Genomic DNA, 57,671 nt, shown 5'->3' with positions numbered 1-57,671 from the left:
CGTACCGGGAAGCACCCAATTGTGCGGCGTTAATTATTAAAGAACAGAACCGAGTTTTGCAAGGACCCCGCTCGCTTCAGCTATGACAGTGAAATATTGCCTGCATGATTTGAGCTGATAGGTCAAACAGGCAATTCAGTGGGGGTTCTTCAGTATCTTACCACAGCGACTGAATGTGAACATAAATGAATTTTCTGTTTTCTGTTCAAATCTGCCCCTGCCCGGCCTCTGTTGAGGCCTCGCCACCCTGCGGCGAATCGTCGCCGCCGCCTTGCGACACCGGAGCCTGCATGGGCGCGGGCATGGCAATATCCAATTCCGCCTGGACGAGCCGATACAAATTGGCGATCAACCCAGCGGCGACATCGGCATGGTGCGTTTCCAGCACAACTTGCAGTTGGTGAATGGTCTCGCGCTTACGGTTGATTTTGCGGGCAATCTCCAGCACACCCTGCTCGGTCAAAGGTCCGCCGACACCGAACGTACTGTAGAGTTCGTCCCACTCTTGCTGTGACCACCCCGTAAAATGCGCAGCTGCCCCGCGATAAGCTGCTTTTATGCAGGGATTTGTGCGCAGGTCGAACTTGGTGCGCGGGTCGCCGCGCTGCTGTGCCTCCCCAGGCGGCCATCCCGGACCGCTGGCGTCGACCGGCATGGCATCGGGTGAAAGTTCGTGCGGGTCGATCTCCAGCGCAACTGCCAGCTTATAGAGTGTAGAGGCACGCGGCTTGGCGATGTCGCCCCGCTCGAGGTGATACACAGTTGTGCGCGAAACCCCGGCCACCTCGGAGAGCCGGTCCATATTCCAGCCTTTACGCATTCGAAACGCTTGCAGTCGAACAGAGAGACTCTGTCGCGCGGAGGTCGGCTCCCGCAAATCCGATTTCGACCCCATGGGTGCCCCCATCAATTTGCCACAAATATGAACAATTACGAACTTTATCCTTGAATGGTGTACAAACAGACAGTACGCTATCGGCAACAGAATGTCAAACCGCGAGGAAAAGTGAATTGTGGGGCGTTCTTCCCGCTGCGAAACGCCAATAGCATTCTGTCCAATTTGTCCTGTTCATTGGTCCCCGATCACAAGGAAGAGAACTGCCATGGTTAGAGAAGCACGCTTTTCGATCCCCGTTGACGAGATGGGGTTGTCCCCCAGAGACCTTTGCGAAGATGCCTGTGACGATTTGGATGATCTTGTCGACGACCAGCACATGCCACCGGCACCGGCGAGTAAAAGACGCGGAAGTCGGCGACAGACGCCGATCGACAAGCGGACGGATCGGCGGCACCTTGCCGGCGCGGACTGGTTGACCGACGCCGATTTTCTGGATGAAGAATAGCCGACGGCACGTGTCCGGATTTGCAGTCCACTAATCTCCTCCATGTTTGCAGCCTTAAACACAAACCCTGAAAAAAGCCCGTTTCGTCAAGGAGAAGTTGCTCACATGTCAAATCATGAACTCCGCAAACAGATTTCGCTCTTTGTACCACTCTCGCACTGGAAGGCCATCCGTCAAGAGGCGGCGCGGCGGAATATTCCCATGACGGAACTTTGCCGACGCTGGATGAAATCGGAGCTAGCAGCTTTGCTGGATCAATCCGGTACAAGCAATCGCGGCCAGTAACACTGGCCAGCATGCCCCACGGTCCAGCGCGCGGGCCCAGCGCCCATCGAGCTTGTGCAGGCCAAGCTCGGGGGCTTTGACTGGATTTTCTCGTAAGCAATCGATTCGAGGAGATCAAGAATACCCCGTTTGAAAGGCGAAGATTCGCAGGACCTCAGCGGACGACGTTGAATTCCGAATTCGCGCGCCCTACGGTTGCAGTGCTACAGATTGTCATCCGATTACTGGTTTTTCACGTTCTCGCCCCCTTTGGCGATCTGCTCCAGTTCTTCCATAACCCGATCTCTGAGCCAATCGTCGAGCTGCATGAAACCATTGGAAGTAACTAACTGGTAATTTGGCGATCCGTGATAGCGGATCATTTGACCGTCCTGGATCTCTACGCCGCCAATGATATCTTCCGGCGGCACTGCGTCGTCAGGGGTCGGCGTCCGTTTATCAAGAATGTAAACGTAACCGTTTTGTTGGCGTTGCGCCTCAGCCATCAATCCCGGACAAGCTGCACAGTGCTTGCTGACCACAAATGCCATAAACTGGAGGAACTGTGTATTTTGTTGAAATGCGTCGGGCGTTAAATCGCCCGGACCTCTTGTGAATTCCCCCATGATTGCTTCACCGGGAAGACCTTCGGCAAAACCACTATTGGGCGGTAGCAACGAGGCAAAGTAACGATGGCGACCATCGACAACCGTTTCATAGAGGTAGTAGGGATCAGTGTTCTGCATTGCTATACCAGATACTGCTTGAATTCACCGGGATGCCGCCAATGATTCTCAACTGCAATTTCGGCCCGAACGGCAACTCCGGTGTATGCGATGGTCAAATAATATTTTACCCAAGAGAGACCCCAATAGAATCTTTCGGGGAAGTACAACAGCCCTTGGCATTTTAGTATCGCTAGCAACATGACTGAAAGCCCGCGTGACGTCGAGCAAAGAAGGCCAGCCCGCTGCCCGCCCCGACCCACTACCAGCGTGTGCCGGGGTCTGTTATGACCAATACATGGAAACGCTCATAATCGCCGTGCCCCCAAGAGATCGGCAGATACCCAAAATAATTGCTGTAGAACCCGGCCCCATTGCTCATGACTTGCCCGCCCGGCTGCGTCTCTTCCAGCAGTGAACTTGGCCGACAGTGATATTTGGCCGTTTGGATGAAAAACGTTTCGCTGCAGACAATGCAATCGCCCTTGCGCGGCTGAAAGGCGGGACTCAGCACTGACTTGGCCCCAGCCTTTTCAGCATACCATTGAAAGCCCCAATGCCCCCCGTACCAAACGGCGCCTTCCACAGTTTTGTTTGCGACAAGTTCGCGAGCTGCGCGGCGCCCGAAGTCGGTCCTGCGTGCATCAAAATTAATGATGAGAAATCCTAATACCAGCGATCCCGCTAACCAAACTCCCAAACCGGCCCTACGGATCCTGCGTGAATAGTGACGGCTCTCCAAGATTAATAACAACGCCAGTGCCGGGACCGACAACACCAAATATTTGCTGGGCATATGAATGTATAAACAGATGGGCAATGTAATCAGCAGCCATAAGCCGAGAAGAATCCGTAGCGCGTCACGTCGTTGACACGCGTCATACAAGATGTCCACCAAGCTGACTGCCCCCAGCCCCGCCATCACAAACACCCACCAAGGCATGAGCGTGACCCAACAGATCAGCGTCGTGGGCAGCAGGGCCACCAGTGTTTGCCAACGAAACAGCTGCTTGCCCCGCATCAGCAACCACGGCAGGGCCAACGGTAAAGCCAAAGTGAAGTGACCACAGAACGCCAGAAAATTACTGGCGGCACTTCGCAGGTTCAAAAAGCTTGTGGTTTGAGCAAGATTATTTGTCTCTGCCGCGGTGTCCCCTGTCACCCAAGAAACGAAAAGCACAGCGGCCGGTATGGCAGCCAAAGCAACTACGCTCAACCACCAAACAGACCGTTTTGTATTTTGCCCCTTTAGAGGCAGCACCAGCGTCAGCGCGCAAATACCGACAATTCCCGCCGCATGCGAACGGGTCAATACCGCGAGGCTCAAAAACACAAAAGCCAATATTGCCTGATGCCACTTTTGATGAGCCTGAAATGCCAGCCAGCGTTCCAGACCCGCGAGCGCGAACGCAAGCCCTGGAATGTCCGGCATGGCAGTGCTGCTCATCGCAATCACGGTGGGCGTGGCCACCAACATGAGTGAGGAGACAAGTGCCTCACTGCGGGAAAAACCGAGCAACAAGGCAATCCGCACCATGGAATAAGCCGACCAGCAGAGGAAGAGGGTCACCGTCAAATGAGCGACCCACTCCGCCCCATCCGCCAGCACCGTCGGCACCAAGATGTAGGCCATCATGGGCCCCGTTGGCGAGAGGATCGAAGCGCGATCAAAGCGATCATTCCAGGCGATATCGAACGAGGAAGGATGCCAAGGGTCGGTCAAGACATGCTGTGCCTGAAACAAAAAATAGGGATCATCAATCGCGAATGCTTTGTTGTAAAAATACCCGAAAAATGCCAACGCGATTATCATCGCCGGCAGGGCGGGAATCAGAGAGGTAGACGGGTTCAACTTCAATGCTCACCTCGGTTCGGTGCAGATATCCCGCTGCCTGATTTTGATGAAATGACTGATCTAGAAAATCAATGCGACTTGTTTTGTCGAAGACAATCACGAAAGACATGCCCAGTCGTGCCTGCATTGGAAATGCAAGCAATCCGTCCAGCAACAATCATTTGCAACGCAAATGATGCCGGACCTCCACCGTCCGCATGAACGCCGCGGTATTTGGAGTTGTCCGGCAATGGTAGAACAGGGGATGCGTTAGGGAGCTTTCATCGTGCAAAGCTAAACATGCGTCAGGATGACAAAGCCCCATCAACATCGATTTTAGCGAAAACGAGATTGAAAGACTACGGCTGAGACGTCTAGGACATCCGCAACTCGCGTTCAGCGAATCCAGAGTGCAGGAGCGACTGTGTCCACCGGGCCGCAGCGAATGACGTTGAATTTCAAAGCGGCGCGGCCACGACCTTGTTTCACGTATTTGCGATGGTTATGAGGCGTTCAGCTCGGCGAAAACGTCTTTCAACGCCGCATGCTTGACGTAATCGATCGCCATCTTTCCGTTTTTGTTCTTGATTCGTGCGTCGGCACCATGGGACAGCAATAGCCTCGTGAGGTCAATCGCTCGATCCCCCTTTCCCGCCGTTGCAGGCGCGCCGGTGTTCGTCACAGCCCGATGCAGTGGAGTCGATCCGGTCCGTTTATCGACCGCGTTTACGTCCGCCCCACTTGCAATCAGTTCTTTTGCAGCGACAGGGCTGCGGAATCGCGCGGCTCGGTGCAGCGGCGTGACACCGTTCTTGTCTGTTTCGTTCACCGAGACTCCACACTGGACCAAATGCCGGATGACGCGAATTTGATTTGTGGGGTCCGGATCATGCGCGGAGCACGCTGCTAACAATGTGCCATCCAGAACGGCATTGTTACGGGTTAATCGCTTGAGATCATTCAAACGAAGCTCAAACGCTGCTTGTTGAAGTTCATTCATGGCGTGGGCAGTCTTTACCAAATAACGATCAGCCGTCAACGGCCAGAATGGGCGCGAGTGACATTGATTTCACGACAAAACCCAACCGCCCATTCCGGTTGGGTGCATGCGTTAGTTATCCGTGATGTTGGCTTTCAAGTGGGTCAATGATTTGGTCGAAATCCAACTCGCTGTCTTGCAAATCCTCAGCCCAACGCGCGCGGCAGTCAGCGATCGCCCTACTAATCGCCGAGAGCGCCATCTTCGATAGACGACTACGATACCAGAGAATTGGCCATGCCAGCGGAAAAAGATACCACAGGAAACGATGCGGCGATAAACTTCGCCGCCACTGCAACTCATCGTGGTATAGCGAGATGCCATCAGAGATGAATGCGATTCGCGCCTCCCGTATCGCCATCGGATCAGCGTCACGAATTGATTGCTCGAATTTATGTAGTGGCATAAAGATTCGGGCACGAGGGTCGTTCGGCATTTTAAAGAGCCTGAAGCACAAGTGTCATTTCGAGATTTTGGCGTAACCGTCTGCCAGTTCTGGATTGTCACGAATGTGGCGTTGCTACTTGAAGCGAAAGATGCCCGCGTTAAGGCAGGTCACAGCAATTGCAATCAACCAGAACAACTTGTCTAGGATCATGGAAGGGTCCATTTCACATCCTTGTGGGCGGGGGCGAAAATAAGTCTTTGCGGGCGGGAGCCTGCCTACGTTACTCGCATGGCTTGATTTCCTGCCGTTGTGTCACCAAAACTTCCACCACGGCTTCTGGTGCGTATGCAAGACTTCGTCTTTGGGATCCAATGTTTCTCCGTCTGGGCCGTATTCCTCGCCGTCATCGCCCAAAACTTTTGCGTCCATACTTGATGCAATTTGGTACATTTTTCTAAGGATTTCGTCGTCAGGATTCTTAACCGAGATACGGCCTTCCCGAAAGTCAAACCAAGCCTTGATGCCCGACTCATCGTAGCCCGAGTATGCCGTCCATACAGCGAGCCCTTTGTTTTCATATCGAATCACGTCGCCATGTGGTGTTCTCACCTCGGCCTCGTTGTCCATCCGCATGGTATCATCCGCCGCAACGTAGTCACTCCATTCTTCAAACGAGATTCCGCCGCTGACTTCTTCCTCCGACCACTCATCGTTTGGTGTGATGTGAATATCGTATCCCATGAGGATCTCTCAAAAAAACAACCTCTATTTCTCTACAATCGATACAGTGAGTGACGTAGGTCAACCGATTAGCTAACACAAACCATGTTCGACAATCAATCTCACAAGCCGTCAGACGGCTGCCTGCCCTACTCGCTTGTAAACAATGAGTGACCTAATCGCTAACGTCCATCGCAGGCTTCGTCAGTCAACTACAGCAGATCGTGAGGGGGCTCATCCAAGCTTCGGACAAGATGAAGGTGTTTTCGGGTCCAAGTTGACGTCGGCTGCGGGTCGCCGTCGTGATAGGTAGACAAACATTTGTCACCGATCTTCCACCAAAATTGGTAAGCTCCATCAATGTAGTCAGTCCAGACGTGGGCAGTGGCTTCAATCCAGTATAGCCGGCTCAACACAGACTCGAACTTCAGAATCCATTCAGGGACAGCGTCGAAGTTTAGGCCGTTCATCGAGCCTCCAAAGTGGATAACTTGAGCACGAAACGTGCAGGGTGATTCGAGCGGAGTGCACGAGAACATACCGCGCGTAATGGGCGGAAACTCGTCGGTCTCTGGCAACGCTCCAAGAACATCAAGGTTGGCTTTTTGAAAGCGTCGATATTCCGGCGGCTTCCAAGTCGCGCCCTCAATGAAGCCGTAGATGATCGTTTCGTGGGACACGCTGTGGTTTTCCTCCTAACCTGTTTTTCAATCAACAATCCGCACCGGGATTACTCCAGGTAAATAGGGTTATCAACCTCAAGTGGGACGAAAGACGCGCTGCGATATATGGCCGAGCAACTTTTGCATTGCACGCTCGCCCCCCTCCCCAATCAAACCGTCAGCACAATCTTCCCCGACAAACCCCCACTCCCTTGCAGCGTGCCTTCTTCCTGCAATTGATGCGCCGCGGCGGCTTCGCTGAGGGGGAATCGCTGGCCGATGATTGGCGTCCAGCCGCCCGCTTCCTGTAAACGGTTGATGCCTGTGGCGCATTCGCGTTGTTGTTCCGCGCTGGCGTTGAACATGGCGAAGCCGAGGTAGCTGAGGTCCTTGGTGTAGGAGGGGCCGACGGGGAATTCCGGGCGGGCGTCGCGGCCGGCCATGAAGATGATGCGGCCGCCCATCCGCATCAAGCTGACGGTCCGATCAAAGTTTGGCGACCGTTGTGTTTCGTACCAGAGGTCGATGCCGCCGTGCGGTTCGATGAATTGGCGGATCTCGTCGTCCATCGTCGGCGAGTGATAATCCACGACCAAGTCGGCGCCTAATGCTTTGCAAGCGGCTTGTTTTTCGGCGTTGCCCACGGTGGCAATGACCGTGGCGCCGGCTCCCTTGGCCAATTGCACCACCGAAGATCCCACGCCGCCCGTGCCACCGTTGACGAACACAATTTCACCCGCTTGCAGACGTCCGCTGCGGAACAGTCCCAGGTGGGCGGTGATGCCCACCAGCGCGCCGGCGGCTGCTGCTTCGTCGCATTGGCCGGCGGGTGTGGGATACAACCATTGCTCATCGACGGCGGTATATTCGGCGAATGTCCCCGGTCGGCCGAACAGTCCTTGATTGCTGCCCCACACGCGATCGCCGATTTTGAATCGCGTCACCCCCTGCCCGACCGCTTCGACCTCTCCCGCTAGATCGCAACCGATGATGTAGGGAAACTCAAGCGGCAAGGCGACCGCGCCGCTACGGATATACGTATCGATCGGATTGACGGCGACGGCGGCGACTTTGACCAAGACCTGATTGTCGGTCGGCTGCGGTTGCGGTTGATCCGCGTATTGAATGCAATCGGGGCTGCCGGTGGATGTGATGAATGCCGCTTTCATGGCGTCTCGCCTTGTTTTTCAAAATAATTGAATCGACCGGGGTGCCAATACCGTAGATGGCCGACGATGGCCCAGAGCAGCAGCGTCACCACCGTGATGGCCGCCCCCCAGTATAATGAGACGGGGTGGTAATTCCATGTGACTGTGTGCGTGCCGGGCGGGACGTCGACGCCGCGATAGAGTCCCGCCGCCGTTGTGGCTGCTGCAGGTTTGCCGTCGATATCGACTTGCCAGCCGGGATATTCCAAATCTGTTAACACCAACACCCCGCCATCTTCGGATGCGGCGCGGATGACGATGTGACCGGGGCGATAGGTTTCGATTTCAACCGTTGCCTCCGCCGATGGCGATTCCCAATACGCTCGCCCGCGCGTCTCGCTGAGTTCATAGAGAAACAACGGATCGTTCGGCGAGCGGGCCCAGGCGCGATGTAGAAACGGATCGACTCCATACCACAACAACCGCATCGGCCAGCCCAAGGACTCTAACGACTGCCCACTCAAAACATGCGTGACCCCCGCTTTCTGAACGGCTGCCAACTGATCGGCTGGAGGGGGGGCGTCCAACGGAAACGGCGCGGGCAGCGACAACGACTCATCAAAATACTCCGCCGGCCCCAACCCCAAATAGATGGGATACGACGCCGTGCCGAGGATATTGGTCAAATTCGCACCTGGCGCATAGAGACGCGTTGGGCCCGTGAATTCGGCCAATTTCTGCGCGACGGGACTTTCATCGACGTGCCGCAGCGGAGCGTCGGATAACATCACAACGTTGGTGACCGCGCGGCTGACGTACCACAAATCGGCCGTGGTTGCCGCAAACACGACCGCCACCAGCAACCACCGCCCCAGCAGATTCATGCGCTGGCTAATCGCATCGAGCGCCGTCCCGGCGAGCAGCGCGAACGCCAATGTCACAACGATGCCATAGCGTCCCGGTCCCATAAAGAAACTGAAACCCGGCAGATATTGTGTGACCGGCAACAACCATCCCGGCGTATACAGCAATGCCGCAATGCCCAGTCCGATCCAGAAAATGATACGTCGCGAAAACAATTTCCGCCGCAGAAAGACAATGCCTGCTAACACGACAATCAACGGGGCGAGACCGAAATACAAATGCGCTTCGACTTTGTTGGTCATCGCTGAGCCGGGTGGCAGGTTTTCATTCAGCACGCGATCGAGATCAACGTCCGCGCGGTACCACTTCCAGGGCATCACAACCTGCGACCAATACCAAGCTGGCAAATGTCCGTAACCGGTGTTCGCCGACGCGCTGCGCTGGCTGCGGCCACGGAGTTCCCAGGTGGGGGCCAGCTGAATGGCGGAGAGTAAAAATCCTAAGACCATGGCGGTCAGTAAACCGGTTGCACAGCGATTACGCAGGGCGCGTGTCTCTTCGGGAAGACTGGCTGCCGTGAACCACAAGCGCAATGGAATGTAGGCCAGCAGCACCAACTGTGTGATAAACGCCAAATTGAAATGCCCCGCCAACATCGACAACGCCAGCGTCAACGACAGCACGAACAGCCACAGCCAACGCCGCGATTGCAGGAACGACTCCGCCGCCCACAGTGATGCGGGAAGCCATGTCCCACCGATGATCGCCCACTCCAAACACATCCGCGGCGGAAACCAACCGTAGGTATAAACCAGCGCGACCAACACCGCTGCCAGCGCGCGCAGGCCGATTGAGCGCGCGTACAACCACGTGAAAATAAACGCCAACACGTAATGCAAAATCTGGTTGGCAACGTAAGCGCCGTTGGCCTCAAAAATTCGATAGAACACCTGGTTGGGCGGATAGAGCACGCCGGTTTGGCTTTCGGCGATGGCCGGATACCCAAAGCCGGTGCGATTGTTCCAAGCGGCCAATTCGCCCGAAGCGATGCTGTCGGCGAGGAAGGTTTTTTGCGGGAAGAAGTAGGAATACGTATCCCCCCCGATCAACCCACCCCCTTCCCAAAGCGGCAGCCAGAACAGCACGGTGAGCGCCACTGCAGTCAGCGTGACGTAAAACAGGCTGCGAACCTCAGAGGATTCCTGCGGGGAATTTTTATGCACAATGCGGGCCGATGCGAGGGTACAGATTTCGTGGGCGGAGACATCTCCGCACTGACAAACTGATTTTAACTCAGCACCGCCCCGCCGCAACCAATTGCAGCGATTCACTTACCCACGAATGAGCACGAGTGAACCCTACGCATGACGCGTTCCGGGAGGGCGAAGCTCCTGCTGAGCCGCATCGGTTCGTTGGGCGTAATTTGTGAAATCATTTGACGAATAACACGAATCGATCGCGCGCGGCTCAGCGGGAGCCTCGCCCTCCCGGGACGCTTTTGGGTTCTGGCTTGTCACCAAGATGTGAAGCGTATTCTTCGCCGAAACGCTATTTTTCGGACCAGCCGGGCAATGAGATTGTTGTTTGGTAATTCGAATAGTTGTAGAGCGGATTGCGCGTCGGCTTGTACAGTTTGCCGGGGAGCGGGTTGTTGCTTTGTGTGTAGACCCATAATTCGTTGGGATCCCAGACGACGATTTCATCGCGGCAATCGCCGGTGATATCCAAGACCGCATTGCACATGTCGGGATGGCCATCGTTGGGAAACCTGACAACGCGGCGGCCCCAGCCGTCCCACATTCCGCCTTCGCGGACGTTCGGTGAGAGGACGAAAAATTCCGGCGGCTGACCGGTCCAATTGATCGGCAAACACATACTTCCGTGTTGGCAGGGTTCGATGTCCTTGTAGATGTCACCGCGGGCGTCGTAGTAGTGAACGATGCCCTGATTGCCCCAATAGTTAATCGAGACCGCCTCTAATCCGGGCATGTCGGTGCGAAAATCGCCGACGACCGGGTTTTGCACGTGGCCGAGGTAATGGTGCTTAATGATGTTGCCCTGCATGTCGGCGAAGAACATACCCTCATCGCTAGCGGCGCACAGTATCCGCGGCTCATCTTCTGGGCCACCAAAGCGGACCACGGCGATACCGTCGGCATGGTCTTTGACTTTGTGGTCCAACGACCACAGGTGTTTGCCGTCGCCGTCGTACAGATTATAGCCAATGGCCAATTCATCGCGGCCGTCTCCGTCGACATCAAAGGCAATGGGATAATGCCCGGTGTTGCACTCGCCGCTCCACATGATTTCTAAACGGTCATTCAGTGCCCAAAAATGCCGGTAACGGTCTTTGATGATGATGTCGCTGTCATGACCCGTGCCACGCAAATCGCAGAAGTAGAGCGAATCGCCCAAGATGCGAGGAAACTTGTCATAGGGAGCCTTAGTCGTTGGCGGCGTTTTCGGCGTGGGCGCTTTGTAGAGAGTTTTACCAGTGGCACCGTCGGCGACGATGATCTCCATGTTCATGCAGTAAATGACTTCAGCTTTGCCGTCGCCATCAAGGTCGTGAACTTGAAAACCAACATCGTTGGTGAGGTGGTCCTTCCAGGGATCGGGTTCGCCGATTTGCCACAGTTGTTCGCCGTCGAACGTCATGGCGGTCAGGCAGCTCAATTCGCTGTTACGATCCTTGGGGCCATGATGCCGTACTTGACCAAACAGCACGTCGACCTGACCGTCGTTGTTGAGGTCGCCGAAACGGAGATTGCGGCCGACGCCGAATCCTTCGGTTTGGATTTTCTTCCAGACGACCGGCTGTGGATTTGCCTTCTGCAGTTTTTGCAATTCCACTTCGCGCTGGGCGATTGCGTCCTCGACGCGCTGCAACTCCTTAGCCGTGGTCGTGACCTTGACCTGGTGATAACGGGTCGGCACATCTGCCATCAAACCGATCTTGCCCGATTCGTAGGTGGCGTCGGTGGCGGTCAGCGTCGGGCCGTCGATGAATTGGGCTTTAATGTTGTCACCATCGACTTGAATGCGGGCGACGAGTGGCTCACCCGGTTTCCAGTCGAATTTTTCGGATGCGAGAATGCGTTCAAACGGTTTGTGGTAAGCGGTCGCGTGCCTGACCATTTTGAGAATCGCCTGATCGCCATCGACACCGAAAAAGTAATAACAGCGATCATTGCGATAGCGAAACACGACGCCGCTTTGGTCGCGATCCGATTCGGGAACGAAGCGGACTTCACAAGTATAATCCTGCCAAGCGTCGTCGCCGGCAACGACCATGGGATGCGCGTGTTTGGTTTTGACGTTGTCATAGATCTGAGCTAAAACCGCTTCGCCCTCATGCTCAAAGACCTTCCACGCCCGCTGCGAGGTAATGCGCGAGGTGAAGGAGCTCACGCTCCAATGGCCTTTGGGAGCACTATCGGGCAGATAATGGTATTCGGTGTGCGCGCCGACAAGGCTGGAGAATTGCCCCGGTTTCAAATCGGCAAAACCGTCCTCCAACAAAATCTGTTCATCGGCGTTATCCTCAGCGGCGACTGCAACACTTGCAATAGCCACAACTGCCATCAGAGTGATAAACAGCACGGTACATTTGTGCCACTGCGATTGGGTCGTTTGCAACGTAGTATCCTCTCGGTGGGGAACATCAAGCACAGGCAAATTCCGTCACCATCGCGCGGACCGCCTCCCTATCAAACCTAATGAGATTGCAACGGGAAATCAAACGAGAGACGTTCCCGTGATGCGAGCCGTGGTGCACTTATCCTCTTTGCAGGAAAAGAAAGACTTACGCAAAACCGCGAAGGACGCAAAGGGGGGACCGGGATAATCCGATTGAAGAATGACAACTGCGTGGCGCGGAGATCGTTTTTGAAAATAAATTGCTTTAGCAGGTAGAACGCGAGCGACGTGAACTGCTGCTAACCGCATCGACATCGCAAATCTCTTTGAGAGCTTTACGACTTTGCGTGAGGCTTTTTTTGCGAATGACAGCAGACCAGCATCCCGGCGCGAATTAGTATTCGCGGCGCTGGCGGGACGAAGGGATGTCCATCGCCTTGCGGTACTTGGTGATCGTGCGGCGGGCGAGTTTGTAGCCATGTTTGGCTAACTCGACAACGAGAGCATCATCGCTGAGCGGTTGGCGTTTGTCCTCGGCGTCGACGATCTCACGCAGTTTGATGCGGATCACATCCCAGGCGACTTCCTCACCTTGGGAGTTGGTTGTGCCGCCGCCGAAGAACCGTTTGAGTGGGATAATCGAGCGGGGCGTTTGAATGTACTTATCGTCGACGGCGCGAGAGACGGTCGTGACGTGCACACCGACCACATCGGCAATCTGCTCCATTTTGAGCGGGACGATATACTCGGGCCCTTTGTCGAGAAATTCCGTCTGGTGATCGACAATGGCCTGCGAGACGCGTTTGAGCGTGGAGTATCGTTGTTCGACAGCATCGATGATCCAACGAGCCGCATTGATTTTGTGTTTGACGTATTCCTTGGTCGCCGCATCGGCATCGCCGGCGAGTAGTTCTTGGTATTTGCGACTGATTGTCAGATTGGGCGTGTATTCACGTTCCAAGCGGATCGTGTATTTTCCTTCGTCATCTTTTTCGATGTAGACATCCGGCACAATGCTTTGCGCGGGGGCGGCGTCGAATCCGCGTCCCGGCCAAGGATTAAGATGCCGCAATTGCTCACAGGCTTCTTTGATCACATCTAGCGAATAGCCGGTTTTACGCTCAATCACCGGGAGCCGGTTTTGATAGAGGTCGTCGAGATGCGAGGTAATTAAGGCGATCAACACATCGCGATAAGGAGTGTCATCGTCGATTTGCAGCAGCAGGCATTCCTTCAGGTCCCGCGCGCCGACGCCGCGTGGTTCGAGCTTTTGAATCAACGAGAGCGCGGATTGCGCATCATCGGGAGAAATCCGCACGCTGTAGACTTCGATCATCTCCTGTAGTGAATCGTGCGGCGCTCCGTTTTGCCCAACGATCGGCGTGCCGCGCGGATTGTCCGGCAACCGGCCATTGTCGTCGAGGTTTTGAATCAGGAACTCGCCGAATTCGCGAACAGAGGGTGAGCAATTGAAAAAGTGAAACTGCTCCAACAGGTTTTCTTGCAGCGACTCGGGGCGCGACTCGATATTGGTAATCGTGTCGTGTTTGCTACTGCTAAGATCGTCGATTCGATTTGCCGAGGGGTTGGTCGAGGAAAAATGGTCGGGCCATTCTTTCGACATTTCCATCAAGCGTTCGAAGTCAGCTTCGTTGTTTTTGTCGTTGTCGACAACAAGTTCCTTGCGTTCGAAGTCGGCGGACTCGCGGTCGTCGCGGTCGCGGTCCCGTTCGAATTGCAATTCTGAATCCGACATGTCGGCAGCGGTATCGGGAACCGCCTGCTCGAGCAAAATGTTCTCGGAAAGCTCTTGATCGATGCGTTCCTTGAGCGCCATGACCGGCAACTGCAGGATTTCCATGGACTGAATCATCCGCGGGGCCAGCTTCATTTGCTGGCTCATCTTCATCTGTTGCGAAATATTCAGTTGCATTTTGAAACCGCTTCAGCGAGGGACGAACTCAAAGTTTTCCGTTTATTAGTGTTGACGTATTACGATGGAATTAAAAAGGTTGTCGGCCCCGCATGGCATCAGCCAGGACTTCGCGGTTAGAGAACTCTAGCACGCTTCCTGCGGCAATTCCCCGCGCCAGACGGGTGATTTTTACTGGCAGGTCATCCAGAACGTTACTGATGTACAAAGCTGTCCCGTCCCCTTCGAGTGTAGGATTCGTGGCCATCACGATTTCCGTTACAGGTGTATCTTTCACGCGGCGAATCAGGGCATCAACAGTCAGTTGTTCCGGCCCGACCCCTTCCAAGGGAGAAATCCGGCCTTGGAGGACGTGGTAGCGGCCGCCGAATACGCCGGCAGCCTCGACGGCCATCAAGTCACGAGGCAGTTCCACCACACAAACCACCTGTGGATCGCGCCGCGAATCGGAACAAATACTACAAGTCTCTTCATCCGTTAAATTGAAACAGACAGAGCAGGGACGCACAGTCTGTTTGACCTGCTCAATGGCTCGCGACAATTGCAGGGCATCGTCGGAGGAAGATTGCAAAATGTAATGCGCCAAGCGTTCGGCCGATTTGCGGCCGATGCCGGGAAGGGCTTGGAATTGATCGATCAAGTTTTCGACCGCCGGTCCATACGGATTCACAATCGCACCATTATTCCCTGGCTTATGGCCCCAGCTGAGCCGATCCCTAAAACCCGCGCGGTTGAGCTTCGCCACAGTCAGTCTCGAAGTGCGTTTTCCGAGCACTGTGGATGTGGGAGAAGTCTCACGCGGTTGAACAATCGCCACCGTGGCAGACTACGTCTTTGGATTTCCTCCTCCCAAACCGAGTTGCGACAGTGCGTCACCCAGCCCGGGAAGATTCATGTCACCGGTCAGTCCGGCCATCTCAGTCGCTGTTGCTTCCTGCACTTTTTTCAGCGCCTGATTGGTGGCAGACACGACGAGGTCTTCCAGCATTTCGCGATCGCCATCGTCAATCAGCGATTGTTCGATCTTGCAGCTGACAATCTGTTGTTTCCCGGTGACTTCCACGGTCACCATCCCGCCACCGGCACTTCCCTCGGCGCGGATTTTGCCCAGATTTTCTTGCATGTCGCTCATGCGCGATTGCATTTCCTGCGCGTTTTTCATCAACGACGCCAGGTTTCCCAAACCTTTTAACATTGGACTCGCTTCCTTCACATTGATCAGGTGCCGCGGTCAACGTTCTTCGACTTTCACCACCGTCGCGTTGAACACGGTCATGGCTTTCTTCACCAAGGGGTCATTCTCGGGGTCAATCCGATGTTTGGTGCCCGTAGGTGATGCCTTTTTCTCGTCTGGTATTGTGGCTGGAGATGGGTCATCCGCCAATTTCAGGGTAATTCCCACCTTTCGCCCAACGACTTCCTCAAGTGCGGCCTCCAGCCGACTCATCTGCTCGCGGCGTTGGCAGTACTCGAGATTGAAATGATAGCTCTTAGGGAAGGATATTTCCAGTGCGTTTGGCCCGATAATTGCTATTCCCGAGGCGCGTTGAACATTGGTTTTTACCATATCCGGAACCCTCGTAAGGACTTCCGCCCATATTTCCTCTTCCGAACCTGTTTGAAAATCGATGGTTGGCCGAGTTTCTAGAGCGGGAATAGCCTCTGAGAGAGTCTCAGCGGGGGGTGGGTCCGTTTTTTTTTGAGGTGGGGGCGCGGATGTTAGATTCGCCGCCGGAGGCTGCCGAGTTGGTGCTGTTCCATTCGTAGCGGGGAGATTGACTGCGCCCGATTTGACCTGCCGGATTAGGTCGGATAGGTCGTGTAGGTGTTGTAGTAGCGACATCCGCACCAGCGCCAATTCGGCCAAGGCGCGCCCATAGGCGACCCGCTGCATACGGCCTTTGGCTTCCGAAAGGATCTCCATCGCGGCCACGATCGTCTCCAAGCCCCACCGTTTTGCCTGTTCGACCAGTTGGGGTCGCAGTTCGGGGGAGACCGAACTGAGCCGGACCTGCTCTGCTCCGGCTGCCAAGACCATCAAGTCGCGAAGATAGTCCAACAACTGTGTCGTGACTTCGCCGAGTTGAATCCCCTCTTCCAAGGCTGCGTCGAGCGTCTGGAGTGCTGCCCCCTTCTCGCCGGAAATCACCGCTTCAAACACTTCCACCAACCGCTGATCGTCAGCCGTGCCAAACAGACGATGCACGTCGGCCGGGGTAATCGGATCGCCACCAAAGGCGAGCAGTTGGTCGAATAACGATTGGCTGTCCCGCATCGACCCAGCGGCGCGGCGGGCGATCAATTCAATGGCGGCATCTTCGACCGCAATCCCTTCAGCCTCGGCAATCTGCTTGAGTCGCACGCTGATGTTGGGCGTGTCGATCGTCCCGAAGTCAAACCGCTGACAGCGTGAGAGAATCGTGTCGGGCAGCTTGTTCGGTTCGGTTGTGCAGAAGATGAATTTGACGGTCGGGGGCGGCTCTTCTAGCGTCTTGAGCAGTGCATTAAACGCCTCCCGCGTGAGCATGTGGACTTCGTCGATGATGTAGACCTTATAGCGGGTCCGCATCGATTTGACGTTTACGTTCGCTCGCAAGGACCGGATGTCCTCGATACCGCGGTTCGACGCTCCGTCGATTTCCAGCACATCGACGTCGGTCCCGGCGGAGATGCCCAGGCAGATTTCGCAGGTATTGCAGGGGTCGCCGTCTTGCACGTTTGGGCAGTTGAGCGATTTGGCCAAAATCCGCGCCGTCGACGTCTTGCCGACGCCCCGTGCGCCGGTAAACAAATAGGCGTGCGCAACACGGCTACTGGAAATGGCATTGCGCAGCGCCTGTGCCACCATGCCTTGGCCGACGACTTCGTCGAAAGTCTGCGGACGAAAACGGCGGGCGAGGACTGTATATTCGGAGTTGGGTGTTTGCATCGTCACGACATACGGGAGATACGGAATGTTTTAAAGGCCAACCGGCACCACTGCTGTGTCCGGTCCGTCCTTATTGTCGCATTCCCGTCGTCGCAAGCAACGTCGCGGTAGAAATAATCAGAAAAACGGCGCGGAATCTTGCTGATACCGCGCCGTTTGGAATTCTAAGATTGTTCGATTTTTATTTGAGAACAGGAATTTCATTCCCGGCCGGTTGGATAGAAACTTTTCCAGAATCCAGCTCAGAGGGTGGCGGCGCCAATTCCGGCATCTCATATTTGGGCGTTTCCGGCTCATCCTTGCGTGCGAATTGGGGCACTGAAAGCGCGGGCATCGCTAGCTTGGGCAACTGTGGAGGAGCTTCGCCCGCCCAACGGATGGGACCATCTGTTCCATCGCGCTGCATCGGACCGACACCCAAGGCCCAAACGCTTTTGGCCAGTTTGTTGGAGATCTTGGTATCGGAACTCCAGACGAGGTTGCCTTCGGTGCGGTGATAGGCAAACAGTCCGATTTTGGCTTCGCCCAATTGATTGGTCTTTTTGTACAAAGCCATTTCTGGAAGCGACGCCGGCATGCCGGGGATGCCTGCTCCGAGCGACGACTCGGGGATACCGATCAACAGATCGTGGTGATCCGTGCCGATGACACCGGCGCGGGCTTCGACGACGTATTCCGCTTCTTCTTTTTTCTCCAACACATAGCAACCATTTCTCAGCAAGTGATATTTCAAGCTGCTGATCAAGTACTTTTGTTGTACACTGTCGTCGATGTTGCTGGTGTCGAAGTAGACTTTTTGATGGGCCAACGGACTCACGTCGATGCTATTAACAGATTCGTCAATCGCGTTGGAAATCAATCGTTGCTCGGTGGCGGTGCGGGGGGTATCGGACCACCGCGTCGTCCCACATCCGCCCAAGCAGGCTGCAAGAAAGACAAGGGATACAATTTGAGTCGGTTGATTCATAACGTAATGCTCGCGCCGGCGCAAAGATCGCCGCGCTTTTTGAGAGAAGAGAGATGATTGATACGAAAGTTGAGAGGAGAGAGGGCGGATTTTCGCCATTTCGCAGGCTCGGTCAATAGCGATCAACCAAGAAACGTCAACTTACGATCATCTCGAATAGCAGATTACGTTGCCGCGATTCATTTGCCGATCCACGCCCCAAATCCCCTAAGGCGTAACAACAAATGGGAGCGCGGCCTGCCCCACCTGCATTAGCAAGTGAATTGGCAAATATCGGCTGCAATCAATCCCAACGGCGTTGCGGTTGTGGTTCTTGGGCGACTTGCGCGCCGGGAAGATCCTTTAGCGCGTTGCGCAATTCGACGGTCAACTGCTGGTTTTCCAGCATTTTCCAAGCCAAGTTGACGCGATTGTCGACGCGGGCGACTTTCCACAAACCGGTCGACGAGCGGCGCAATTCGATTTGCGAATTGACGAACGGCATGCCGGCATGCCGAAATACCGAATCGGCGGTGGCGGTATCCCCTTGGACGCGGACCGATTTGAGATCAAACGTCAACTCGCCGTTCTCGCTAGCATTTGCCGGCGGCGGAGCCCAAGCCGCTGCGTAATCGTCCGCCACGACTGCCACCTGTTCGCGCAATTCAGGGGTCATTAAACGGAGAACCGTGGGACGGTCGTTGGATTTGACCGCTTCAAGAAATTCCGTGGCGACGTGCGTGGGCTGCTGGTTGGTTCGCCACTGTTGTATACCGGCGAAGATCAGCAGCAGTCCGCCACCGACGAGTGCCACGTTCCACAATTTCGGTGTCACTCGACCATCTCCAGAGGCGGAAAATGCAATGGAAAGCCAATGGCTCGCACAGCCCGCTGCAATCTCTAACAACAGTCGAGACCGGGTCACACTAGTGGCTTGATGCCGACTGGTGTTTTCACCCGGGGTCCGATCGCACTGGCGGACAAGCCGCCAGTGGCACCCATCTATGACAAGAGATGATCAGGCGCTGGGACGGAGATTCCAATAGGCGGAAAGCACATCGTATAAGTCGGCGGAGATTTGGACTTCGTCGTTATCGAAGTCGTGCAACCAAGCGCGGTCGGCTTGGACAGCTTCAGCCAGAATATGGGTGATCTCGCTCAACTTAACGGTCATGCCTGGTTCGGCGACGGCGGTACCTTCGTCTTCACCAGTAAATAATCTCAGTCGATGACGCATATCTCAATGTCTTTCCATGACAACTGTGAGGTTTTGTTAATTCGTTTCCCCCCACCGCCCTTGCGGGCGACGCGCCGTTTTGCGTTGCGAGTTTGAGTGCCAGATCCATCTAGAATCTCAAAAGAATTGCATCGCCGTTGCGCGGGCTGAGGTCCGGCTTTCCGGACAGCCAATGTTATTATCGGAACCGTGGCGGCGTCACTTCAGTCAATTCTGACGAATAGTCCGATTATTCCCGATAGCCTTCATGGGGAGATTCGGCGAATCGTGATGGAAGAATCGTGGTCCGTTCGGCACGTTCTGCCGGTCGAGCGATCTGTTCGGCGGGATCCGCGCGTTGTGCCGACGTCGTCTAGGATCGCAGCGACGCACCGCACAGCGCGACCAGCGCCAATGCCGCGGTTTCGATGCGTAAGATGCGCGGGCCAAGATCCACCAACGTTGCGCGCGAATTCGCCAGCGAAATCTCAGCATCAGAGAACCCCCCTTCGGGGCCAATGCAAATAGTCGTCGGCCGCTCACCCGCCACCCAATCCGCTTGCCACGCTGCGCCGCCGGGATGTGCCATGAGCAACGGATCATCCGTGGGACGCGATGTTAAAAACTCCGCCCAGTTTTGGAGCGGGGTGATTTCCATCAATCGGGCGCGGCGGCATTGTTTTGAGGCAGCGATGACCGCCGCTCGCATTTTTTCCAACTTCGTCGCCCGTGGATCAACAACGCTCCGCTCAGTTTGCAAAGGGACCAACCGCGTCACTCCCAATTCGGTCGCCTTTTCCACCAACCAACGAAAACGGTCCCCCTTGGGAATAGCCGTGGCTAGGATCAAGGGCACCGGCAGCTCCGCCGCTCCTGGTTGTCGCGAAAGGATCGAGACCACGATCCGTTTTTTGCTCGCCGACTCGACCCGCGCTGTCGCTTCCGTTCCGTCGCCGTCGAACAATTCAATCTCATCGCCCGGTTGCAACCGCAGCACATTGTGCAAGTGGTGCGCTTCGGGACCGAGCAACTCAGCCGTTGGGCCCTTCAAATTGGCGGGAAGAAAAAACCGAGGATGTGTCACGGGTTCTTTTTCAAAATGAGAGGAACACTATTTTCAGTGATCGCGTGAATCGCATTGCCGACCGGTCAATCGTGACAAGTGCCACATTTCGAGTCAACGTTCGCCCGGTTTCCGTGCGATCCGGGCCGAGAATTTACCACCGCGCCAGTTGTTTGCGCATTCCGCACTCTAAGCACGTCCGTACGGTTGGATGCAACAGGCGGGTGGGGTATGGTAGGTCGTTTCCACCCTTCGCCGCTGCATGCGAAACAATAAGTTCCAACTCCCGAGGTCATCGAATGCGTAACAGGTCGCCGCAAAAATGGGTTGTGTTGATCATCCTGGTGATCGGTATGACCGCAGCAGGTCCGACGCACGCCGCGGAGGATTTGGGCATTGTTCCCACGCCGCAAAAAGTCGAATCGCAAAACGGCAGTTTTTCGATCAATCGCGAAACCCAAGTGGTGCTCGGCAAAGATGCCACCGACGCGGAACGGTTCGCGGCCGAGGATTTGCGAACCGCGCTTCAAGAGATCTACGGCTTCCCACTACCGCTGGGCGAACCAGGCACGTCGCGCCCGAATAGCATCGTGATCGGCAAACCGGACACGAATCGACTTGTCAGCAAGTTGATGCAGGAACACGGCTTGTCGTTTTCAGCCAAGACGAAAGAGCAAGGTTATGTGCTGGGGATCAGCGATCGGGGAATCGTGATCGCTGCGGAAAACGAACCGGGGCTGTTGTACGGCACGATGAGTCTGCGGCAAATCGCGCAGGTCAAAGGAGCGGAAAAGCCATTGCCGTCTGTCCGGATCCACGATTGGCCGCACGTAAAAATGCGAGGCGTGCAGGAGGAGACCGCCTACGGACAAGCCTCGACGATGGAGAATTACAAAGCGATCATCCGCTTCATCGCCCGATATAAGATGAACACCTACTTCATCTATTTGGAAGACAACTACCGCTTCAAGAAATACCCCTCAATCGGTGTCGGCCGCGGTGCTTTCGATGCGGATCAAATCAACGAACTGGAAGCGTATGCCAAGCAGTATCACATCGAGTTGATTCCGATTTTCGAAATGCTGGGCAACCAAGGGACGTTGTTGATGAACGCCGAGGTGTTGCCTTTCAGCGAATACCCCGGTTCGCATTCCTTTGCCACCGATGATGCGGCTTTTGAATTTTTGGAGAACTGCTTTTTGGAATTGATCGACGTCTTCGATTCCAAGTATTTCCATGCCGGATTGGACGAATCGTGGGATCTGGGTTTTGGCAAAACCGAAGCGGCAGTCAAAAAAGACGGTCGCGGCTTGGTGCATGCCCAACACTACCGCCGGTTGAACAAATTGTTTAAAGACCACGACAAAACGATGATCATGTACGGCGATGTGATCGTCAACCGCAAGGATCCGTCGGTGATTTTAAACGCGATCCCCAAGGATATCGTGTTGATGGATTGGGTGTACGGTCCTAAGCAACATTACGACAGCGTCGACAAATTGGCGGCACATGATTTCCCCTTGATGGTGCTCCCGGGCTTGAACAACTGGAGTCGGATTTTCCCCACGACATCGGCGGCGCTGATCAACATTCGCAATTTCACGCTGGACGGCATTCGGCACAATGCGCTCGGTTCCTTCACGTCGACCTGGGGGGACTTCGGTTCCAAAAATCTGCGAGAGATGAATTATTTCGGCTACGCTTACGGAGCCGAAGTGACGTGGTCGCCGCAATCGACCGACGTGGCGAGTTTCTACGATCGGTTTTTCACGCTGCACAACGGCCCGGGGACGGCGACGCCCTTGCGAGCCGTGTTTGCGTTGCTAGAGAAGTGGCCGTTCGGATTGCCGATTGTGGATTACTTCCGGCATCCTTTTGCGCCGCGGTATGAGTATGGCGGACGCAAACCCAACGCCAGCAAAACGGGGCATTCCGAGCAAGATCTCTGGCGGGTCCGCGAGGATGCTCGCGTGGCCGAAGCGTTGATCGCCGCGTTACGCCCGGTGATTACACGCCGCAAGGGCGACCTGGACTACTACGAATACTGCGCTCGCATGCACCGCAATTATGTACACGGGCAACTGTTGGTCCGCAGTTTGCGGGACTTTGCTTCGAGCGATCCGTCCCCGGAACAAATCACCGCTGCGAAACAACGGTTCACGCGCGAGGCCCGGGCGGTGCGCGATGAAACGTTGGCGCTGCGAAAGACGTTTCAAGAATTGTGGTTGCGGACCAACCAGCCGGACAATCTGCAATACGCCGTCGATGAGTACGACATGCTGATCAAAGCTTGGGACGATACGGCGACGCGGGCCGAAGAGGGTGTCTTTGCATTCGATTCACGGCCGGCGTCGCAGTGGATTTATCATCCACTGGGATTCGAGAAGCAAGAGCAAATTCAACATGCGTCGTTCCGCAAGACGTTGATATTGGATCCTCAGAACATCGAGTTAGCCGGCATTCAAGTGCAAGGGGACACACATGTGAAGTTGTTCGTCAACGGCAAACTGATTGGCGAACAGTTCGCGCGGCGGAATTTTTCGGCACCGGTCAATCCGCATTTACTGGAACTGTACGACATCAAGCCATACCTCAACCCGGGCAAAAATGTGATCTCCGTCGAGGCACATGCCTACGGCACTGAGAACCATCAGTTGGAACCGGGCGGACCGGAGCGGTGCGGCGGATTTCATCTCTACGGTGAATTGATTGGCAAAAATGGGCAGGTGACGCCGATTTTTTCCGACTCGTCCTGGAAAGTCAGTAACAAGCCGGGTGACGATTGGACGTCGACCGGCTACGATGATGCGAACTGGCCGTCGGCTCAAGGTGATGAGAAACCAACGGTGTGGATCAGTTATCCGGACTTTCGTTCCGGCCAAAAGGGTTTCAGCGACCAACGTTAAATGGATTCAATTCCCTCAGCCCCCGGCTCCGCCGGGGGTCCATACGATAAACGGCGTACCACCGCCCACAAGGATAGAGAAAAAGATGCAACTGGATTTCATTGACTGGTCGATCATCTTTGGTTTTTTCGCGATCTCACTGGTCATCGGAGCCGTCGTTAGCCGGCAAGCGGGCAAGAGCTCGGCGGATTTTTTCCTATCGGGCCGCAACATGCCGTGGTGGCTGTTGGGATTCTCGATGGTGGCCACGACGTTTGCCGCGGACACGCCGGGGTTGGTCACGAACATCGTGCGAGAAAACGGCGTCGCCGGCAACTGGGTCTGGTGGGCATTTTTGCTGACCGGCATGTTGACGGTTTTCGTGTACGCCAAATTGTGGCGGCGGTCGGGGATTACGACGGACCTGGAATTCTATGAGCTGCGCTACAGCGGAAAACCGGCGGCGTTTTTGCGCGGGTTTCGCGCGTTGTATTTGGGTGTGTTCTTTAACATCATTATCATGGCCAACGTCTCGCTGGCAGCGATCAAAATCGGCCATGTGATGCTTGGATTGGATCCGGCCCAGACCATTGTGATTGCTGCCACAGTCGCCGTAATCTTCAGCGCCATGGGAGGACTCAAAGGGGTATTGCTGACGGACTTCTTGTTATTCATCATCGCCATGGTGGGATCCATCGGCGCCGCCATCGTCGCTCTGCAACAGGCTGATATTGGCGGCATGGCGAAATTGATCACGCATCCCAACGTTCAAGACAAAATGGCAATGCTGCCCGCCTTTGACCTCAGCACCACGGCCAGTCGAGACCTGTTGATGACACTGTTAGTCATTCCACTCTCAGTGCAGTGGTGGAGCGTGTGGTATCCCGGAGCTGAGCCGGGTGGCGGCGGCTATATCGCGCAGCGGATGTTGGCTGCTAAAGATGAGAAGCACGCCATCGGCGCGACGTTATTTTTTAACGTGGCGCACTACGCTCTGCGGCCCTGGCCCTGGATCATTGTCGCTTTAGCATCGCTTGTGGTTTTTCCCGACAATGCGTCGCTGCAACTGGCCTATCCCGACATGCCCGCCGATCAGGTCAAAGGCGACTTGGCTTATCCGGCGATGTTGGCGTTCCTGCCACACGGCCTACTGGGGCTGGTGGTTGCCTCGTTGATCGCGGCCTTTATGTCAACAATTTCAACACACCTCAACTGGGGATCGTCCTATATCGTCAACGACTTTTATCAACGATTCGTGCGTCCCGATGCTGAGCAAAAAGAACTGGTCCGCGTCGGCCGACTTTCCACAGTGCTGATGATGGTTTTTGCGGGCATCTTGGCATTGTTTCTTAAGGATGCCTATCAAGGCTTTGAAATCCTATTACAGATCGGAGCGGGAACGGGGCTGTTGTTCATCCTGCGTTGGTTCTGGTGGCGGATTAATCCGTACAGTGAAATCGTGGCGATGGTCGTTTCATTCATGGTCGCTCTGTGGGCAGCATTCGCCGCTCCGGAAGACATGCCTTCATGGGTCAAACTTTCAGTCGGTGTCGGAATCACTACCGTGGCCTGGATCCTGGCGACGCTGGTGACACCTGCCGATGACGAAGAGAAATTACGCAGCTTTTACCGCCTCGTACATCCGGGCGGCCTCGGCTGGAAACGCGTATTGGACAAAGCCGCCGCGGATGGGGTCCCCCTGCCCAAGGACGGCAACTCCCATATCGGCCTGGGTGTCGCCTGCATGCTCGTTGGTTGCCTAGGTGTCTATTCCGCTCTGTTTGCCACCGGATACTATTTATACGGCCAAACCACGAACGCGATTATTCTAACAGTCGTCGCAGTAATCGCCGCCGGTTTCTTAGCCACCATGTGGAGCAAAATCACCGCCGGCGACCAGAGCACGCCGGGACAGAAACCGGATGTTGTGGAAGACTAATTCCCCTGCCTTAATCAGCCTACGGAGAATTCACCACGGAGACAGGGAGGACACTGAGAAGGAAGAGGCTTTAGACTGCAGCAAAATACGCAACCGTCAATTCCTACAGCCTATCGTCTAAAGTCTACAGCCTATTTCCCCTCCATTGTGAACCCGTACTAACAATTCCTCTCAGGCTCGGAAAACATGGCAAACGTCTATTACGTCGGGGATTGGGCGCTGGCGATTGGGCCGCTTTATGCGGAATCGCCGTTCAATTGTGGGCACAAGGGGGCGGAGGTTTTTAATGACAGCACGTGGCTGAAAACGGCGTTGGAGAGCAGCGGCGAGCATCGGGTGACGTGCGTGCCGACTTGGGAGTTCTATAAACTCCCGCCCGGTGAGTACGAGCGGATTCTGGATGAATACGACGTGCTGATTTTTTCCGACGTCGAAGCCAAGCTGTTCCAGCTCTGTCCGGATATGTTTGATCGCCGGCAATTCGGCAAACAGGTGCTCACCTTTCCCGACCGTATCCGCCTGACCATTGAAGCGGTTCAGGGTGGATTGGGGGTGATGTTCCTGGGCGGGTGGATGAGCTTTACCGGCGAACTGGGCCGCGGTGGCTGGGGACGGACGAAGTTGGCGGAGATTCTGCCGCTACAGTGCCTCGACATCGAAGATCTGGCCGAGAGCAGCGAAGGCTTTGCCATCGTGCCGGAACTGCCCGACCATCCGGTGTTGGCCGGGTTGGATGTCGCCGCAGCACCACCGATCTTGGGTTACAACATAACACGTCCCCGCACGGGCTGCGAAGTGGTCGCGCGGTTTTCAGAAACTGGCGACCCCGCGATCGCTGTCGGCTCATTTGGCAGCGGCCGCGTGTTTAGTTACACGTCGGATCCTGCGCCGCACTGGGCCTGCAATTTCGTCTATTGGGACGAATACGCCGCCTTTTGGCAAAACGCCTGTCGGTGGGCGGCGGGTCAGTAACGCGAATTTGTTAGCGCAAATAGCGACCTATTCGTATCTCGCTTCTCTTGATAACTTCCCCGGCATTCGCAATGCCAATTCGACCGTGTCCGCAGTCGCTCGAAAAACGGGGAGATGTCGCGATGAACTCAATACGTTTCGTATTTCTGGTGGGAGCGTTTACTTGTTGTGCGATGTGCGTGGGAGGCTGGATTGCCATTCAACCCGATGTTTCCAAGCGAGATCAGCTGCGGACCGTCTCAGAATCCCCTGAAGACCGCTTGAAAAGCATTCTTGCGGAAAAGTTGTTGACGCCCACATTTGTGGGTACGTTTTGCGTGATCGAGGCGGACACAGTCAACAAGACGGAAAAACACGCGCAAAAAACAATACAATTCAACGGGAAAAACAGCGACACGCGTCGCATTGGTCCGCCGACTTCGCAAGACTGTTTGGCTTATCTTAAAACCCGAATATTGCCGGCTGAATGGAAAGTGATTCTCTCCGAGGGCATCGAATACGGTATGCCTTTGCAAGAAGAAATTGATCCCCTGTTAGATGAAGACATCGCCCTTGCCAACTTTGAAGAAGGTGAATGGGTGGCCCTCCTCGACAGCGACGGGAATGACTTGAACGGCGAACCATTGTCGCCGGATGATCCAATGTCTTCGCTCATCGACAGCATGAACTCGATACCCACATTCCCGGAGGAAGACCCGATCATTTTTGGCTGTGTCGGACTGGCCCGGCCGTATGAATATGCGTTGAGGTTTTTTAGCAGCCGCGTTGTCGCACTTCCCGGCGGTCGCTTGCAATGGGAATTGACGCCCAAACCCAAACACAAAAGTTGGATCGGGAAAACAACGATTGTGGTTGATGAAAACCGACGAGAAGTCGAGAGCGCCACCATCGCCCGCTTAGGGTCCGACATTCACCATGTTTGCAAGGTGCTTTCCATCAAACGGTCGCGCGACGGAAAGGACATCGGCGTCGTCATGCCCGTGACCGGCCCAGTGACGAAAAACGATTGACGTTGCCGCGAACTCGCGCCGCAAACCTACTCGGCCAGTCACCTACTCAACCGGTGCCGGCGGAATGACAGCTTGACTCGCTTGCACGTCGGGAAAGTAGACGTACGGTACGGCCGACAGCGCTAGTGCGGGATGGTTGTTGTAGTATTGCCAGAAGTGGTGATGCCGCACATAAGGGGTGACATCGCATTCGGCGATGCGGCAGGCGAGCGGTCCTAGCTTTCGTATGTCCCGTTTCGTCAAGCCTTTTTTGCCCAAGGCGGCTTTGGAGAAGGGCCGTCGGAAGGGGTACAAGGAGAGTGCGCCGTCTTGCCGGGAACGAAAATTCAACAAGCATTCCGTAACACGCATGGAGCAACCGTATCGTTCCCCGGGATTCATCCAATGATGATCCACAGCTGCGGCTCCCAACACCGCGCGGAATCGATGCGATGCGCCTGGCGGCTGTGCCAAGCAACATCCTTGCACGACTCCGCCGCCCAGTAAGTGCAAAGTCGACAACGTCAACCGGGCACCGTGGCTGTGACCGATGAAGCTGACGGGATGGTCGCAAGGGATCGTTTGAGTCAAAGTCGCCAGTTGAAATCCGTTGCGGGCACTTTTGCGTCCCAACCCCTGAATATCAAAAGGGGGCAACGTCGGGTCGCTGGGCCAAGTCACGTAGACATAGTTCAGTGGAAGATGCGGGGCAGCGCCGCGGAGCCAGCAGAACGTGCTCTGTGCATCGAGGGGTACGTCTTGCCATGTGACGTAGCTGCCGTGGATCATGAAGCATACGGGAACGCGGGGGAGCAAGGAGGCCAGAAACGCGGCGTGATTCGAGCGTGTCAGACAGCCGTCGGGTGTGCGGCACAGGAAGTCCACACAGTTCGGGCAAATCGGACAGGGCGTCTTTTGCGGGCAACACCTCAGACTGACAATCCAATACGATTCAGCGGGGCAGCATTGGCAGGCTGCGGGTCCGCATTGATTCGGTGTGGATGCGGCTTGGTGTCCTCCAGCCACGGGCATGAATTGCGGGGCGGGGAGCGTCTGTGCCGCCGCGGTCGGTGCGCGAGCGAAGAACGCCAACAGCAGGATGCATGCGGCGACGCGGCGGCGGGAGTCGAATAACGCGAGGATCCGCATATTGTGCATCAGGGGTGCTTGGAAAATCGAGTGTTCGGGACGCGTTTTTTCAGAATGGCCCGCAACGCTGATTGCAGAGTCTCCCCGGCGCGCAGCGTGACTTATTCCGTCATCGAGAATTTGACCGAATCGACTTGAGTCTCTCGGTGCACGCCGACGGCACTCAACCAGAGTAACGGTTGATTATTCGTGTCGTAGGGCTTCGATCGGGTCCAATTTGGCGGCTGCAAGGGCCGGATAGATTCCAGAGAGTATGCCGATGAATACTGAAATCCCGAATGCGACGGCCAAGGTCCACCAAGCGACGACCGGTTCCAGGCCGTCAAACATCTGAAACATCTTCGAACTGGATTGGACTGAGGAGTCCATAATCGCTGTTTTGGCCAACCAGCGAATTGCTGAAAATGCGACCGGCGTGAGTAATCCCAAGGAGACACCCAACAACCCGCCGGTCCCGGCCAACACGCTTGTTTCGGTGAGGAACTGTTCGGTGATATCCCCCCGTTTGGCCCCCAGAGCACGGCGGATGCCGATTTCGCGGGTTCGCTCGGTAACGGTGGCCAGCATAATGTTCATAATACCGATGCCTCCCACGACCAAACTGATGAGCGCAATGGCCCCCAGAACGACGTTGAATATGACTTTTAACTGCTCCGCCTGTTTGAGCAATTCCATCGGCACGACGAGATCGACATCGTTAGAATCCGCGTGGTAGCGTGCCAGCGTTTCGCGAATCACATTTGCGGTCGGCACGACGTCCTTGGCATCAGCAACACGAAACGTGATTTGACTGAGTTCGACTTTTTCGCTGCTACGGCTGCCGGCGGTAATGATCATCACTTCATCGCCGATGCGGGATTGCAACGTATCCAAGGGAATGTAAACGTCTTTATCGAAATCCTGTCCCGACATACTGCCACCGATGGCCGCCGACGCGGTGCGATGTGATGTCATTCCCACGATCGAATAAAACACGTCGCCAATGCGGATGGACTTGCCGCGGGGTTCTTCGCCGGGGAACAGAGTCGTGGCGACTTCATGACCAATGACACAGACGTTCGCGGTATCCTCTTGGTCCCGGTAGGAAATAAACCGTCCGGCATCCATGTTGAGGTGATTCACACTGAAATAATTCGGTGTACAGCCGACAAGACGGACGTCCATATTGCGATGCATATACCGCGCAGGTTGGGAAAATTCGCGAATGGGTGTGGCGTCGACGATGGTGTTAACTGTCTGCTTGATGCGTCGATAATCATCCCGCAGAATCCCATACTGCAAAACCTGTGTCTGAGCATTGTTGCTCTTGGAACCTTCAGCCGGTTTTTGGCTGATGACGATGATGTTCGTCGCTCCCAACTCAAGCACTTGTCGCTGAGCTTGACGACTGGCCCCTTCACCGATGGCCAACATGGCAATCACTGAGAATACGCCGAATACGATGCCCAACATCGTCAGCAACGACCGCAGTTTGTGCAGTAGCAGGTTTTTAAGGCCGAGTCGAATCGTACGGAGTAGTCGCAACATAAGATTTTCACACGAATCGAAACGACGCGGGAGCGAGAATCGAGACGTGTCTCGTTTGAGGAGCCGTAAGCGGTGTGTTGGGAAAGTTTAATGAGACGAATGGCAGCGGCTCAGAGGTGATTAACGAACCGCCTCACTGGATTCTAAAGGGTGCGGAAAATCGTCGGGGAGTGTTTGCCCAAACTCTTCCCGTTCGATCAGTCCATCCTTCATGATGATCCGTCGCCGGGCTTGGTCGGCGACGAGCGGTTCGTGCGTCACCATGATGATCGTGCGACCTTCGTGATTGAGATCATGCAGCAGTCGCATGATCTCTTTCTCGGTGGTCGAGTCTAGGTTTCCCGTCGGTTCGTCCGCGAGAATAATGTCGGGATCATTCACCATGGAACGAGCGATCGCAACGCGTTGTTGTTGTCCACCGGAGAGTTGGGGAGGACGGTGATCCAACCGGTCCGCCAAGCCGACTCGCAAGGCCAACTCTTCGCACCAATCGCGATCTTTCACAGACATCGCAGGGTACCCCGGCCGATAAAACAGCGGGACCGCAATGTTTTCCAAGACGGTATACTGCGGGATCAAGTTGTAGGATTGAAAGATAAAGCCAATCCGCTCGTTGCGAATTCGCGAGAGCTCATCATCATCGAGCAGCGAGACGTCTTCACCGCCGAGGCTGTACGTCCCGAGGGTGGGACGATCCAAACCGCCCAGCAGGTTGAGCATCGTACTTTTGCCACTCCCCGAGGCCCCCATGATGGCGATAAAATCGCCTTCGGCAAATTGTGTCGTCACCCCCCGCAGGGCTTTGACGACGACCGGGCCCAGGTCGTAGTGCTTCTCCAGTGCGATCAATTCGGCCACGATACTCATTGGCTGCCACCACCGCCGCCTGCGCCACGTTTTTTAGCATATGCGGCCATTGCGACCTCAAATTCCGCTAGGTCGATTTTCTCGTCGCTGTTCGTGTCGGTCTTACTAAAGCCGGCCGCCATCGCTCCGCCGGCGACTTCATCCTTGGTAATTACACCATCGCCGTTTTTATCCATTGTCTTAAAGATGGCCGCGGCACCGCCTGCTGCGCCGCCTGCTGGTTTCTTTTTCGGTGATTTCCCACTCGGTTTTCCACCGGGGCCTTTGGATTGTTTTCCGCTAGCTTTCCCATCACGTGCCCCACTCCGGCCGGAGCGGTCTTTGCCGCCAGGCACGTCGCTTTGCTTGACTGCTTTTTCCGGTTCGGCATCTTCCAGCACGGTGAATAACTCCGGCAACGACGTGCGAGGCGCGAGGATGACTTCCTCGCCTTCAGTCACGCCAACGGGAAATTTTGCATCAGCAACAGGAGTCTCGATTTCGCGAACTTCGGTTTCGACATCATTGGTTGCTCCGGCAAAGACCCGACGGATCTCCGGGCCGGTCACTTTGTTAACGAATACAAATTGTTTGCCATTGCGGGCAACCAAAGCTTGCACTGGAATTTTTAGCACATCGTGGAGCACGTCGGAGATAATTTCGACTTCCGCGGTCAAACCTGGTTTGAGCCCCTCAGCGCTTGAATCGTCGGTTTCAATGTAGATGACCGCTGTATATTCGCGCAGGTCGGGTTGTCGCCAACTTGGTGAGTTCGGCACCGACGCCACCGATTTGACATAGCCATTGTGAAAACGACTGGATTTGCGACTGACCTTGATAACGGCGGGCATGTCGGCTTGAACGAGACCGATTTTTGATTCGTGAATCCGCGTGTCGACTTGCATCTGCGACAGGTCGGGCAATTTGATAATCGCCTGACGGTTGTCCACAGTCGCCCCTTCCTCAATCACGCGTTCCTGGCTACGGCGGCTGTCAGAGACCGCATAGATCACCTGTCCCGATTGCGGCGCGACGATCGTACATTCAGCGATCTGTTCGACGAGTTTGTCGTGCTTGGTTTTTTCGACTTCGGCTGTCAGCACGCAGGCTTCGTAGTTTGCCTTGGCTTGATTGAGCGCGGCCTCAGCTTTTTGTTGCTCGCGTACCAGTTCGCTTTTTGTTTGTTCGGCCTGGGATTTTTTTTCGGCGATATCGCGTTTGTACTGGAAATTTTCCAGAACGACTAGTTCCAACACAGCGGTCTGCAATTCCAATTCGGCCGTCGTCACAGCGACACGTTTTTGTTCCAAATCGTTTTGGTTGACATAGCCTTTTTTACTTTGCCGCTTGGCAAAGGCATACGCGTCCTTGCTTTGCGCCAGTTTTTCCTTGGCTAAAGTAATTTTGGACTCTGCGGCCGTCTTCAGGACGGGGTAATCGCCCAACTCATATTTTTCTAAATCGAGGGCTGCGAGATCTAGTTCCAATTGCGCAGTAGCAATTTCGCTGTCGTTTAGGTTTTGCTGAATCTGCACAGCGTCTTTGGCTTGGTCACGTAGCGACTCCGCTTGCTTGAGGGCGATGACCTGTTGGTCGAGATTGTCCTGATATACCGATGCGTCGAGTTTGACCAGCACCATCCCCTCGTAAGCTTGAGTCCCTTCGGGAACAATCGAGATGATTTTCGTTTGGCCTTGGACATTGCTGCTGAGCGTGACGTTGGAGGCACTGTCTAGGTTTCCGGTGGCGATGACCGAAATGCGGAGATCGCCCCGTTTCACCGGCGAGGTGACCAAGTCCGTCCGCACGGTTGTGCGCGAGAACCAATTCGGGAGCTTGCCCTCAACAGTGGCATACGCGACACCGCCGGCCACCAGGACGACAACGGTCAGTAAAAACAACGTCCCTTTACCGATTTTTCCGGTGCGGCTGGTTTTTCCAACACGGCCCGATCCACCTAGGCAGCCACGATTATTGGTGCGGCCCCATTTGGGAAAACGGGAGGAACTTTGACGACGGTGGTGGCGGATGTTGTGTGGCATCTGCTCACTTTCAGCAGGACGGACAGATTGAGGCGGGGAATTTCCAGGGCTAGTAGAATAAACCCCGGTGAGTGTGAAACGTTTCGGTCACCCGGCACGAATCGCAACATTAGTTATCGATCCTGCAGGCGCGAGTCGCTTCAGTCGTAATGACTATCATATCCAAGTTTGAGCAAATGTTAAGCGGATTTCCAGCAAAATTGGTTGCAGATCACTCGGTTTTTGCTTGTATGTCTAGTGTTTTGTAGGCAAACACAGCATTCTGACCAACCAGAAAAAGTCGGACTTGAGAAACGCTCCGGTGTCCCATAGGATGGGACAAAACCATGCCACGACAGTTTCCCTCCTTAGAATCGTCCCTCTGCGGCACGTCCCACCGAGACAACTCGACCGGCGTTATGCTACCATTTAGGTGGTTCAATCCGCAAATTCCGTCGGCACTGCTCGAAAAACAATGACGACAGTTCTGATTTACGGACGACGCCAACAGTACGCTGCTTCGGATTATGAAATTTCGACCGAATTCCCCATTCTGAAAAGATATACGACGCGAGGATTCACTCCCATGGCTTCCGCGGCAAAGATTGTACTGATCGAAGATGACCGCGAGATTCGGACGACACTCACCAGTGTGCTCGCCGCTGCCGGTTATGATATATCGGCTGCGCAAAACGGAATCGAAGGCCAAAAGCTAATCAAGTCCGCTGACCCCGATTTGATCATCACCGACATGATGATGCCGCAATTGGGTGGCTTCCCCGTGTTGGAGTTCCTCAAAAACTTAGACAATCCCCCGCCGGTGATCATGATCACAGCCAACGAAGGGGGACGCCACAAGGCGTATGCGGAAATGTTAGGGGTGGCGAATTACCTGCGCAAGCCATTCGCCATGGATGTGATGCTCGACGCCGTCGAAGAGGCCCTGAAAGAGGGTAAGAAGAAAGCTGATTGACGTCGAATCATCTGTTTTGAAATCACGCATCCGGCACTGGCGAACAAGACGCTGGTAACACCCGGGGCGGGTTGTGGAACCTGTAAGGAATTTCGCTATGCGTCGGCCCGCTGCACAGCACAATCACGACCATGCCTTTACCGCCATGAACGCGGACCGTGCCGAAGGGCTAACGGTGCACAGTCGCCGCAACATGCTCAAAGCGGGACTGGCGGGAATGGCCGGCCTGTCGTTGCCGCAATTATTACGAACCCGTGCCGCTGCCGCCGAAACCGGCCGCGCGATGGCGGGTGGCAAAAGCGTGATTCTGTTGTGGATGACCGGAGGTCCCAGTCATATCGATACCTGGGATATGAAGCCGAACCGGCCGTTCAATAATCGGGGTCCGTTTTCACCCATCAGCACCGCCCTGCCCGGCGTGCAAATTTGTGAACACTTGCCCAAGCAAGCGTCGATGCTGGACAAGTTCACGATCATCCGTTCGGTCGACGCTCGCAAAAGCAGCCACGAACCCAATCGCGTTTTTCAAACCGGCAACCGTTTGGCGGCACCGCGGACGAATCCGCTCGGCGACAAGTATCCGGCGATCGCCTCGGTCGTCTCGAAATTTCACGGTGCCAATCAGCCCGGCATGCCCCCCTATGTCGCCTTCATGCGGTCCAAGTCGCACATCGGTTACGCAGGATATTTGGGCAAACAATACGACCCCTTCATCGGCAACGAAGCATCGGACCTGCCGATTTATTCCTTACTGGGCGAGGATACAGGCAAGACGAGCGGCGCGAGCCTGTTCAATTTGCCGTTAGGTTTGCATCAAGACCGACTCGGCAGCCGCAGCGCACTGATGCGGGAATTTGACCGTTTGCGCAGCGACCTGGATCAATCCGGCTCGATGAGTGCGGTCGATACATTCGGCCAACAAGCGGTGGAGATGGTCACCGGACGCCGCGCGCAACAGGCATTCGATATTTCACTAGAACCGGATGACGTCCGCGCGCGTTACGGCAAACATCTGTGGAGCCAACAAGCGTTGTTAGCACGGCGACTCGTCGAAGCGGGAGTCAGTTTTGTCACGCTCGACTTGAGTTACCACACAGCTTCGGGCACATGGGACAACCATGGAATTCCCGGCGGCGTGTACGGGGGAATTTCCAAAGGCTTAAAGCCGCTGCTGCCGCTGTTTGATCACATCGTCACAACATTAGTCAGCGATTTGGATGAGCGCGGCCTGCTGGATGACGTGCTGGTGATCGGCATGGGGGAATTCGGGCGGACACCCAATATGGGAACACAAGGCAGCACCGACGGCCGCAATCACTGGCCGGTGGTGATGTCGATGGCACTGGCCGGCGGCGGAATGCGGCACGGACAGGTGATTGGCGCCACGGATCACAACGGCGGGCAAATCAAAGAACGTCCCGTCACGCCGGGAGATTTGGCGGCGACGATTTATAAGCACATGGACGTTCCCCTGGACGCCACCTATCTCGATCCCCGTGGTCGCCCGAACTTCATCGTCGATGAAGGTTCGCCCATTGCTGAATTGTTTTAAAGCAATGGTACCCTGATTCACGCAAGCCGTTTCAAAACCAACCGGAATTAGGGTGCCACTGGCTTTGCCAGTGCGAGACCATAAAAGTCGGAACTCCTTTCAAAGCACTGGCAGAGCCAGTGGCACCCGACGCACACACTAGACCGGAACAAGCACAGCTGGACAAGCCAGCAGTGGCACCCGGGGCAGCCGAGTTTTCAAACTGGTCCTATGCACATTGCCATCATCACTGCCGGCGGCGCGGGAATGTTTTGCGGGTCGTGTATGCACGACAACACCTGGGCGCGGGCTTTGCAAAATGCCGGGCATGAGGTCAGCTTAATCCCGACCTATACGCCGATTCGTGTCGACGAAACCAACGTCAGTACCGATCGCATTTTCTTCGGCGGGCTGAATGTCTATTTGGATTACCGCTTTCCAATCTGGCAAAAAATCCCCCGCGGATGGACGCGTTGGCTCGATTCCCCCGGACTGTTGAATCTGGTCACACGGTTCGCGATCAGCAACGATGCTCAGGAACTGGGCGCGCTGACCGTCGCCATGCTGCAAGGCAGCGACGGCCCCAATTTTCGCGAAACACACGAACTGGCCGATTTTCTCGGCCAAGACCTCCAACCGGATGTGATTTGTTTTAGTAACATCTTGCTCTCCGGCGCGATGCCCCGGCTACGCGAATCGTTTTCCGGCCCGGTGTTTTGTCTGCTACAAGGCGACGATATTTTTCTTGCCGATTTACCGGAGCCATTCGCCGGCCGTGCCTTGGAATTGATCAACAGTCACGGGCAATTGTTCGACGGATTTTTGACGCACAGCGATTATTACAGCGACTTCATGTCGGGCTTTTTAGGGCTGCCCAGGGAGAAGTTCATTCACCTGCCGTTGGGCATTGATCTGATGGGTCACGACGGCCAACCGTTACAGCGCGATGAACCGCCAACAATCGGTTACTTCGCGCGCATCTGTCCGGAGAAGGGGTTTGATCAACTGCTCACCGCGTTTGGATTGCTGCAAGAACGGCATCCGCACGTGCGGTTTCGTGCGGGGGGCTACTTGGGCAAACGGGATGCGGCGTTCTTCAAAAAACTGCAACCGGCAATCGATGCCTTGGGGCCGGCGTTTGAATTTGTCGGTAGTCCGGAAACGCATGCGGAAAAAGTCGCGTTCCTCAAGTCGTTGGATATTTTGTCGGTACCGACGACTTATCACGAGCCGAAGGGTATCTACGTGTTAGAGGCATTGGCCAACGGTGTCCCCGTCGTGCAGCCGCGGCACGGAGCGTTTCCGGAATTGATCAATGCTTCAGGCGGCGGCCTATTGGTTGATCCCGATGACCCGCAAGCCTTGATGCAGGGTTGGGAATCGTTGATCCTGGACCCTACACATCGACTGAAGTTGGCACAGGCGGGGCATACCCACGTGCATGAGCGGTACGGCACCGATGCGTTGGTCGACGACAGCGTGCGGATTTTTCAAACGGCCACCGCTGATATGGCATCTGCTGGCGCAAGCGGTGTTTCCACAGCCCCCGGCATTGCCGAGGAACGCTAACCCAACAGTCCATCGATCGGTACGCCGGTGTAGATATGGTGTGGGCGTCCGGTGTCATCGTACCACGCCGCTGTTTTGGGAATACCCAGTGCGTGATAGATGGTGGCCGCCATGTTGTCCGGTGTCTGTGGGTCGGCTGCGGGATAGCCGGCTTGTTTGTCCGACGAGCCGATGACGGTCCCACCGCGGACACCTCCGCCGGCAAAGAAAACCGATTGTACCGCTCCCCAGTGGTCACGGCCCGGACCAAAAAAGCTGTCGGTCAAATGTGAAATTTTCGGCGTCCGGCCGAATTCGCTCCCCATGACGATCAGCGTACTATCAAATTGACCGCTGTTTTTCAGATCATCCATCAGCGCGCACAAGGCTCGGTCGGTGGGCGGGAAGAGTTTGTCCCTCAGTCGCGGAAACGCATCGCCGTGCGTGTCCCAGGTTTCGTTGTTACCAAGATTGACCTGCACCAAATTCACGCCCGCCGACACAAGGCGATAAGCCATCAACAACGACCAGCCAAAACTGTTGCGGCCGTAACGTTCTTGGATTTTGTCATCAGCGCGGGTCACATCGAAGGCCTGTTGGACTTTGTGATTGGACAACAGCGAGATGGCGGATTGACGATGCAGATCGTACGACCGGCCTTCGGCCGATCTCTCCATCGCCCGCCGTTGGTCATCAATCGAAGCGAGCAAATCCAATCGGCGATCCATGCGTTTGGGCGATAGCCCCTGTGGCAGTTTTAAGTTGGGTGCTTGATAGGTACGGGCATCCGGACTGCCGGGCGGTTTTTTGGACTGGTTGGGAAAGGTGTATTCCGGATAGGCACCCCGCCACATGGGATCGCCATAGGGAGACGCTTCGATAAAAAACGGATCACGGCGACGGCCCATCTGCCCGCCATAGGCACCGGGAATCACGCCGCCCGACCAATGCACGAGTCGCTCGGGCAAGACGACCGCCGGCGGCAGGTTATCGTTGCGCGGTGGCAAGGCATCCCCGACCATGGAAGCAATGGAGGGCCAATCGCCCGGACGCGGTTTGCGGTCTCCCACAAATCCGGGATTGGTCACGGAGCGACCGGTGAGCATATAATAATGACCGAGCGTGTGTCCGTTGGTGGGATGCGTCAACGAACGGACGACCGACCAGTCGTTGCTCCGCTGCGCCAACAACGGTAGATGTTCGCAGATTTCGATTCCCGGTGTCTGCGTGGCAATCGGCTGAAAGTCGCCGCGAATTTCGGCAGGGGCCTGCGGCTTGAGGTCGAAACTATCTTGTTGCGCTAAGCCGCCGGATAAAAAGATATAGATGCACGCCTTAGCGGTCGGTTCCACGGCGGCGTATTTTCCCTCGACCCGTGTCGCTGCATGCAGCGCGTCGAGGTGATTCATTCCCAGACCGAGCAATCCCACCGCACCGGCCTGCAATGCAGTCCGTCTGGCGAACACCGGATGTTGTGCTGCTTGTGGGTTGTATCCGCTCATCGGGCACGTCCTGCAAGGGTGGAAATTCCGGTTCCTGCACAAAGTCTTTTACTCATTATGCGCTGTTGATGCGTTGCTCGCAATTACAAGATAAATCAACCTGCAAAATGCGCGATGTTTTCATCAAGTTCCTCTTGGCAGTCTGCGGCGTTGTCGTTATAAATCGCCGCTGCTCGCCGCGAGCATTGTGTTGGAATTCGATTCCAAGCATCTTGCGGCAGCCACTTCCAGTCTCTCAAAAACACCGACTACTCAAAACTCAATCGAATGTTGTGTGATCCTCAGCATGCGCTAGCAAGCTGTGTATCGCCAATTCCCCGGTCTTCGCACGCCGGTTGCCCGCATTCATCGTGGGCCGACCTGCTCCCCGCGATATCGAACGGGAAAGGAGTCCTTACGTGTCTTCCCCTCTGCGAATCATGATGTTTTGTGCTGTAGGCGCGATGGCGTTTAGCCATTCGGGTTGCACTGCGGTTCCCCGCAATCAGTTGTCGCAAAGCCAAAACCGGGCGCGGCAATTGTACGAACAAAACCAAGCCTTGGCCGCCGACCGCCAACAAATCCATAACCAAGCTGCCACGCTGGCTGCTCAGCAGCAACAATTGGAGCAAGAACTCCAATCGCTACGCGTGGCCAAACAAACGGATGAGCAATTGTTGGTCAGCGCTCAAAGTGAACGGGACAAATTGCGGTCGCGGTACACGAATCTGTTAGACACCACTCGCAATGCGGCCAACCCGCTCTCGGCTGAATCGACGCGGCAGTTTCAAGATTTGGCCCGTCGCTACCCGAACTTCGAATTTGATCCGCAAACCGGCGTGAGCAAGTTTCACTCCGATGTCTGGTTCTCTTCCGGTAGTGCCCAAGTGCAAAAGAATTCGCAAGAACTGCTGACAGAATTCTCTAATATCTTAAATCAAGGGGATGCCCAAGATTTGAATATCTTAGTTGTGGGTCACACCGACGATCGACGCATTGCGAAAGCGAGCACGAAATCCAAACACCCCAGCAACTTGCACCTTTCCGCCCACCGTGCGATTAACGTCTGCGACTCTCTGGCAAGCCACGGGTTGCGGCGTGAACGGATGGGGATTGCCGGTTACGGCCCGTACCAACCCCTGGCCCCGAATAAAGATAACGAGTCGCGACAGAAAAATCGTCGCGTCGAGATCTTCGTATTGGCCCCCAATGCACCGATCGCCAGCCTGAGTTCGGATAACAGTATTCAGTAGTTTTCCGCCGTTTTCCGCGGATTTGTTAAGTTGCGAGAGTATTCCACCTGGAGATGGCCTTGCCAGGATTCCGAAATATCCTCAATATACCGCCGCACAATCCAGGGACGGAGCTACGGATCGCTGATGACAGGACAGGCCACACGACATGACGTTCGGTCCAACGCTTCCGTTGCGCCACATGGCGACAAGAACGTTCACCCTCCGCTGAAAGGCCCCAGTCAACTTTGGGTCAATCGGCAACGGGGCGCGGTTCCAAGACAGTCCGCTGCCCAGAAGACGTTTTTGTTTTCGGTGATCATTCCCGCATACAACTACGGTCGCTTTGTCGGACGGGCCATCGAATCGGCGCTGCAGCAAAGCGGCGATGACTTCGAAGTTCTGGTTGTGGACGATGGCTCCACGGACAACACCCGCGAGGTCGTTGCCCGGTATGAGGATCGTGTCAGCTATTTCCACCACGAGAACCGTGGCCAGTCCGCCACGCGCAACCGAGGCATCGATCTAGCCCACGGCCGCTATCTCATTTTCCTCGACGCCGACGATAAACTGTTGCCCCATGCACTGGCGCACTTACGCCGTGAGGTACAAGCGCATCCCGAAGTCGGCATGGTGTTCGGCCAGCATTTTGCCGTTTGTGAGGAAGGCATACGCGTCTCGGGTAAGCTGCACCCTGAAATGGGGGAGCCGATGGAAAACTTCCGTGACTTCCTGGACCGCAAATTTGGCATTTGCAATGGCACCGCTGCTGTGAAGCGCGATGTCTTTGACTTCATCCGTTTTCCCGAACATATTCGCAACGGCGAAGACCTGCCCGTCTTTGCTGCGACGTTGTTACATTTCCCCTGCCGCTCGATCAATGAGACGTTGCTGGAAGTCAATGCGCATGACGGGCGTGTGCGGCGAAATATCCAAGCCATCCGCGAGACCGCCGAACAAGTGATCGACGAATTGTTCGATCCGGCGCACATGCCGCAACCGGCTTTGCGGTACCGCAAATTGTTCGCCGCGCGAAAATACCTCTCAATGGCCCGGTCATTTTATCGCTCGGGATATTACGCGGAATCGCGCAGCTATTTTCGCAAAGCGGTGGCGACACAATGGCGGCGCTTGCTGAATACCACCGCCGTTGCTCGCTACGTCAAAAGCTTTATCCGCCAAGGCTTGGCAAAATTCGGTCTCGATCCGCAAACCCACAGCTAAGCGCGTTGTCCTGCACTGTCATCGTGCATCCGGCGAACGCGCATCGTTTATGCTGCTCTTGAGCCCCGCTTCGTGCTCCGATAAGCTTTCCGGCGAGGATTCATAAAATCACTCGTACGGATATTGGTTGGAGATACGGCATGACTACGACTGCGGGAAAAATCATTGTGCTCACCGGCGTCACCAAGGGCTTAGGCCGTTCGCTGGTCGATCGATTTGTCGAAAGTGGACAGACTGTCATCGGTTGCGGCCGCTCCCAAGGTCCTATTAACGAATTGCGATCACTCTACGGTGCACCGCACCATTTCTCCACCGTCGATGTCAGTCGCGACGACAGCGTCCGTGCCTGGGCAGAAACTGTACTCGACAAATACGGCCCGCCCGACATCCTGATCAACAATGCGGCGATCATGAACGAAAGCGCTCCGTTGTGGGAGGTGTCCGCCGAGGAATTCGACCGACTCACCGCCATCAATATCAACGGCGTCGCCAATGTGATCCGCCAGTTTGTTCCAGCAATGGTGGAACGGACAGCGGGCGTCATCGTGAACTTGAGCTCCGGCTGGGGCCGCGCAACCGGACCGGATGTCGCGCCCTATTGCGCGACGAAATGGGCCATCGAAGGCCTCACGCAAGCACTAGCCCAGGAACTCCCCGAAGGCATGGCAGCCGTGCCGCTCAACCCGGGAATCATCAACACCGATATGCTCCAGATTTGTTTTGGAGACTCGGCGAATCGCTTTGGTACCGCCGAGGAGTGGAGTCACGCCGCCGCCGAATTGATCCTGGGCATCGGCCCCCAAGACAACGGCCGGCAACTAACGGCCGCGTCGTAATCACGCCGCTGCTGACAACGCCCGCACTAAGAACCGTTGAGGCTACATAGCGGCGATTTTTTCGTAGACCGACAGCGACGTGCGCACCGCCAGCCCAAGGGTGATCAATAGTCCCACCGTTGCGACCCCTTTTAACCACATTGGAACGGCGCGCTGGCCCGTTAAGTCGGGGCGTGTTGCCAGCCACAACATGGCGCCGGCCAAAATGGGGAAGCCGACCACAACCATCGCCTGTGCGAAGATGATCAGAGTGACCGTGTTGAAGTCAAACGCCTTGATCGCTACAGCAACGACCATGCCGGTCAGCAGTGCGAGGATCGTGCCCACCTTCGGACCTTTGGCATCCATGTCGCCGCCGAATCCCAAACCGTCGGACAGCATCGAGCCGCCGATCATGGCATTGACCATAAACGAACTGAATGCGGCGCTAAACAGCCCCATGCAAAACAGGCTTTTGGCCAAAAACGCGTGCTCCCCGAACAGCGGTTCCAATTGCAGAGCGACATCGGTCGCCGATTTGAGGTCGCTGCCGGCCATTTTTCCATGCAGCACCGACGCGGCTGTGAGCATGATCATCAAGGTGATCGTCCCCAACACGGCGATGCCGACGGAGGAATCAATCGCTCCTTGACGGAGATTGGCGGTTGTCCAACCTTTTTTGCGAACCAAATACGATTGGTAAAACGCTCCAGCCACGGAGAACGTCGTCGCAAACAGGCCGATCAGCGGCGCGAATCGTGTCATCATGTCGACGCCCTCTTTGGATTCGGGGAGACTGGGAATCAAACCCCGCGCGATGTCCGCCGGTGACGGGGCGGCCAAGATGAGATTGGCAGCGAATCCGACGAACATTAAACCGACCAGGAACATCATCATCTTCTCGACCGGTTTATACAGATTTTGAAAACCGAGCAGGACGCAGATAATCACCGCATTTAAGCCGATCACCAACAGATTTGGCCAGGTGGTCAATTTGGCGAAAAAACCGGCATCGGCGGCAACGGCCGCATCAGCGTTTTGCACAAACGGTTCAATGGCGGCCAGCACGCCGAGGTTGTTGCCGAACTGAAAACAGGCGGCGATTAGAAACAGCGAGATACCCGCCAGCGCAGCCACGGGACGACCCGCGCGGCGAGCCAATTCGTCACACAACGTCTCATCCAAGACGACACCCAGCCTAGCCGAGAGCGCTGTCATACCCATCATCAACAACACCGCAATCGCCAACACCCAAATCATGCTGTAGCCGAATTCGACGCCGATACGCGAACTCGTCAAAATGCTGCCCGGTCCGACAACCACTGAAGCAACAATGATCGCCGGTCCGACGGCGCGAAAGATACTGAAAAACCCGGAAGCGGCTGGACGTGGTTCGTTCATGGTGTTGCTCTTCTGTAGGACGGCTGTAAATCACTCGCCGCCATCATAACAGCAACACCCAAGCAAACCCATCGCACGCCCGCAAAACAGGAAGCTGACTTATGTTCCCGGCAACCGACGATTACAATGCCGCTTTGGCTGCAATAGGCAATTCTCGTCTCACATTGAGGTCAAACTCAAACCCGCCATAAAGGAAGTTGTGATGTCTCGTCATCGTCTGACAGTTTGTCGTATGTTGTTCCTGCTCTGCGGCCCGCTGTTGTCCGCCTGCAATTCCGCCGCCGACAAACCAATCGACCCGCCCGCTACGACCGAAGTAGAAACCCCGGCGCCAGTCGTCGAGGAACCGCCGTTTGAATTGGAAGAGGGCTTCGTATTCCTCGCCAATCACGAAGACATGAGCGAATTCACCGTCCCGGTCGGTGAGGCAGCAACGTGGTCCATCGAAGGACACACCATTCGCTGCGGCGGCCGCCCCCGTGGGTACTTAGCCACCAAGAAGAGTTACCGCAACTTTACGCTGCGGCTCGATTTTCGCTATGAGCGGCCCAAGAACCTGAAGGACGACGACAAGTTCAAAGGGAATACCGGCTATATGATGTACATCAACAACGACAACACCCCCTGGCCGGCCTGCGTTGAGGTGCAGGGGAAATATGTACAACTCGCAAAAATCGTCGCCATCGGCGGCGCGGACGCCGTCGAAGCGACCGACGACGAGGAAGCCCGCATCCAACACCGCAAACCGGCCGGACAATGGAACAGCCTGGAAATCCAATCCCAAGACGGCGCACTGTTGTCGATTCTCAACGGCGTAAAAATCGCCGAAAGCCAACCCGGCCCCCTCACCGAAGGCCCAATTGGCTTCCAAGCGGAAGATTGGAAAATCGATTTTCGTAACGTGCGGATTCAGGAGAATTAAGCAACGTAACGAGTCGGTAAGTGGCAATTTTCTTAGCCACAGATGGAACACAGATTAAACACGGATTTTCCAGGATGCACATCGAAAATCCCAAACCGACCGCTTGCGGTCGCATTGTGCGATCCTTGCTGGATGAGGCACCGGTGGAGGTGGATTGAGATGCAATCCTGTGTAGATCAGACCGCCGCCTGACGCGAATCATGATTTAGAAACTCTCCGAGCCAATGCGGAGACATCAGATGCAACTTGTCGGCAATGACAGCTATCATATCTTCCCGTCACTCATCTATGAGTGCCAAGATATGAGCACGATCAAGCGAGAATGGGCCGAGCGAAGAACCGATGGCTGGCATTTTCAACCGGGTCAGTTTGGTGGGGGTATCCTTGCGCAGCCGCGAGATATTCCCGAACGCAGCCGGAACGGATTCGCGAGACCAGACGGTCTGGATGCCAATTTAATGTATCCTCATGGTATGGTTTTAGGAAACGAGGCCGGAGAAAAGCTGTCGAATTATGTTAATTATTTTTTGCCGATACAGCCTCCTGCATTCGCCATCGACGCAGGATTGGCGAAACGTTATCGCACTCCCACCGTGGCTTTTACTGCTGAGCATGCGGATTGCTTGACCGACGAGCGTTATCTATTAGTTCTTCCCAAAGTAAAGCGAAAGACATTGAAACTGTTGGACCAGCTTCCCGTCTGGCTTTCATATTTCGGAATTGATTTAGACCTTTCCTCCTCGGTCGTTCCCCAAGAACTCCGCGACGAAATGCATGATTGGTTTGATGATCCGGATCGCACGATGTGGGCATTTCCGATAAGCGGAGGCGAGCCGAATGCCGCTTGGCAGTTGGCGGTCATCTACTACATTGCCTTGCATTGGGATGTGAACATCACGGGGTTGAACAATATTCATTTCATTGCGAATATTGAAGGCCGACCGAATTTTCGCAAGAACTGGACATCCAACAGGTAGCTTGCCAGAGGCTTGTCCAAGCTCACCTGCGAGTTGCCACTAAGGCAAACCGATTCGAGTACTCAGTCGAAGGAACTCCTAGTGAAACCACTACGCAAACTGCTCGCGGCAGCGATCACGGTCCTCTCGCTGGCGACCGTTGCCTGGACGCAATTTCCCGGGGGACCGCCACCGGCGCGGCGGCACACGACGACGCAGTCGACCGGGAAACTGCAGCTCGTTCCTGACACTCAAAAACCGCCGGGAAAGAATAGCGTGTCGATCCAGGTCGACGGTGACGTGCGCGTGATTCGCGCCAACGGCATCCCGAATCATTCGACCGGGGCTTTCCCCAATCGCGGGAATCCGCACCGCATCACTGCACAAAAATACTTGTTCCGCATTCCGGCCGAGCCTGAACAAGCCCGACGGATTACGCCGCTGGGATTGCAGGACTTTGGTATTGCCGTCAACGGCATTCCGTTTGATCCGGGAGCAGCAGAGTTTTTTCTCGGGAATCGGCAAAGCGGTTGGCAATACGAAGCACTGTCGGGAGCGGTTCGATTGGGAATCGATGGAAACTACGCCCACGTGCAACCGACAGGCGCTTACCATTATCACGGACTGCCCACGGAGTTGCTTGAAATACTTGGACTCAAAAAGCAGAGCCATTCTCCGTTGGTCGGTTGGGCAGCGGACGGGTATCCGATCTATGCCGTTTATGGCTACGCCGATGCTGAGAATCCCGAAAGCAAAGTAAAAGCACTCGCCTCAAGTTATCGTTTGAAATCAGGACGTCGCCCCAGCGGCCGCGGCGAACCGGGCGGTCAATACGACGGCACATTTGTCGCCGATTATGAATTCGTCGAGGGCGCGGGAGACCTGGACGAGTGCAACGGCCGCTTTTGTGTCACGCCTGATTTTCCCGAAGGGACGTATGCCTATTTTCTGACCGAAGAGTGGCCGGTGATCCCTCGAGCCTTCAGCGGCACCCCCTCCCGCGACTTCGAACGCCGCCGCCCACCCAGTGGTCGTGGCCGCCGTCCGCCACCGCGACGTCGGCGTTAGTCGTGGGCAATCTGGCCGACTGGCGGGCGTAAGACACATGATAACGCGTACGAGGGGCTGATAGGAGTTAATCGATGTACTTAGAGTTTTGGATAGTACTATCAGCAATCGTTTGGTTTGGCGTCGAGTTCGGTTTCCGCAACCGCGGAATTCGAGTGACCGTCCAAACTTTGCTTGTGATCGGGTTCTGCATGCTAGCGTTTGCAGGAGGAGGATACATCGGGTCGCTGAACGGAAACATCCAGTCAAACAATATCCTGAAGAATCTAACGCGCGGACTGGTGGCCATTACCAGCGAAGATGAGCACGACCCTGCGTTGATGGTAGAGCGACTGGAAATTCTCAACGAAAAAGTCATCCCCACCTACGAAACAATCTCCTCCTCACGCGAAGCCGTGGAAGGTTTTTTAAAGACCTACGACATTGAATACGAAGCAGAGATCCCCATCGGTGATTCGCAACAGTAAGTGAGTCAAGATACAGGGTGGCCCACAAAGATTCTTTGTGGGCCGACGAAGTCGGCAGGAGGTGTTTTGTTTTTTAAGCGTGATTCTCTGCCAGAACTCCTGCGGCTGCGCCGCCCCGAAAGAATCTTTCGGGGCCACCCGGGAGCTTTCATCCCAACCTACTGCACTTATGTATCATGAGGTTTGTCCGCGGAATTGAATCGTCACACATTGGGCGTCATTCGCACAATGCGGGCCGTCACCAATCAGTTGTGGTGAAACATGAATAAGGCAGCCATCGGGATAATGGGCCGGAGCATAGTTGTGCATCAACAAAATACCGCACAGGTCCATTCCGGAAGTTGAATAGACGATGACATCTGGCTTTTTGGCAATTGCAGCGGCGAGACCAAGGAATGCACGCGGATTCCCTGCGTTGTACGATAACAGCGGCAATACGTGAACGGGGAGTCCACCAATAATGGCAGCGGCATCATCTGCTGAGATGTCGGCGTTTTGAGTGAGCCATTCGATGACAGTTGGTTGGCGAAATAAACGACGACGCACGGAATCCAGGCTGGCTGGTTGGGCGATAATACAGCTTACTCTTTCTAGCTTGTAGTGATGGAATATCTCCCCAGAGAGAGCTTGGCGTTCGGCCTCGTCAGCGACGTGCAGACACCAGAAACGCGAGGAATCGAGTTCGATCTTTTCGAAAGTGGATTTCATCATTCAAGCAGTCTCCTGCGAGGCGTTGCCAGATTGCGCGCGACCCGGCGAGCGGCGGCTCGCTGGTTGCATTCAATTGCCACACAGGGCAAGGCATAGGGCAGGCTTATTCCTTTACTACGGGCTTACCAAAACGCCACCAAGGCTTAAGACTGCGAATGTGTTTTTCATTCTTGCTAGCTTCAGAGGTTTGATCTGGGAGATCAAGTGGGCGAATGCCTGAATTACGAGTCGGATGTTCTTGCGAAACGCAACCATCTGCAATCGTGAGAAAATAGCCACCGGCGTCACGGATATTTTGGTTGTTTTGTTCTGCCAAGCTAACCTCGGCATCGATGAATTCAGCAAAACCCGGAGAGCATTGCGTCCCCGATTGGTCATTCTCGACATATTGGTGAACTGGGCTGTCGAAACGACCGTCTGCAATAAAGTAATTGAATGTATAACCTTGATGTCCTAGAAAAACGAATGCCTTTTTATCCAATTGCCAATTGACGTGGCATTCGTGTATGAGATCCTGAGCAAATTCCTGCAATTGATCGTAGTTCTCGAGTGATGCGACATTCGATCCACAGAAAAGATCTCCATTCGAGATGCCCATGATGTGAAGAAACGCACGATAGACTGCGGGAAATCGAATGTCGAGGCGAGACTCAACCGCTAGGATTTCTTCGAGCGCGTAACCTGTGAACGATCGTTTTTTAGCTTCGTACTCCGCACGATCTTCGGGTGTAGTATTGATGTAGCGATACGGAGGCTCATCGGCAATTGCAATAAGTCGCCGCCGAATCGTATGAATGAAAGCGTCCGCATCCTGATCTCCCGTGCACGGTATATGAGACATTATTGCGACTCACCTAGTTCCAGTGTTCAACTCATTCATAATAGGTTAACCAGACGTCTCCGGGGCCAGTTTCCATTCCGTGCCATTGAGAAATGTCTCATACCGGTCCTCCGTGGCAACATCCGCACCTCCCATTTTAACTACGTCTAGCTTATTTACCAACACCCCCAGTCCGTGTTCATCATCCCAGCAACAATCGAAGCAGAGCCCGATGTCGGAGACTCCGCCGCGCGACGCTTCGTGGACGACCACACAATCCAGCGCAATCAATGCACGCAACTGGTCGGTGTTGTCAATTACCGGGAAGTCTTTGTCCAAGTCATCAAGGCTGTCGTCCGGTGGGGAATATGCTTGGAACACTTGGCGGTATTCATCAACATAAGGAACATACCATTCCAGGATCGCTTGCAGGGAATTGCCAACAATCTCCGCACGATGCCCGTTGAAAAACGAAAGAGCTTCGCACTGCCAACCCGTGGGTTGCTCGTTGCCCATGCGGTTGTGGACCAACAACGGGAAAGATGCCTGCGAAAGGTCCGTTGATATTGGGATGCGTTGTTCAGTGGATGCGTCGCATGAGGCGAGTTCCGGAATGGTAATCTGCGAACACCACTCCTCGCATTCTGCGTCCCATTTCAAGTCGGTTAGGTCTAGATTGTCCGTCATAGCGGCGCCCCTGCCGGAGTAAATTGCGTTTTGCTCTGCTAGAATATTCCAGAATAACACCATTCGCAGGGTGGCCCAAAAAGATTCTTTGTGGGCCGACGAAGTCGGCAGGAGGAGCTTTGTTTTCAGCGTGATTCTCTGCCAAAACTCCTGCGGCTGCGCCGCCCCGAAAGAATCTTTCGGGGCCATCCGTGGCAAGACATGTGAAAAACGAGAAAATCATTGTTAAGATACGACTTGCGAGAATCGAGTAACTGCACGTTAGGCTACAAACTTATAGCCGACAGGTGAGACACCGTCCATTTTATTAATAAGTTAGCCTGACTCTGTGATGCCGCCCTACGCAAGAGCGTTAGACATTCTCCGGACTATGCGAGTGGGGGACACTTTCAACGTCCACTTGTGTGACGGAACCATTCGCGTTGTGCACAACATCGCTTGGGGCTACGACGTCGGTGAGACGGTGGCCCACATCACGACAAATATCAGCCCGGAGCCCAATTGCCCGCACGAGATTGATTTCTTTTTGGCGGACGAGATCGATCGAATCGTCGATGCAGAGACTGGCGGAGTTCGTTTCGTGTGTGATGATGAGAGGGCTAACTAGCCGCAGCAGCCGTCTCCATTGGATAGACCGTGATGCAAACCTTCAGAGCAATCGACATCGGCTGGCCGGACTCTGTAGGAATCGATCACGGCGAAGGTTGGATCTGCTTCCAATGGGAGGATCACTTGTACGGCCGCGAAGGGCTGACGATCGATATGTATGGGCATTGCTCTCGGAACATGCCGTTCCGTTCCGGGATTGGCCTTGTGGACTACGTAGTGCATCGCGATAGCATCACCTTGCGGTTCGCGCCAGAGCTGGCAAAAAAGTTGGAACTGGACGAGGAGATTGAGATCCGATTTGACCTCGCCGATAGCGAGTTCGAAGGTCTGAAAGCTGCCATGGAATCGGTGGGTGGATTTTAGCGGCTACACCTGACTTTCGAGGACGAGTGAACTCGCGCTACAGCGGACATGGCCCGCCGCTTCTTGGTACAATTAGGCTTATTCTCGGTGGTCTGGTTCACCTCGGGCAGTCTTCACGAAGCGGGTACTAGCGCAAAAATCTGGTTTCACGCCGTCGCAGGTCAAATCTTATGCCACTTACATTTCACAACCTTGGCTTTGTGCTATCCCACATTTACGAATTTCCCCGTTGGTGTGCCGTCTATCTACCGACAGTCGATCGGTATGAGGCTGATACTCAATGTATCGTCGCGGTTCCAACCACCCACTCCGAGGCCGAAGAGGATACACTTCATCGCCTTTGCCTAGCGCACGGTTTTAAGAACTGGCTCAATATCGCTGTGATTTCGGACACTTGCGATGACGCAGCGGATCAGACCGAGCCCGCACTTATTGCTGTCTTCAATCAGGACTGCCGCGAAGGTGAATGGCTGTGGAGAATGATGGATTTCCGAAATCCAGATTCCTCGCCATACAGAACTTCATGAATGGACCGCGACATTTCAAACACAGCCATGCCGTGCCCTGTCAAATCTTGATCTTGGGGTAGCCGTTTCCGTAGTCCGCGAACACTGGCGGACTAGCCGCCAGTGGCACTCCACTTTTTAACTTTGACATGCCACTCGGTTGCGGTAATTTACTTCCCGCAGGGCGACCCACAAAGATTCTTTGTGGGCCGACGAAGTCGGCAGGAGGTGGATTGTTTTATGTGTGTTTCTCTGCACGTCCTCCTGCGGCAGCGCCGCCCCGAAAGAATCTTTCGGGGCCACCCGTGACGTACGAAAACCAGGACTAATGCTCGCCGTCCGTCGCATGTTTGTTCCAATTCAACGAACGCAATTCGTTCTGAATCGCGGGATCGATTGGCATCGCAAAATCGTCTTGGTACCAAACGACGGTCAGCGCGGAATAGTCTTTGCTCGGATCACGCGCCGGCTTCACCGACGTGAAGCATCCGATGCAACAGACAAACGGAATCCATTCCGGCAGCCGCTGTTGCAGTCCCTCTTCCCAATCCCCAAGCCGTTTTTCGATATCCTCGCGGATCTGATCCATGTCACCAGGAACACGAACATAATCACGACGATTCGGTGCAATCAAATAGGGGTCACCGATGCTGCCCGCCAACTTTCTGGCAAAACTCAAGTTATGTTCGATTCCCCAATCGTTCGCCACCCGATTGGGTGTCCCTTCGAGCAGACCACGGTAGGTCCGTTCCTGATACAACTGCTCCAAAATAATGTCACGGCCCGAATCGAGTGTGAGCTTGCAGGTCAAGTTGTAGGAAACATCGAATTCCACTCGTTTTTCCATTCCTACCAGAAAAGACGTTCGGTCACAGGGTGGCCCACAAAGATTCTTTGTGGGCCGACGAAGTCGGCTGGAGGAGCTTTGTTTTCAGCGTGATTCTCTGCCAAAACTCCTGCGGCTGCGCCGCCCCGAAAGAATCTTTCGGGGCCACCCGTGGACTAAATCACTTCTCGCCCGCAAACTGCAACGCGTACAAATCCGCGTCCTTCATCACAAATCTTAACCGCACTGGTTTGCCGGCGAGTTTGCTGACGTCTTTGTTTCCCTTCCAACTGGCGGCGCGGCTGATTTCGTTGCCGATTAGCTCTTGGGATTCCTTCAGCGTGAAGCCGGGGATGGGTTTTCCGTCGGCGTCTTGGATTTCGACGCGGATGCCGCCGGCTGCGGAGGTGGCGAAGTTGAGGTCCAGTTGGTTGCCGGAGAAGATCAGCGGCTTGGTGATCATTTCGCCGCCGGTGTACGGGGCGCGGACCGAGGCGAAGCCGTCGAGGCGGATTTCGTAGCGACGCATGTGGGCAGTCGGCTGGCCGTAGTTTTGGTTGACGTAAAACGACATCGTATCATCGCCGGTTTGCACCACGTTCAGCGCGGGGTAGTTGGTCCGCGAGACCCAGTTCTCTAGGCCGATGCCGGGGCGGACGAAACCTTCGGGGAAGGTGCGGCTGTATTGGTCGCCGCCACGGGTGGTGATCAGCACGCCGTCGCTACAGTCATTGAAGTAACCGGGATCAACACCGACTTCTTTGGCTTGTTCGGGTGTGAGCACGCGGCGTCCGGGGAAGAAGCGGGCGGCGATGCCGACGTAGATGTGCGGGGCACGGAAGTACGGAGAGGTTTGATTCGTGTAGAGATGTTCGATTGGTCCGCCGTCATAGCCCATCAAGACCGGTTCGGTCCAGGTGAGGAAGTCTTTGGAGGTCGTGCGGGAGATACGGCGGACACCATCGACGAAGACGCGGAAGTAGCAGACGTATTGGTTTTCGGATTCGGACCACATTGGCACGTTTTGGGAATCGAAGGCCCCTGCGGTGATGACCGGTTCGTCTTGCAGCTTTTTCCAGCTGAGACCGTCGGCGGAAACGAACGGAACCAGTCCGGTTTTGCGCGTGCCGGCGAGTGCTTTATACCGCTGGTCGGCGGGGACGTCGGGCCGCGTGTCGAGCATGGGGCAGAAGTTGTGCGAAAAAGGTGCGTGATCGGCCAAGATGACGTTGTTGTCTTTGGAGCCTTCGACCTCGAAGAGGCCCAGTTTGGGTTTGGTCCAGGCGATGCCGTCGGTCGATTCGGCGACACAGGTGACTTCGGAATTGCTCCCGTCGCGGCGGGCTTGCGGCAAGCCACGGTAATAGGCACGGTAGGTGTCACCATCTTTGATGATCGTGCAGTAGCCGCAAAAAGCGCCTTCCCAAGGGGCGTCGAATTCCACGGCGCTACCCATGTCGCGGGGGCGGTTGAGGACCAATTGGGCGTCCTCCAATTCGCCGATCAGATGGCGGTCGACAAACAGTTCACGTCGCGAGCCGATATCGATGGGTTCCTTGGCAACGACATCGCCAGCCAACAGGGCGAAGTACAAGCCCAGCAACATCGACAATCCAGGTTTCGTAAAGCGTTTCATCGGTGTAAGCTCCGCGTTTGATTCAGGGGCATTCATTTGTGGAATTCTTTAATTTCCGAAGCTAACTGGAATATGTTGAAGTTGCAACCAGTTCGCAGAAACAAGACACTGTGCCGCTACGGAATTCAACGAACCTAGCTGCCTGGATAGGGGTCTCTCTACAAGTCGTTTCAAAACCATCTGCCGCGTCCGACTAATAATGGAGCTACGAGTTTCGAGATGGCGCGTAACCGGGTTTTGAAACGAGTTCGATAAACATTGTCGAGAATTTGTGAAGTTGCCCCCGGAACGTTGAATTGAGATACTGCCTATTCCCGATGCAAACGCTTAGACGCACCTGTTCTCCATGATGGGATGCGATGGTGAATGTAACAACAGCGGAAGAGACGATCGATCATGGGCTGGGAAGCTTGGTATACGCTGGCGGTGACGGCACTGATTGTTGGCACGCTGGCCTTTGGACGCGTGGGGGCTGACATTGTCTTTGTCGGTGGCGTGACGCTATTAATCGCGGCTGGGGTCATTACCGAAAAAGAAGCCCTGCAGGGTTTGAGCGAACCGTCGTTGGTAACGATTGGTGCGTTATTTGTTGTGGCGGCCGGCTTGCAGGAAACCGGTGCGATGGCATTTCTGTCGCAGTATGTCCTTGGCAAACCGTCGACGGAGCGCGCTGCGCAGGCGCGGATTATGCTTCCCGTCGCGATCATGAGTGCGTTTTTGAACAACACCCCCGTTGTAGCCGTCATGATGCCGGTGATTGGGGACTGGTCCAAAAAGTATGGACAGTCGGTCTCGCGATTGCTGTTGCCACTCTCCTATGCCGCCATTCTGGGCGGCACGTGCACGTTAATCGGCACCAGCACAAACATGGTGATCAACGACCTGTTGATCAAAGCGGGCAACCCCGGTTTGGGGATGTTTGAGATTGCCTGGTTGGGGCTGCCGGTCTCATTGATTGGCATTGCCTATGTGATTCTGTTTTGTGGACGACTGTTGCCGGATCGTCGCCCGGCAATCAGCCATGGAGATGACGCGCGGGAATACACAATCGAATTGTTGGTCGAACCGGGCAGCCCGTTGGTGGGCCGCACGATTGAGGAAGCCGGTCTGCGGCATTTGCAAGGCGTGTACCTGATCGAAATCGATCGGGGTGGACACGTCTTGCCGGCGGTCTCGCCACAAGAACGTTTGCAGGCCAACGACCGCTTGGTGTTTGTGGGCGTGATCGATTCGGTGATTGACTTGCAGAAAATTCGCGGCCTGCAACCGGCCCCCGATCAGATCTTTCAACTCAAAAGCCCACGTTCGGAACGGCGACTATTGGAAGCGGTCGTCTCGACGACCTGCCCGTTGGTGGGAAAAACGATTCGCGAAGGCCGATTTCGAACCGTCTACAACGCGGCGGTCATTGCCGTTGCTCGTAACGGACAACGGCTGGAAAAGAAGATTGGCGACATTTCCTTGTGGCCCGGCGATACGCTGTTGCTGGAAGCGCATCCTTCGTTTTTAGAACGGCAAAAAAACTCTCGTGATTTCTTTCTCGTGAGCATGCTTCAAGATTCAGCCCAGCCGCGGCACGAACGGGCTTGGATTGCTCTGGGTATCCTCGCTGCGATGGTCACGGTGGTGTCGTTGGATTTCATGACGATGCCGTTGGCTCCGATGCTGGCCGCCGGGCTGATGTTGATCTTCCGTTGCTGCGGCGGAGCCGATGCGCGCCGCGCGGTGGATTGGCAGGTGTTGATTGTCATTGCCGCCGGGTTTGCTCTGAGTCAAGCCATGACAAGCAGCGGCGCAGCCGAGGGGGTGTCCGACTTGCTCGTCAAGGCGGTCGGAAATAATCACCCCTACTTAGCGCTTGCAGCGATCTATTTCATCACGATGGTGTTTACGAATCTAATCACCAACGTGGCGGCTGCTGTGATTATTGTGCCGATCGCTATCAAGACCGCAAACGATGTCGGGGTCAGTCAGCTTCCGTTTGTCATGGCAGTGATGGTCGCCGCTTCCATCGCGTTAGCAACACCCATGAGTTATCAAACCAACCTGATGGTCTACGGTCCGGGGGGATATCGGCTTTTCGATTACGTCAAACTCGGAGCGCCATTGAGCATCATTCTATGGATCGTCACAGTCCTGTTGGCGCCGCAAATCTGGCCGTTCAGGCCGTTTTAGCCGTTGTGCCGTAGCCTGTTGCATAGCAGTTCGCCCGGTCTGTATACGGACAGCAGCCCGTAATCTCTGTCGACTCGTATGACGTGCCCCCAGTTAGGATCGAGTCTGATCGGCAGATCGGCTCGAATTGATGACAGCAAGAACCTACAATGTCACCAATACGGAGTGAGAGAAAACCTGGCGGCGTTTCCGCGGGCCGGTGCCATTCACATTGAGGAGACATGCGCAGTGACGACACACATTCCCGGACTATCGCCATTGGACCGACGTTCATTTCTGTTTGCAGCGAGCGGCCTGGGTGCTGCGGTTTTGACCGGTTCCGCTCAGGGCGCGGAAGGACGTCCCCCGGTTACCTCACCACGGGCGACATCAGGCGATCGCGTTGCCGAGCCGGACTGGGAAGAACGACTGACGGTGACTGTCGGCCCCAAGAACGCGCAGCTTGTCGGCAGCGATGACAAAGTGCTGCAGGCGGCTGTCGATTATGTAGCCCGCTTGGGGGGCGGCACGGTGAAGATCCTGCCGGGTATCTACAAAACCCGCAGCGCCGTACAGTTGGCATCGAGTGTGCGGATCGTCGGTTCGGGCACGGATTCTGTGATCATCAAAGAGCCCTCGCATTCCGCAAAGCTGACCGAGGATTCCGATTGGTATGATCAAGAAGTGACGTTGGCTGCTGGGCATGGGTTTCGTGTGGGTGACGCGGTTTGTTTACGAACCAAGAATGCTGACAACGGCAGCAACGAGGTGCTCAAACGTACGTTCGTTGCCCGGTCCGGAAATCGCTTCAAACTCGACAAGGGGCTACGGAAGAACCTTTGGTTGTCCGGCAAGCCGACTGCCACGGCGCTACATGCGCTGTTCAATGGTGAGCATGTGGAAAATGTGGTGATCGAGAATTTGACGTTCGACGGCAACCGCGAAAACAATGAAAACTTCAACGGCAATTACGGCGGCTGCGTTTTTTTGCAGGATTGCAACAACATCACGTTTCGCAATGTCACGACCCGCAATTACAACGGCGACGGCATCAGCTGGCAGATTTGCCACGACGTCGTCGTTGAGAATTGCTACAGCCATGACAACGCCGATTTGGGTTTACACCCCGGCTCCGGCTCCCAGCGACCGGTTATCGTGGGGAACAAATTGGAGCGGAACGGCATTGGCGTCTTTTTCTGCTGGGGCGTCAAATACGGTTTGTGCGAAAAGAACCTCATCGAGGCCAATACCAAGTACGGTATCTCCATTGGTCATTGCGACACGGACAACTTGATCCGCAATAACGACATCTTGCGCAGCGGTCAGGTGGGCGTGTTGTTTCGGGTGGATGAACGGGGCAAAAATTTTGCGCCGCACCGCAACACGGTGGCCGACAATCGGATTATCGACAGTGGTGCCGAAAAGGGAGTCGCAGTCGACTTACAAGGCAAACTAGAATCAATCACGATCCGCGGCAACGACATCCGCGAAACGCGTGGGGCGGGCGAGCGGGTGGGGATTCAAATCGGCAAACAAATCAAAGATCTGCGATTGGAAGACAACCAAATCCAAGGGTTTTCGACGCAAGTGAGCGACAACCGCGAATAACGCGTCACAGCCATACACCGGCGGTGTTCAGCGGTGGACAATCTCGATTTTAACGCGAATAATACCAGTACGGCTTTTTGACATATCCTTAAAGGCCATGCGATTCCGCAAAATTGGCTGTTGACACGCTGCGAGTCTGCCGACGGAAGATTCCCCGGGTATTTACGGGGCATATCGCCGTAAACTTCACTGGCAGGCCATGTTGAGTTCGTGCTATTCTTATCTCAGCGAACAGTGAACAGTAAACATTTGGGGGAGATCCGCGTTCCATATTATAGTGACGTTGATCCCACTTCCCTGCTCCACAACAATGCCATCACAAAAGTGTCCTGGATGTAGGCCGTTGGCCGGTCTGTCCGCGCCGACGGTTTGCCATTCGGCCGCTTAAACGACGATAAATAGGAATAGATTTTTATGGATTTGCCCACATGTCCCGCTTGTGGCCAATCAGTGCTTGATGATGATGCGACGGAGTGCCCGTTCTGCGGCTCGTCGATGAGTGCGGCGCCGACCGGCAAAGCGCCTGCAAACAAAAAAAATCCGCCTGCAAATACGGCGTCAAAGCCCGATTCAAAATCGGCAGCTGCCTCTGCGACAAAATCGTCGACCAAGCCCGCTGCGAAATCAACCAGCACTTCGGATACCGCTCCGGTCGCAAAATCCGATACGGCCTCTGCTGCCACCACACCGCCGAAGCGGCTTGGTTTGTTTGACGAGAAGGAAGTTGATCCGGATGAAATCATCGCCACGGATCAAGAAGCCCTCAAACGGGCCTTTCCAGTGCGCGCGCAGCCTGTCAAAGGATGCAGCCACAAGGTTGTGTGCCCCATGTGCGAGACCACGGGTTACATTCCCATCAAAGGGGCCGGACACGACGTCAAATGTCACAACCCCGATTGTCTCGTCCCGATTTTCACAGCACCGGCCATCGAAAAGAAAGAAGTCGCTGCCGAACCGGAATCCTCCGGTTTACCAGTGTGGATGTACGGCGCCATTGCGGGTGTTGTGATTGCGCTGGGTATTGGCGGCTATTTTCTGTTTTTCAATAAACCCCCGATCAACGATGCCGACCGTCCGATTGCCATCATTCCG

51 protein-coding genes (1 of these 51 cut by a window edge) are annotated in these 57,671 nt (G+C 55.2%); 21 read left to right on the top strand and 30 right to left on the bottom strand.

Annotated elements, in window-relative coordinates:
• Positions 1-205: 205 nt before the first annotated feature.
• Positions 206-895: a helix-turn-helix domain-containing protein gene (locus CA54_RS16860; protein ID WP_146371974.1), complete on the bottom strand. Its 690-nt coding sequence runs from the start codon at positions 893-895 to the stop codon at positions 206-208.
• 208 nt (positions 896-1,103) lie between these two features.
• On the opposite strand from CA54_RS16860, the gene CA54_RS16855 reads away from it, so the two are divergent.
• Both CA54_RS16855 and CA54_RS16850 read left to right on the top strand, forming a co-directional pair.
• Positions 1,104-1,343 carry a hypothetical protein gene (locus tag CA54_RS16855; RefSeq protein WP_146371973.1) on the top strand — a complete coding sequence of 80 codons (240 nt, stop codon included), beginning with the start codon at positions 1,104-1,106 and terminating at the stop codon, positions 1,341-1,343.
• Between the two features lie 105 nt (positions 1,344-1,448).
• A complete protein-coding gene (locus CA54_RS16850) occupies positions 1,449-1,628 on the top strand; it encodes a hypothetical protein (protein ID WP_146371972.1) in 180 nt (59 codons plus the stop codon).
• A 221-nt stretch (positions 1,629-1,849) separates the two neighbouring features.
• On the opposite strand, the gene CA54_RS16845 is transcribed toward CA54_RS16850, so the two are convergent.
• The 17 genes from CA54_RS16845 to CA54_RS16765 form a co-directional block, all read right to left on the bottom strand.
• A complete protein-coding gene (locus CA54_RS16845) occupies positions 1,850-2,353 on the bottom strand; it encodes a hypothetical protein (RefSeq protein WP_146371971.1) in 504 nt (167 codons plus the stop codon).
• Positions 2,354-2,594: 241 nt separating this feature from the next.
• Entirely contained in the window at positions 2,595-4,190 is a 1,596-nt protein-coding gene (locus tag CA54_RS16840; RefSeq protein WP_146371970.1) for an ArnT family glycosyltransferase, read from the bottom strand.
• A gap of 478 nt (positions 4,191-4,668) precedes the next feature.
• Positions 4,669-5,166, bottom strand: a complete 498-nt coding sequence (locus CA54_RS16835) for an ankyrin repeat domain-containing protein (protein WP_146371969.1) — start codon at positions 5,164-5,166, stop codon at positions 4,669-4,671.
• 115 nt (positions 5,167-5,281) lie between these two features.
• Positions 5,282-5,611 carry a hypothetical protein gene (locus CA54_RS16830; protein WP_146371968.1) on the bottom strand — a complete coding sequence of 110 codons (330 nt, stop codon included), beginning with the start codon at positions 5,609-5,611 and terminating at the stop codon, positions 5,282-5,284.
• A 294-nt stretch (positions 5,612-5,905) separates the two neighbouring features.
• Positions 5,906-6,334, bottom strand: coding sequence for a hypothetical protein (locus CA54_RS16825; protein ID WP_146371967.1), 429 nt, complete (start codon positions 6,332-6,334; stop codon positions 5,906-5,908).
• 191 nt (positions 6,335-6,525) lie between these two features.
• Positions 6,526-6,993 (bottom strand): hypothetical protein, encoded by a 468-nt coding sequence (locus tag CA54_RS16820; RefSeq protein ID WP_146371966.1) that lies wholly within the window; start codon positions 6,991-6,993, stop codon positions 6,526-6,528.
• A 152-nt stretch (positions 6,994-7,145) separates the two neighbouring features.
• Positions 7,146-8,144: an NADPH:quinone reductase gene (locus CA54_RS16815; protein WP_146371965.1), complete on the bottom strand. Its 999-nt coding sequence runs from the start codon at positions 8,142-8,144 to the stop codon at positions 7,146-7,148.
• Entirely contained in the window at positions 8,141-10,210 is a 2,070-nt protein-coding gene (locus CA54_RS16810; protein WP_146371964.1) for a YfhO family protein, read from the bottom strand. Before CA54_RS16810 ends, CA54_RS16815 begins: the two co-directional genes overlap by 4 nt.
• A gap of 325 nt (positions 10,211-10,535) precedes the next feature.
• Positions 10,536-12,626, bottom strand: coding sequence for a hypothetical protein (locus CA54_RS16805; RefSeq protein ID WP_146371963.1), 2,091 nt, complete (start codon positions 12,624-12,626; stop codon positions 10,536-10,538).
• Between the two features lie 394 nt (positions 12,627-13,020).
• The gene (gene rpoN, locus CA54_RS16800; protein ID WP_146371962.1) at positions 13,021-14,559 is read right to left on the bottom strand and encodes an RNA polymerase factor sigma-54; all 1,539 of its coding nucleotides are present in this window, start codon (positions 14,557-14,559) and stop codon (positions 13,021-13,023) included.
• A gap of 70 nt (positions 14,560-14,629) precedes the next feature.
• Entirely contained in the window at positions 14,630-15,229 is a 600-nt protein-coding gene (recR, locus tag CA54_RS16795) for a recombination mediator RecR (protein WP_146372422.1), read from the bottom strand.
• Between the two features lie 156 nt (positions 15,230-15,385).
• Positions 15,386-15,754 (bottom strand): YbaB/EbfC family nucleoid-associated protein, encoded by a 369-nt coding sequence (locus tag CA54_RS16790; RefSeq protein ID WP_146371961.1) that lies wholly within the window; start codon positions 15,752-15,754, stop codon positions 15,386-15,388.
• Positions 15,755-15,790: 36 nt separating this feature from the next.
• A complete protein-coding gene (gene dnaX / locus CA54_RS16785) occupies positions 15,791-17,488 on the bottom strand; it encodes a DNA polymerase III subunit gamma/tau (protein ID WP_146371960.1) in 1,698 nt (565 codons plus the stop codon).
• 181 nt (positions 17,489-17,669) lie between these two features.
• Positions 17,670-18,455 carry a DUF6655 family protein gene (locus tag CA54_RS16780; RefSeq protein WP_146371959.1) on the bottom strand — a complete coding sequence of 262 codons (786 nt, stop codon included), beginning with the start codon at positions 18,453-18,455 and terminating at the stop codon, positions 17,670-17,672.
• Positions 18,456-18,738: 283 nt separating this feature from the next.
• Positions 18,739-19,269, bottom strand: a complete 531-nt coding sequence (locus CA54_RS16775; protein WP_146371958.1) for a hypothetical protein — start codon at positions 19,267-19,269, stop codon at positions 18,739-18,741.
• 183 nt (positions 19,270-19,452) lie between these two features.
• A complete protein-coding gene (locus tag CA54_RS16770; RefSeq protein WP_145378535.1) occupies positions 19,453-19,671 on the bottom strand; it encodes a hypothetical protein in 219 nt (72 codons plus the stop codon).
• 352 nt (positions 19,672-20,023) lie between these two features.
• On the bottom strand, positions 20,024-20,734 hold the full coding sequence (locus CA54_RS16765) for a 16S rRNA (uracil(1498)-N(3))-methyltransferase (RefSeq protein WP_146371957.1): 711 nt from the start codon (positions 20,732-20,734) through the stop codon (positions 20,024-20,026).
• 278 nt (positions 20,735-21,012) lie between these two features.
• Between CA54_RS16765 and CA54_RS16760 the strand changes: the two genes are divergently transcribed.
• The 4 genes from CA54_RS16760 (at position 21,013) to CA54_RS16745 (ending at position 27,519) form a co-directional block, all read left to right on the top strand.
• Entirely contained in the window at positions 21,013-23,619 is a 2,607-nt protein-coding gene (locus CA54_RS16760) for a glycoside hydrolase family 20 zincin-like fold domain-containing protein (RefSeq protein WP_146371956.1), read from the top strand.
• 85 nt (positions 23,620-23,704) lie between these two features.
• A complete protein-coding gene (locus CA54_RS16755) occupies positions 23,705-25,537 on the top strand; it encodes a sodium:solute symporter family protein (protein ID WP_146371955.1) in 1,833 nt (610 codons plus the stop codon).
• A 186-nt stretch (positions 25,538-25,723) separates the two neighbouring features.
• Positions 25,724-26,509: a glutamine amidotransferase gene (locus CA54_RS16750; RefSeq protein WP_146371954.1), complete on the top strand. Its 786-nt coding sequence runs from the start codon at positions 25,724-25,726 to the stop codon at positions 26,507-26,509.
• A gap of 122 nt (positions 26,510-26,631) precedes the next feature.
• Positions 26,632-27,519 carry a hypothetical protein gene (locus CA54_RS16745; protein WP_146371953.1) on the top strand — a complete coding sequence of 296 codons (888 nt, stop codon included), beginning with the start codon at positions 26,632-26,634 and terminating at the stop codon, positions 27,517-27,519.
• A gap of 42 nt (positions 27,520-27,561) precedes the next feature.
• Here the strand turns inward: CA54_RS16745 and CA54_RS16740 are convergent, their stop codons facing one another.
• From CA54_RS16740 to CA54_RS16725, 4 genes are all read right to left on the bottom strand, one after another.
• Positions 27,562-28,656: a hypothetical protein gene (locus CA54_RS16740; RefSeq protein ID WP_197532515.1), complete on the bottom strand. Its 1,095-nt coding sequence runs from the start codon at positions 28,654-28,656 to the stop codon at positions 27,562-27,564.
• Positions 28,657-28,830: 174 nt separating this feature from the next.
• Entirely contained in the window at positions 28,831-30,174 is a 1,344-nt protein-coding gene (locus tag CA54_RS16735) for an ABC transporter permease (RefSeq protein ID WP_146371951.1), read from the bottom strand.
• Between the two features lie 120 nt (positions 30,175-30,294).
• Positions 30,295-31,041, bottom strand: a complete 747-nt coding sequence (locus tag CA54_RS16730) for an ABC transporter ATP-binding protein (RefSeq protein ID WP_146371950.1) — start codon at positions 31,039-31,041, stop codon at positions 30,295-30,297.
• Positions 31,038-33,062 carry a hypothetical protein gene (locus CA54_RS16725; RefSeq protein WP_146371949.1) on the bottom strand — a complete coding sequence of 675 codons (2,025 nt, stop codon included), beginning with the start codon at positions 33,060-33,062 and terminating at the stop codon, positions 31,038-31,040. The genes CA54_RS16730 and CA54_RS16725 overlap by 4 nt, the downstream gene beginning before the upstream one ends.
• Positions 33,063-33,627: 565 nt before the next feature.
• On the opposite strand from CA54_RS16725, the gene CA54_RS16720 reads away from it, so the two are divergent.
• The 3 genes from CA54_RS16720 (at position 33,628) to CA54_RS16710 (ending at position 37,114) form a co-directional block, all read left to right on the top strand.
• On the top strand, positions 33,628-34,014 hold the full coding sequence (locus CA54_RS16720; RefSeq protein ID WP_146371948.1) for a response regulator transcription factor: 387 nt from the start codon (positions 33,628-33,630) through the stop codon (positions 34,012-34,014).
• A gap of 97 nt (positions 34,015-34,111) precedes the next feature.
• On the top strand, positions 34,112-35,566 hold the full coding sequence (locus tag CA54_RS16715; RefSeq protein ID WP_146371947.1) for a DUF1501 domain-containing protein: 1,455 nt from the start codon (positions 34,112-34,114) through the stop codon (positions 35,564-35,566).
• 210 nt (positions 35,567-35,776) lie between these two features.
• Positions 35,777-37,114, top strand: coding sequence for a glycosyltransferase family 4 protein (locus CA54_RS16710; RefSeq protein ID WP_146371946.1), 1,338 nt, complete (start codon positions 35,777-35,779; stop codon positions 37,112-37,114).
• Here the strand turns inward: CA54_RS16710 and CA54_RS16705 are convergent.
• Positions 37,111-38,595 (bottom strand): DUF1501 domain-containing protein, encoded by a 1,485-nt coding sequence (locus CA54_RS16705; RefSeq protein ID WP_146371945.1) that lies wholly within the window; start codon positions 38,593-38,595, stop codon positions 37,111-37,113. The genes CA54_RS16710 and CA54_RS16705 overlap by 4 nt on opposite strands.
• Before the next feature lie 398 nt (positions 38,596-38,993).
• Between CA54_RS16705 and CA54_RS16700 the strand changes: the two genes are divergently transcribed.
• The 3 genes from CA54_RS16700 to CA54_RS16690 all read left to right on the top strand — a co-directional run bounded on the left by CA54_RS16700 (position 38,994) and on the right by CA54_RS16690 (position 41,866).
• The gene (locus tag CA54_RS16700; RefSeq protein WP_146371944.1) at positions 38,994-39,827 is read left to right on the top strand and encodes an OmpA/MotB family protein; all 834 of its coding nucleotides are present in this window, start codon (positions 38,994-38,996) and stop codon (positions 39,825-39,827) included.
• Positions 39,828-39,953: 126 nt separating this feature from the next.
• On the top strand, positions 39,954-41,030 hold the full coding sequence (locus tag CA54_RS16695) for a glycosyltransferase family 2 protein (protein ID WP_146371943.1): 1,077 nt from the start codon (positions 39,954-39,956) through the stop codon (positions 41,028-41,030).
• Positions 41,031-41,170: 140 nt separating this feature from the next.
• The gene (locus CA54_RS16690) at positions 41,171-41,866 is read left to right on the top strand and encodes an SDR family oxidoreductase (protein ID WP_146371942.1); all 696 of its coding nucleotides are present in this window, start codon (positions 41,171-41,173) and stop codon (positions 41,864-41,866) included.
• Positions 41,867-41,908: 42 nt separating this feature from the next.
• On the opposite strand, the gene CA54_RS16685 is transcribed toward CA54_RS16690, so the two are convergent.
• The gene (locus tag CA54_RS16685; protein WP_146371941.1) at positions 41,909-43,246 is read right to left on the bottom strand and encodes an Nramp family divalent metal transporter; all 1,338 of its coding nucleotides are present in this window, start codon (positions 43,244-43,246) and stop codon (positions 41,909-41,911) included.
• Between the two features lie 202 nt (positions 43,247-43,448).
• Here CA54_RS16685 and CA54_RS16680 point away from each other — a divergent pair, with 202 nt between their 5' ends.
• From CA54_RS16680 to CA54_RS16665, 4 genes are all read left to right on the top strand, one after another.
• Positions 43,449-44,168 (top strand): 3-keto-disaccharide hydrolase, encoded by a 720-nt coding sequence (locus tag CA54_RS16680; RefSeq protein WP_146371940.1) that lies wholly within the window; start codon positions 43,449-43,451, stop codon positions 44,166-44,168.
• A gap of 239 nt (positions 44,169-44,407) precedes the next feature.
• A complete protein-coding gene (locus CA54_RS16675) occupies positions 44,408-45,145 on the top strand; it encodes a hypothetical protein (protein WP_146371939.1) in 738 nt (245 codons plus the stop codon).
• A gap of 81 nt (positions 45,146-45,226) precedes the next feature.
• Positions 45,227-46,192 (top strand): YHYH protein, encoded by a 966-nt coding sequence (locus tag CA54_RS16670; RefSeq protein WP_146371938.1) that lies wholly within the window; start codon positions 45,227-45,229, stop codon positions 46,190-46,192.
• Between the two features lie 155 nt (positions 46,193-46,347).
• Entirely contained in the window at positions 46,348-46,659 is a 312-nt protein-coding gene (locus CA54_RS16665; protein WP_146371937.1) for a hypothetical protein, read from the top strand.
• A gap of 174 nt (positions 46,660-46,833) precedes the next feature.
• Here CA54_RS16665 and CA54_RS16660 read toward each other — a convergent pair whose 3' ends face one another.
• From CA54_RS16660 to CA54_RS16650, 3 genes are all read right to left on the bottom strand, one after another.
• Positions 46,834-47,370 carry a hypothetical protein gene (locus CA54_RS16660; RefSeq protein ID WP_146371936.1) on the bottom strand — a complete coding sequence of 179 codons (537 nt, stop codon included), beginning with the start codon at positions 47,368-47,370 and terminating at the stop codon, positions 46,834-46,836.
• A 103-nt stretch (positions 47,371-47,473) separates the two neighbouring features.
• Positions 47,474-48,211, bottom strand: coding sequence for an SMI1/KNR4 family protein (locus CA54_RS16655; RefSeq protein WP_146371935.1), 738 nt, complete (start codon positions 48,209-48,211; stop codon positions 47,474-47,476).
• A gap of 45 nt (positions 48,212-48,256) precedes the next feature.
• Positions 48,257-48,877, bottom strand: coding sequence for a DUF6985 domain-containing protein (locus CA54_RS16650; RefSeq protein ID WP_146371934.1), 621 nt, complete (start codon positions 48,875-48,877; stop codon positions 48,257-48,259).
• Between the two features lie 639 nt (positions 48,878-49,516).
• On the opposite strand from CA54_RS16650, the gene CA54_RS16645 reads away from it, so the two are divergent.
• Positions 49,517-49,849: a hypothetical protein gene (locus CA54_RS16645; protein WP_146371933.1), complete on the top strand. Its 333-nt coding sequence runs from the start codon at positions 49,517-49,519 to the stop codon at positions 49,847-49,849.
• 170 nt (positions 49,850-50,019) lie between these two features.
• Entirely contained in the window at positions 50,020-50,376 is a 357-nt protein-coding gene (locus tag CA54_RS30310; RefSeq protein ID WP_449342981.1) for a DUF7716 domain-containing protein, read from the top strand.
• Positions 50,377-50,680: 304 nt separating this feature from the next.
• Here CA54_RS30310 and CA54_RS16640 read toward each other — a convergent pair whose 3' ends face one another.
• Both CA54_RS16640 and CA54_RS16635 read right to left on the bottom strand, forming a co-directional pair.
• On the bottom strand, positions 50,681-51,190 hold the full coding sequence (locus tag CA54_RS16640; RefSeq protein WP_146371932.1) for a hypothetical protein: 510 nt from the start codon (positions 51,188-51,190) through the stop codon (positions 50,681-50,683).
• A 172-nt stretch (positions 51,191-51,362) separates the two neighbouring features.
• Positions 51,363-52,817, bottom strand: coding sequence for a hypothetical protein (locus tag CA54_RS16635; RefSeq protein ID WP_197532514.1), 1,455 nt, complete (start codon positions 52,815-52,817; stop codon positions 51,363-51,365).
• A 396-nt stretch (positions 52,818-53,213) separates the two neighbouring features.
• Between CA54_RS16635 and CA54_RS16630 the strand changes: the two genes are divergently transcribed.
• Both CA54_RS16630 and CA54_RS16625 read left to right on the top strand, forming a co-directional pair.
• The gene (locus tag CA54_RS16630) at positions 53,214-54,992 is read left to right on the top strand and encodes an SLC13 family permease (protein ID WP_146371931.1); all 1,779 of its coding nucleotides are present in this window, start codon (positions 53,214-53,216) and stop codon (positions 54,990-54,992) included.
• Between the two features lie 228 nt (positions 54,993-55,220).
• A complete protein-coding gene (locus tag CA54_RS16625; RefSeq protein WP_231963089.1) occupies positions 55,221-56,579 on the top strand; it encodes a right-handed parallel beta-helix repeat-containing protein in 1,359 nt (452 codons plus the stop codon).
• Positions 56,580-56,851: 272 nt separating this feature from the next.
• Here CA54_RS16625 and CA54_RS16620 read toward each other — a convergent pair whose 3' ends face one another.
• Positions 56,852-57,328, bottom strand: coding sequence for a hypothetical protein (locus CA54_RS16620; protein WP_146371929.1), 477 nt, complete (start codon positions 57,326-57,328; stop codon positions 56,852-56,854).
• A 79-nt stretch (positions 57,329-57,407) separates the two neighbouring features.
• Between CA54_RS16620 and CA54_RS16615 the strand changes: the two genes are divergently transcribed.
• Positions 57,408-57,671, top strand: partial view of a hypothetical protein gene (locus CA54_RS16615; protein ID WP_146371928.1) — the start only. It continues 1,887 nt past the right edge of the window; the window shows 264 of its 2,151 coding nt (coding positions 1-264); its start codon is at positions 57,408-57,410; the stop codon falls past the right edge of the window.

The sequence above is a fragment of the Symmachiella macrocystis genome (assembly GCF_007860075.1).
Lineage (GTDB): Bacteria > Planctomycetota > Planctomycetia > Planctomycetales > Planctomycetaceae > Symmachiella > Symmachiella macrocystis.
Note: the sequence above shows the minus strand (reverse complement) of the source record. Positions and strands in the feature narration are given on the sequence as shown.

What these genes read in the sequence shown, in the direction of transcription:
- CA54_RS16835 (WP_146371969.1), bottom strand. Translation starts at nt 5,166, where the DNA reads ATGAATGAACTTCAACAAGCAGCGTTTGAGCTTCGTTTGAATGATCTC.
- CA54_RS30310 (WP_449342981.1), top strand. Translation starts at nt 50,020, where the DNA reads ATGCCACTTACATTTCACAACCTTGGCTTTGTGCTATCCCACATTTAC.
- CA54_RS16815 (WP_146371965.1), bottom strand. Translation starts at nt 8,144, where the DNA reads ATGAAAGCGGCATTCATCACATCCACCGGCAGCCCCGATTGCATTCAA.
- CA54_RS16715 (WP_146371947.1), top strand. Translation starts at nt 34,112, where the DNA reads ATGCGTCGGCCCGCTGCACAGCACAATCACGACCATGCCTTTACCGCC.
- CA54_RS16710 (WP_146371946.1), top strand. Translation starts at nt 35,777, where the DNA reads ATGCACATTGCCATCATCACTGCCGGCGGCGCGGGAATGTTTTGCGGG.
- CA54_RS16735 (WP_146371951.1), bottom strand. Translation starts at nt 30,174, where the DNA reads ATGTTGCGACTACTCCGTACGATTCGACTCGGCCTTAAAAACCTGCTA.
- CA54_RS16705 (WP_146371945.1), bottom strand. Translation starts at nt 38,595, where the DNA reads ATGAGCGGATACAACCCACAAGCAGCACAACATCCGGTGTTCGCCAGA.
- CA54_RS16755 (WP_146371955.1), top strand. Translation starts at nt 23,705, where the DNA reads ATGCAACTGGATTTCATTGACTGGTCGATCATCTTTGGTTTTTTCGCG.
- CA54_RS16750 (WP_146371954.1), top strand. Translation starts at nt 25,724, where the DNA reads ATGGCAAACGTCTATTACGTCGGGGATTGGGCGCTGGCGATTGGGCCG.
- CA54_RS16740 (WP_197532515.1), bottom strand. Translation starts at nt 28,656, where the DNA reads ATGCACAATATGCGGATCCTCGCGTTATTCGACTCCCGCCGCCGCGTC.
- rpoN (WP_146371962.1), bottom strand. Translation starts at nt 14,559, where the DNA reads ATGCAACTGAATATTTCGCAACAGATGAAGATGAGCCAGCAAATGAAG.
- CA54_RS16680 (WP_146371940.1), top strand. Translation starts at nt 43,449, where the DNA reads ATGTCTCGTCATCGTCTGACAGTTTGTCGTATGTTGTTCCTGCTCTGC.
- CA54_RS16825 (WP_146371967.1), bottom strand. Translation starts at nt 6,334, where the DNA reads ATGGGATACGATATTCACATCACACCAAACGATGAGTGGTCGGAGGAA.
- CA54_RS16760 (WP_146371956.1), top strand. Translation starts at nt 21,013, where the DNA reads ATGCGTAACAGGTCGCCGCAAAAATGGGTTGTGTTGATCATCCTGGTG.
- CA54_RS16660 (WP_146371936.1), bottom strand. Translation starts at nt 47,370, where the DNA reads ATGATGAAATCCACTTTCGAAAAGATCGAACTCGATTCCTCGCGTTTC.
- CA54_RS16725 (WP_146371949.1), bottom strand. Translation starts at nt 33,062, where the DNA reads ATGCCACACAACATCCGCCACCACCGTCGTCAAAGTTCCTCCCGTTTT.
- CA54_RS16855 (WP_146371973.1), top strand. Translation starts at nt 1,104, where the DNA reads ATGGTTAGAGAAGCACGCTTTTCGATCCCCGTTGACGAGATGGGGTTG.
- CA54_RS16685 (WP_146371941.1), bottom strand. Translation starts at nt 43,246, where the DNA reads ATGAACGAACCACGTCCAGCCGCTTCCGGGTTTTTCAGTATCTTTCGC.
- CA54_RS16720 (WP_146371948.1), top strand. Translation starts at nt 33,628, where the DNA reads ATGGCTTCCGCGGCAAAGATTGTACTGATCGAAGATGACCGCGAGATT.
- CA54_RS16850 (WP_146371972.1), top strand. Translation starts at nt 1,449, where the DNA reads ATGTCAAATCATGAACTCCGCAAACAGATTTCGCTCTTTGTACCACTC.
- CA54_RS16790 (WP_146371961.1), bottom strand. Translation starts at nt 15,754, where the DNA reads ATGTTAAAAGGTTTGGGAAACCTGGCGTCGTTGATGAAAAACGCGCAG.
- CA54_RS16690 (WP_146371942.1), top strand. Translation starts at nt 41,171, where the DNA reads ATGACTACGACTGCGGGAAAAATCATTGTGCTCACCGGCGTCACCAAG.
- CA54_RS16645 (WP_146371933.1), top strand. Translation starts at nt 49,517, where the DNA reads ATGCAAACCTTCAGAGCAATCGACATCGGCTGGCCGGACTCTGTAGGA.
- CA54_RS16650 (WP_146371934.1), bottom strand. Translation starts at nt 48,877, where the DNA reads ATGACGGACAATCTAGACCTAACCGACTTGAAATGGGACGCAGAATGC.
- CA54_RS16630 (WP_146371931.1), top strand. Translation starts at nt 53,214, where the DNA reads ATGGGCTGGGAAGCTTGGTATACGCTGGCGGTGACGGCACTGATTGTT.
- CA54_RS16860 (WP_146371974.1), bottom strand. Translation starts at nt 895, where the DNA reads ATGGGGTCGAAATCGGATTTGCGGGAGCCGACCTCCGCGCGACAGAGT.
- CA54_RS16780 (WP_146371959.1), bottom strand. Translation starts at nt 18,455, where the DNA reads ATGAATCAACCGACTCAAATTGTATCCCTTGTCTTTCTTGCAGCCTGC.
- CA54_RS16745 (WP_146371953.1), top strand. Translation starts at nt 26,632, where the DNA reads ATGAACTCAATACGTTTCGTATTTCTGGTGGGAGCGTTTACTTGTTGT.
- CA54_RS16635 (WP_197532514.1), bottom strand. Translation starts at nt 52,817, where the DNA reads ATGAAACGCTTTACGAAACCTGGATTGTCGATGTTGCTGGGCTTGTAC.
- CA54_RS16770 (WP_145378535.1), bottom strand. Translation starts at nt 19,671, where the DNA reads ATGCGTCATCGACTGAGATTATTTACTGGTGAAGACGAAGGTACCGCC.
- CA54_RS16675 (WP_146371939.1), top strand. Translation starts at nt 44,408, where the DNA reads ATGCAACTTGTCGGCAATGACAGCTATCATATCTTCCCGTCACTCATC.
- CA54_RS16845 (WP_146371971.1), bottom strand. Translation starts at nt 2,353, where the DNA reads ATGCAGAACACTGATCCCTACTACCTCTATGAAACGGTTGTCGATGGT.
- dnaX (WP_146371960.1), bottom strand. Translation starts at nt 17,488, where the DNA reads ATGCAAACACCCAACTCCGAATATACAGTCCTCGCCCGCCGTTTTCGT.
- CA54_RS16830 (WP_146371968.1), bottom strand. Translation starts at nt 5,611, where the DNA reads ATGCCACTACATAAATTCGAGCAATCAATTCGTGACGCTGATCCGATG.
- CA54_RS16695 (WP_146371943.1), top strand. Translation starts at nt 39,954, where the DNA reads ATGACAGGACAGGCCACACGACATGACGTTCGGTCCAACGCTTCCGTT.
- CA54_RS16655 (WP_146371935.1), bottom strand. Translation starts at nt 48,211, where the DNA reads ATGTCTCATATACCGTGCACGGGAGATCAGGATGCGGACGCTTTCATT.
- CA54_RS16730 (WP_146371950.1), bottom strand. Translation starts at nt 31,041, where the DNA reads ATGAGTATCGTGGCCGAATTGATCGCACTGGAGAAGCACTACGACCTG.